Consider the following 57,671-nt stretch of genomic DNA (forward strand, 5'->3'; position numbering starts at 1 on the left):
CGATCGAAGTAGTCGGGCTTTCGACACCGCGTGCTGGACATCCGTTTCGCTGAGGGCGAGAACGTCAGCGAGCTTGAGAATGACGCGCAAGGCATCCTCGATACTAGCCTGTTCCGTTGCGGCGACGCTGTTCGGCCGAGCAGCGATCGACAGTTCATGCCAGTCTCGGTAGCCGAGCGCCCGCGCGAGCGCCTCTTGCACCGTAGAAAGACTCAATTCGGCCCGGGCACGGGCCAGATATTTTGCCACCTGTTTCGGTCGACCGAGATCAGAAAAATGGATTCGCATGAAACCGCCCCGACGGTGCTTGTGATGGCGTGTCCACTTGGCCCGCGCACCTTGGAGAGAGGTTCATACGGGATGATCGTTCATTCCTGCCCGCAGGCTTCGCCAATGTGGACGGCATAGCCGGATTAGCCAGTTGTCAGCATAAGCGATTCGAATAGATCAGCAAGCTAGGCTGGTCCTGGCGCGATCGAATATCGTGGAGAGCGCGCGATCCATCCGAGCTGCAGCGCTAGTCCCTTGCTCCCGGCCATAGCTCTCATCGATCATGAGGCACCGCTCGACCACAGTTCGATTCCGCCTGCGACAAGCACGGGTCCCGAGATGTTCCGCCGCCGCTTGGCCGCCTCCACTGCAACGTCGATGAAGTCAGACACGTCGGCGCCTGCGGCGCGGACGACATCACTAATCAGGATTGGTTGCCCGCCTACAATCTTGACTTCTGTTGCATCGCGCGCTGCCGAGACGATGGGCACCTCGATGACGGCGGTGTATTGCAGGCCCGCCAACTCGACTGTCATCGGGGTCAGAATTGCGTCCTGTTGATCGACGAGTTCGTCCTGTGGCCATCGGGGGAAGAAAAGGTTGACGCCCGGAGTCGAGCCGAGTGCTATCAGCTCGGCGTGCTTTTCAACCCAATCGTAGAACGTCGCCAGCCGTAGCGGGCCGTGCGGGCGCCGGCCTGAGCGAGTAACCGCCGAACAGATCCTCCGAAGCACCGAGGCGACGGGAATCCAGTGTTGGAACGGGCCTTCATCGTCGGCTGCTGGCAGCTCCATGCGCGCACTCTTGAAGCTGATCGTCACCTTCTTGCGCGGACGTGCGAGAATCGCGCCAACCTCGATTATCGAGACAGCCTCTTCCAATTCGACAACGCGGTCGCCAGCATAGTCGAAAGTGATGCCCGCCCATTCCTTCTCGAAGTCGAGAAGGACCTCGAAGAACCGGTTGGCGAACCGGACTTTCGAACGGTCCTGATCTCTCGCCAAGGGCGGAACGACGAAGACGTCGACTGGTAGCGCGATCCAATCACCGGTGTGTGACTCAAGTTCGATCGAGGCAGAAAAGAGCGCGGGCGCATCCATCTCGAGGATGGCGTCGCGGAGGTAGAGCTGGTCGTTGCTTAACGGGATGCCGAAACGTCGGCGTTCGACGGTCAGGTGATTGATCTCGATCTCTCTTCTGCCCCCGAGGAAGAGCTCACCGAGTTTGTGACGCGCATCCGCCCCTGGCACGAAGAAGCGGCCGACGACGGGCTCGTCGTCGAAGCCGCAGGTTTCGCGGAAGTGACTCTTCCTGGCAGCGTAGTCACTGGACGAGGTGCCGATCATGTCGTGCAGAGCGTCTGCTAAGCCCTCACCGTCGCGCCCGATTTCTCTCGCTCGATCAGTCGAGATCGGCACCTTGACGGTGTGAATATCGCGATTGCCCCGAGCCTCGTGTTCGCGAACCCGGCGCAAGGTGTCCGCTATGAGGCCTTCGTCGACCGGCACGATCAAGCGGCGCACCGAGCGCCTTCTACCCCTGCTATAGAAAAGAATCGCGATGGCCGCCGGCAGGTCGGAGTCCACCAGGTGCTTCAGAGCCGAGAGTTTGATCCGAGGGATCATTGTCGCATGCTCGGTTGCCTTGACTTGAATGAGGAACTTGGGAAGCTCATTCTGCTGATCGAGAGGAATGTCGCCAGAGCGTTGCGGATCGGCCTCGAGCATGAAGTCCCACCCGAGACGATCTGGATCAGATCGTTGAACGTGAAACCCCTCCGGCTCGCCCCAGCCTGCGAATTCGTTCTGCCCTCTGGTGCCGGACTCCCGCTTCATGAACGTGCTTTCGAACCCATGCGGTTGGCGCTGACTTGCGAAATGGCTGGAATCCCGGCGGAGCTACCGTTCGAGACTGACCCGCAGCCGCCGAGCGCGTTCCTTGAAAGCCGCCTCGCCGCCTTCGAGAATGTCGCAGACGAGCTTTCGCATGTCCGCATCCTCCAGGCCTCCGGATTGATAGGTGATCGGCGGCAACTCGCCGGGACTATGCGGCCCTGCGGTCGCAACGATGATTTGATCGGCGTCCGTGTTGATGACCAGGTTGGCGTTGTGCGTGACCATGATGACCTGTCGCTTGGCTTTGGCGGCAACAAACAGGCTGACGAGCTCATCGAATATTGATTTGGGATCGAGGTTCTCCTCCGGCTGGTCGATGATCAGCGGGCTGTGGTCGTTCTCATCGAGCGCAAGGTATAGGAGAAGCAGCACGATCCCTCGTGAGCCCGGCGACAGCTTTGTGATGTCGGTACCCTCGTAATCGATGCTATAGGAGATCTGAATGTGATCGGTACTAAACAGCCATTTGGCGAACCGCATCAGCCAGCTCCGATATGCAGCCTGATCGTGCGCTGCCACATTGGCCACGGCTAGCAGCTCATCCTGCCAGGCATCGGTGAACTGCTGGATCGCCTGGTCGATCGAATTGATATCACCCGTCTCCCAAGCGCGGCGGAGATTGGCATTCGCCCATTGTTCAAGAGAGCCCTTTCCCTTGAAATCGCCTGCTCGTCGCAGATCAAAGAGCTTCTCCCCCAGCGAAGCCCATTGTTTGACATCGGCATGGCGGCGGGCGGAGAAGGAGAGCTTGCGAAGAGTGCCTTGGGCTGCCTGCAGGCGGTCGACCAAAGGCTGGTATAAGTCGCGTAATACTTGCTCCTCGGCAATGATCGACTCGAACACGCGAAGATATGTCTCCCGCCGGCGTTTACTCAGTTGCGCCATGCGGGCCGCCGCCCCTTCGCAATCGGCGAGCGTCACACGCGTTGTTTCGATCTGGGTGTTCTCTTCGGCGATGCGCTTGACCAGGCCAGCAAACTTCTTGGCGGTCTCGCTGTCGATATTGATCAAAGCCTGAAGCCGCGCTGCCTCCGCGTCGAGCACCGCCAACGCCGTCTTCTCCGGATCAGCATTGTCCGCAAGATAAGAGCGATTGGGATCGGCCAGAGGTGCCGGCGGCATCCCGCGCCAGTTCGCCGCGTTCGTTCGTGCCGCGCTGAGCTTTGCAGAGAGCGCAGCATCGACATCGCCATGATACTCGAGAAGAAAGGCCTGCCAGTCCGCGTCCTCTAGGCGGGCGGCCACGAAGCTCGACTTGGTCTGGCGCAGAGCCTCCGGCGCCTTGTTCTGACGAAAGGCCCTCACCTCGTCCTGCAGGGAAAGAAGTGAGTTCTCCTGGTTGGCGAAGTACCGGACGTAGGAGCGGACCTTTTCCGCGGCATTGGCGATGACGCTCAGCCGATCGGCCCGCGCTTCCGTGCCCTTCACGATCAGCTTGTCGCGGTCTGCTGCCAGGCCCTTGACCGTTCGCTCCTTCTGAGAAAGCTGCTGCTTCAGCCCCGCGGTCTGCCGGCGTTTTTCCCGCTCCTGCCCGATGTTGTCAGACAGTGTGCCGATCGCTTCCTCCTCGCGCTGACGCGCGAGCCGATGGCGCGCCGCGCGCAATTCCAGCAGCTGATCGAATTGAAATGTTCCGTCCTTGTCCGGGTGAGCCTCGAAGATCACCCGCTCGATCTCGCGCAATAATGCGTCGGTCATCCCGTCCGCCGAGCACAGCTCTTCCACGAATTTCTGTGAGAGGTATCGTGCGCGGGGAAACCGCCCGTCGAAGTCGGCATCGTACTGGTAGTCGAGCAGCTCGCGCTCGGAAGGTTCGCCGTTGCCCCAGTCCAGCCGGACGCTGGCTCCGTCGAGAAGCTCTCCTGCCCGCACCAAAAAAGAGGCGGAGCTGAGATGCTCCGAAGCCGCATCACATCCGGCCGCGATCGCGTCGGCCAGTGCCGTCTTTCCCGAACCTCGCGCACCAATGATGGCGACAAGGCCGGGATTGAGCTCGACGCTCGGCGTTGCTGCCCACGACGTGTCTTGGATCGTCACGCGGGAGATGACCTGAGACGGCGTGGCACGGATCGGAGGCGCAACGCCGACAAACGCGCGCCCAGCGGGATCAATCACCGCCTGACGCAGTGAGTCGAAGTGGGCGCCGCCCTTGACCCAGGAATAGCGATCTCCGTCGGGAACTCCGACCTTCGCGGTCTCATGGGCGTCACTGCCGTGCAGGCACGGCTTGAGCGCGCCGTATCGAGCGCGAATCTCTTGCGGCGTCGCACTGTCTTTGCGCCCCAACCAAAAATCGCGTTGGCTGGCGCCGCTTGCGAAAATGACGTGCGCAAACCGTTCGACCTCCTGACGCTGCGCGCCGTCGGATTCGCCGCGCATCCCCGAGGTCCCGTCGTGCTCACTCCCGGCGACAGCGACGAGAATGTTGGCTTTGGCCCAATCGATCGCCCGGTAAAGCTCGGCCAGCTGTTCGAAGCTGACCTTGAATTGCGTCGCGCCGCGCGCCAGTGCCGCGCGGCCAGAGAGACCGGCATCGATCTTCGAGCCGAGCCGTATCAGCTCGTCAGGAGTGCACGCAAAGCGGTCCCCGGAATATTCGAAAGTCAGTTGCGCCAGGAAACGTTGGGTGGCTCCGACATGGTCAGGGTCGTCCGGATTGACGAGGAGATGGCAATTCACCCAGTTTCCCTTGACGGTCCCGAAGGCAAGGCGGAGCTCGACATTCGGAAAGATAAGGTCGACGCCTCCAAGCCGGCTATCGCGATGCTTCGCGTCGCGGACACGCTCATAGGTGTCGAGCAGATAGTAGTCGGTGACACCCAGCGCGCGAATGGCAGGCGAGGCTGCCTCGATCTTGGCGAGGTACTGTTCGAAGCTGTCCGTGCCTTTGAACTGATCGTTGAGCACTGTCCCGGGAGCATGAATATGTGGCTCCCATCGAAGCCAGCGCGAGCCTGAATTCCCCAACGTTACCCCCCAATCAATTGTCTCTTTTTAAAAACCGCAAATTTCAGCGCTATCGCAGACCGAGGGCTCGCAGCCAGGCATCCACCTGCCCGAAGGCGTCCTGCTGCCATTGCTCGGGCGTTCGTCCGTCGAGGATCGCTGTTTCGGCCACGAACTTGCGGACGCACGTGGCGCCATAGCCGACCGGTGAATCGAATTTATCAGAGATGAACTTGTAACCTTGAGCGCCGCTTGCGTGCTCGAGCACCGGTTTGCAGCCGTCTGCTAAGGCTTCGATCCCGTCCGGATAGTTTCGAATACAGTAATAGATGTCGTAGGCGTCTTTCTGCTTGTGTCGGCCGTTGAGGGCGTGTCCCTTCATCGCCAGCAACGCGGGAATCGAGCAGACCGCCACTTCAACACGATTGGTGCCGCCATCCGGCATGTCGCCGGAGATGGCGACGAGCTGATAGAAGCGGAGCGCGAGATCCGCCCCGTCGGCCCGCTGAACCGCAAAATCACTTAGGATCGGCGGATTGTTCTTCACGATCTCGGCATGCCGCGGCATGAGGAAATCGACGACGATGTCGATGGGAGCACCTTCGTCATCAGCGGGTACTTGGCGGACGAGTTGGAAGCGGCGAAGTTCTTCGCGCTGCTTATAGCCCTGACCCATAAGCGCCTCGACAAGGGTGACATACTCACCATCGCCCAAAGCTTCCGCATCGAGCCCGAGATCGACATCGAGCGTGCCGACATGCGGCATATCCTCGTTATCGAGAAGGAGCCAGGGAACCGCGCCGCCGATCACGGCGAACTTGCCCTTGAAGGTGCCGAGGATCTGACCGATCTCGACCAGCACGCCCTTCACGGCCTTTGTGGTGCGGTCCTCGTAATCAGACGCGGATTGCGGATCAGGCGGCACTATTTTCGCCACGTGAGAAGCTCCTGTCGCAGGTGGTCGGCCGCTTCGGCACCGCGCTCTCCGGCGACGGCAAGGTCGAGATAGGTCTGAACGGGGCTGCTACAAACGATGCCGGCCGCAGGCGTTACGGCATCTTGGAAAACACCGTGATCCTTCGGCACTGTCACAGTGACGTTTGCTCCCGATCGAACGGGTGACAGCTTCAGCTGAGTCTGCAGAACAGTGAGCCCGGCGGCATCCGCGTAGAAATACTGGATTGAAACTCTCCCATAGGGAGCGAGCCAATGTGCCGCCGAGAAGGAAGCAAGGATGGCGTTCGCAGTATCTGGCCCGGAATGCAGGACGTGGCGCGCGGCGGCTTCCAGGGATTGACCGTGGAGCGTCGTGTAGAATTCTACCCGCTCACCCGACGGCTGCTCATATGCCTCACGCCAAGCATCAAGCAGTCCATCCGGCTGCGACAGCCGAAAACCTTCATCGGTGAGCTCGGCCCATTCGCGATCCACCAACTCGCTTCGCACATTGCTGATGTGGCCAAGGCTGACATCAGATGCTTGCGCGAGCTCGGCGACGCGCCATGCGCGTTTGGGGTCGCGCAAGAGTACTCGCAACACCTGCGCGGATTTTGGCTTGAAGATGGATTTTAGGCTTCGTTGAACGGCGGCCGGCTTCGTATCGACTTGGCGCTCGATGAACACCGTGTCGAAGGCGATCCGCGCATTGCCGACGAAATCGAGGAAACCGACATCGAAATCGCGGCAAAGTGCCTGCGCTTGCGGAGAAAGATAAGGGGCGATGAACACGGGCGTCGCCGGCGGCTCGAACCGTTCGGCCGCCCGTTGAAGCTGAAGGAGGGCCGCACGGACATGCCGCGGCTGGCCGATGTTTTTAACCTCGCACACCAGGAGCCGTTTGTGCCCGTCAACGCTCAGCGCCGCGACAAGATCGAAGTCGGACCCGGCAGGCGCCGGCTCCATCTTGTCGAGGCGAATGACTGGTACGCTCTGCAGCAACGCTCGGACGACATCCGCCGCTTGCCTCTCGAGAGCATTCACGGTTTCCGAGGTTTTCAGCATTTGCTGAAAATGACTATTACAGTGAAATATGTCAAGCTATTTTCACTGAATGGCGATTTTCAGCATTTGCTGAACATACCAGCTCTAGTGATTGCTCACCTAACGCGGCTGCGATCGGAACTTCTGCGCGACACCTATCCCCGCCAATTCCTGCTAGGACCGCCTGACTCTCGGCATCACCAGGAATCCCCGATCTCGGCCCAGAGGAGGCGATCCTGCTCGGCCTTCAGTTCTTCAAGCGTCACAAGGATCGGGTCGAGCTCGACATTGTACATCGGTAAGGGCCAGTGGCGGTATAGCGCACCGACATGGTCATGGTTGGCGGATTTGGTCGGCAGGCTTTCGGCGATCAGCCGGGCCACAAGTTCTTGCGTCAGGCGCTCCGCATCGTGCAGCGTTTCCCTCTCCTGAAACTCCACCTGACCCCAGACCTCAGCTGCGGCCTGCAGCCCCATGAGTGTGAACATGCCGCACGCGGCCATCGCCTCCACGACCTGAACCACGGCCGGCATGCGCGCCGGGAAGCCGCTGGGGTAGACGACCGGCGCATTCCAAACCGGCGTGCCATCCTCGTAAGCCTCGACGTCGGCGTAGAGCTTGCTCTCCCGCCGATAGAGGACGTCGTTTGGGACGATGTACTCGCCCATGTTGCCTTCGAGGTCGTGGGCCTTGCGCAGCGGTTCAACGGCCTTGCGGAGATCCGCCACATCCGTGAACCACCACTCCGAGAGCTGAGCGTAGATCAGCCGCTCAAGGTGACCATAGAATCGGGCGATCAGCTTGTTCAGCCTGCCGCCGACCAGCTTTTCGGGGCAGCGCACGATATCGAAGAGGATGAGGATCTTCGCGGCCTCCTCCTTGGCAAATCCCGCGAGCACTTCGGCTTCGCGCGGCTTATCTCGGAGCTCTGCAGAGGCTGACCAGAATCCCATCGCGCTGGCGTGTATGATCGGCAGGCCTTCGGCGATAAATGCGAGCCGATCGGCGGCCGACATCTGGCAAATGCGGCTAGCCTGTCTCTGTCCGATCTGCAGATTCTTCGCCATCGTCCTCGCCGTAGCCCTCTTCTTCTGCCGGCACGGGGTCCGGGAAATCCCCCGCCAGCAGCTTGTCCTTGCTGAGAAGTCCGGCGTCCTCGAGCATCTCCATGTCCGGCAGGTCGCGCAGCGTATTGAACCCGAAGTGCGACAGGAACCCGTTGGTGGTGACATAGGTGTAGGGCGCGCCGGGCTGGGGCGCGCGCGGGCCGGAGGCGATGAAACCGAGACCGCGCAGGTGGCCGATCAGGTCGCGGCTGACCTCCTTGCCGAAGAACTGGCCGAGCTCGCCGCGGGTGATCGGCTGGTAGTAGGCGATGCACATCAGGATCAGGGTCTCGTGCTGCGAGAGCGGCCGCACCTGGTCGCCCAGTCCGGTCGCGGTCCGGATCGCCGTGGCGAACACCTTGCGGGTGCGGTGCTGCCAGCCGCCGGCGACGGCGACGAGTTCGTAGGGACGGCCGCGCAGCTCGTCGCGGATGTCGTCAATGATCAGATCGATATTGCACTCCCGGCCGACCACGCGCGTCAGGACCTCGCGCGTCACGGGATCGGGCGAGGCGAAGATGACGGCCTCGACGCGGCCCATCCATTCGCGCCAGCGCAGCTCGGGCGGCAGGTCGGCGAGTTCGGTGTCGAGACCTTCCTTTTGTCGTGCGCGCCGGCCCATCGTCAGAGCCCGTAGAGTCGGAAGGTCGGACGGCCGGTCAGCTCGCGCACCGCGCCGAGCGAGACCAGGCGCTCGAACAGACGTCGGCTGGAGCGGTCGCTGGCTGATTTGCCCTGCTCGGCGGGCTGGGCATCCTCGCTCATCAGTATGGACACGGTGAGGTCGGCGTCCCTGCCGCGCAGGTTCGGCGCGACCGCGAGCAGGCGCGTCGCGCGGCGGGCGAGATCGTTATAGAGGTCGATCGCGGTGACGGCCGCCGTCGCGTAGGCCGTGCAGAGCGCGCTCATAAACACAGTCTCGCCCTCGAGATGCTGCGGCGCCTTGCGCAGGGCGCCGCGTGACAGATGCGCGGCGAGCAGCGGCACCGGCGCCTGCCAGCGAAGCTGGTGGGCGAGGACCGCGTCGGCGAGCCACAGCGGCAGCAGCCCCTCGTCCGGAAGGACACGTCCGCTCGCGGCGATGATCTCCGCGGCGGCGAGCACCGGCATGGCGTGCGCCCGGTTGGTGTGGCGGGCGGCGAGCTCGACGATCTCGATCGGCAGCGAGTTGAGCCCATGGCCGAGCGAGGGCGCCACGGCCCAGATCCACTCCTTCTCGTCGCTCGTCGCGCGTTCGCCGAGCCGGCGCCACGCATCGAGGATGCGGCCGCCGGGACCCGGATCGTCGCCCGGTTTGCGTAGATACCAGTGGTCGCGCAGCGTCGCTTCATCCTCCGTACGCCCGCCGTGGCGCGCGAGCGCGGCGGCGCAGGACAGCGCCAGGCGCTGCCGCCACAGCAGGCCGAGCTTGTGCTCGTCGCGGGCGATCGGATGCAGCGCCGCCAGCGCCGCGCCGGCGTAAAACACCGCTTCCGTGACGGTGTCGGGCGGGGCGCGCCGGCGCAGCCAGGACGGCGCCGGTGCAAAGGTCGGCGGAGGTTCGGGGAGGATTCGCGCGCGCGGGGCCATGCCGGAGCATGATTCAACGCGGCGCTTATGGCAACGAATTTCACGTCAAACCGCCGCGCCTGTCGAGAAATAAAAACGTCCGATAATCTTGCATTATCGGACGTTTTCGGCATTATATAGCGAAATGAGCCCTGACGCTCCGCGCGACCCCGCATTTGACGCCCAGGACGGCCCCGCGCCGCCTGAGAGCCCGTCGCCGGGTGTCGGTTCGTCGCCCGGAGAGAAGCCGGCCGGGGCGCAGGGCGGCCTCCCCTCCCCTCTTCCGGCCGAGCCGCCACGGCTGCCGGCGCATCTGGAGCAGCTCGCCGACCGGGCGCGCGACTACATCAAGGCGTCCAGCGCCGAGAACACCCGTCGGGCCTATGGGGCGGACTGGCGGCATTACACGGCCTGGTGCCGGCGGCAGGCCCTCGATCCCCTCCCCCCAGACGTCCAGACCATCGGGCTCTACATCACCGCCTGCGCCGCCGGGAAGGCCGGGCCGAAGCCTGACGCGGTCTCGACGATCGAGCGCCGGCTGTCGGCCCTGAGCTGGCACTTCCGCCAGCGCGGCCTCGCTTTCGACCGCCAGGACCGGCATATCGCGACCGTGCTGGCCGGCATCCGCCGCACCCACGGCCGGCCGCCGGTCAAAAAGGAGGCCGTGCTGCCCGAGGACGTCATCGCCATGCTCGAGACGTTCGATCGCGGCAGTCTGCGGGGCCTGCGCGATCGCGCCATGCTGCTGATCGGCTTCGCCGGCGGTCTGCGGCGCTCCGAGGTGGTCGGCCTCGATGTCGGGCCGGAGCAGACCGGAGACGGTAGCGGCTGGATCGAGATCCTCAAGGACGGCATGGTCGTCACCTTGCGCGGTAAAACCGGCTGGCGCGAGGTCGAGATCGGCCGCGGCTCCTCCGACGCGACCTGCCCCGTCGTCGCCCTGCAGACCTGGCTCAAGCTCGCCCGGATCGGCCACGGCCCGCTGTTCCGCCGGGTCCGCGACGGCGGAAAAGACGTCGGGCCGGACCGGCTGACCGACAAGCAAGTCGCGCGGTTGGTCAAGGCGGCCGCCCTCGCCGCCGGCGTTCGTGGCGATCTCCCGGAAGGCGACCGGGAAGGGAAGTTCGCCGGGCATTCCTTGCGCGCCGGGTTCGCGAGCTCGGCCGAGGTCGACGAACGGTACGTCCAAAAGCAACTTGGCCACGCCGCCGCCGAGCAAACCCGCGGCTATCAGCGCCGGCGGGACCGCTTCCGGGTCAATCTGACCAAAGCCGTTGGCCTCTGAGACCCGCCCGGACCCTGTCACCTGCGCGACTTCCACTGTTTGCAGAACCCGATGAAGGTCTTCTCAATGCCTGGAGCGTCCAGGCCAATATCCTTCTGCCGTGCCCAAGACCGGAACGCCTGCGCGACGACGTCGAGATCCGGCGTCGGCGCCGGGGCGTGACTGCGCACCATGTCGCCCCAGTGGGTGGAATAGATCGACCCGTCGGACGGGAACACGGCATGCCGCACGAAAGCCGACGCCGACGTTCGGAGCTCCCCACTGGGTCGCGCAACCGTCTCACCCTCCCCCGGCTTCGCCATCGCGAACAGCGACCGGGAAAGATGCAATTCGCCCTCCCGTCCGAGCTGAACGAGGCGGCGCAGATAGGCGCCAGGTTTGGCCACGCTGCCTGCGGTGGCCCGTTGGACTGTGACCGCCATAGCAGCGATTGCGAGATCTGGGCCGAGGTCCTCCTGAGCCTCCCGCCAGACCTGCGGATTGATCCCGCTGTAGGTGCAGAGTAAGCCGCCCTGGCTGCGCAGGGCGTGCCAGCTTTTGAAAGCGTCAGGCGCGATTTCGGAGACGACCGGACAGGCATCGCGGATCAGTGGCAGCGAAATGACCTGGATATCCTCGGCGAGCCGATTTGCGGCGGGACTTGAGGGCTGCCGGCCCGCTGTCGACGGATCGTTTTTTCTTTCGGTTGACTCGCCGGAGGCGGGAAATGGAATGACTCGTCGTGCGTTAGCACGACGCTGCTCATCCTTACTATTTTCAGATTCTTGAAGGTCGGCTGTAGTTAGTAGAGGTTCATATTTTGACACCGCGGTGTCAAATTTTTGAGGGGTCTGAACATCGCCATAGAGCGCCTCAGCGTCATCCCGGAGCGCTTCAAAATCGCCGACAAGAACGACGAGTTCGTCCAGCTCGCACGGCCGCCTTTCGCACAGGACATCGAGACGCGCCTGCAGATGATCCCAGGCGCCGGCGAGCTTGCGTTCGGCCGCGTTTGCGAGGATCGACCGGATCTCCTTGCGCAGGCAGGTGCGGCGGTCGGAATAGCGCTTCCACTGCTTGGCGTGATGCTCGGCCGTCTCGGCCATCGCCGACAGCTCGGCGAAGCGCACCGCGATCGGCGACAGGTCGATGCCGTAGGCTTCCGCGATCTGACCATGCTCGTCCCGGCGGCCGCGGCGCTGGTACGTCGGGTGGTCGCTGTGCGCGACCAGGCGGGCGTGGACGAGGCCTCGGAGGTGGTAGCGCACGGTATTGACCGCGACGCCCAGCTTACGCGCAAGCATCGCGTTGGACGGCCACACGATCGGCGGCCGGCCGGGCGTTTCCCAATCCGCGGCCTTTGACGACCCGAACAGAAGGTCGAGGAGGGCGATCTTCGCCGCTCCAAGACCCATCGCGGCCGCGCCGGCTTTAGCGACGCGCAAGGCGTCGATCCGCTTGACCGGGGGAGTCTTGGCTTCCCGATAGGTCCTCGCGAGCTGATGCACGCTGAGGCTCTCCGGGGTGGCCTTGCGCAGGCTGTGCGCCATATCAGTCATGGCGGCCTCCAAACGCTGGCTTATTGCGCGTGTTTAGGGGGCCGAGTTTCTTGGAGGCGAGCAACATCGTCCGCCGCCCATGGGGCGTCGTCGCAGAACTTCTGTGCATTTTCCTTCACCTATCGCTAGGCAAAAGAAATCGGCTCGCCGAAAACGACGTCGTGACGCTGGGTGACTCTTGACTGCGATTCGCGGAAATGCGATTCTCTAGGTGTCAATCTGTGAGAAGGGCTTCCGGAATTCGTTTCGGGGGCCTTTTTCTTTTGCGGTTACGGTTCCTTTCTGTTGTGCGTCGAATCCCGCTGAAACGCCTCGTAGAGGCGATCCAGGTGGTCCGAGAGGTAATCGCCGAACGCCCGTGCTTCTGCGCCCTTAGCCTTGATTGCCAGGGTGAAGCGCTTCGTGTCGGCAATGATTTCAGCCGACATCGAACTACCGGCCGGCGACCAACTGCGTTTCTCTGCGCCTGACCGTTTTCGCTTCGACGGTCGACCCGCTTTGAGGCGCTGCACGAGCCGATCGAACCGGCTTTCGCTAGAAAGCTCCCGGAAGGCGTCTTCCCCGATCACGTCAAGTGCAAGATCGTGATTGGACGGCTTGTCCATCAGGAGCTTGAGCTCATACCACCGGTCGCGGCCAATGGCCTTGGCTTCGCCAACGGCGTCCAGGATGGCAGCGGGGAGGCCCGCCACGGACAGCATCTTAGACAGCGTCGTCCGGTCGACGGATAGGGCCTTCAGAACAATGGCGTTGTCCTCGTCATGCTTGAGGCGCGCCACGCCGGCCGCGAACAGCGCACGCTCGATAAACGGAACGTCAGCACGTGCGGAGTTCTCTTGCCCGAGCGTGATGATGTGCTCGCGGTCGGCGATATCCTTCACTACAGCCCGCACCTTGCGGCCGAGCGTCTTTGCGACCCGGATGCGGCGGTGGCCGAAAACAGCCATGTAGCGCCCAGGCGACGTCGGGTGAGGACGGACCTGAATCGGGGAGTTCTGACCGTTCTCGCGGATCGCCTCCAGGAGTTCTTCGAACTCCTTCTCGTCCTCGGTTCTACGATCACGGACGAACGAAGCGTCGACCAGGTCCGGGTCGAGCTCAACGATGGTCTCGCCGGCGGCCAGTTGGTCCGCGCGCGCTGCCATCTCGTCCAGCGTGTTCAGGATCGTGCGGGATGCGCCTTTGGCGGCATACTCGACAGCGGTTCGATCCGCCGGCTTGGCGTCGTCATTCAGAAGTTTGGCGAAGGGGTTTTTACGGGCCATCGGCAAGTCCCCTGAATTTGCCTATCGGGTTGAAAATGCCTCTCTTTTTCCCTGTTTTGACGGCAGTCAACATCACAACCGCCCCCATGCGCGATGGATCAGGCCCTGGATCTCAAAGTTGACCGCGTCGAGGGCTTCGATCGCACGGTCATAGGTCTCTCGGTTGAAGCTCGCGCGCTCGACCTCGTACAGCGTTTGCTTCGTTAGGCCTGCGTCGGAAATCGCCGTGGACTTCACCATTGGGTGCTTCAGAATTTCCTCGGCCAGCATCGACTGCATGAAGCCGAGCATTTGGGTTTGCGGCACGTCAGTCGGCTCGTATCGGGTGATCAGGTAGCGCAGCCAGTCGATTTTGACCGGTGCCCCGCTTTTTCTGATCGATTTGACGAAGTTGCCGAGCATAAGCAGGAACTGGCTCATCGACATCAAATCCAGCATCTGCGGATGGACCGTCACCAGTACCGACGTCGAGGCAGTAAGGGCGGTGAGCGTGAGAAAACCGAGTTGTGGGGGACAATCGACCACGACGATGTCTATCCGGTCGTCAATCTCGGATAGCGAGTGGCCTAGCCGGTTGTAAAACCGCTTGCCCTCCACCCTCTTTTCCGCAGCTTCAGCTTGCATCGCCAAAGGCGTTTCAAACTCGAATTCTTGCAGCTCAAGGTTCGCTGGGATGATCTGCAGGAGCGGAAAGTTCGTGGGAGAAATGATATCGGCGATCGGTCGGCGCTGCTCGTCGTATCGGATGGCGTCAAAGAGGGAGGGGTTGCCATCAAGCTCCGGCTGGAACCCGTGCAGAGCCGAAAGCGATGCTTGCGGGTCGAGATCAATTGCCAGCACGCGATGGCCGGTCAGCGCAAGGTGCTGTGCGAGATGGGCGGCCGTCGTCGTCTTACCGGAGCCGCCCTTGAAGTTGACGACCGCGATGACTTGCAGCTTCTCGCCCGGTTTCCGCCACGGGACGTACTTCTTGGAATCGGACCGACCGTTCTTGTCGAGGTAGTGACGGAGTTCCGTCATTTGCTCGGCTGTATAGAAACGCCGACCGCCTGTTTCTTGCAGCGGCTCCGGTCCCTTACCCTCCAAATGAAGTCGCTTCAGATTGTTAGGGGTGATTCCCAGATAGTGAGCAACCTCCGCCATTGGGAAACGCCGAAGGGTCTTCTTCGCATCGGGCGGAAATTTTTCGTTTCGGAGCTGGTCGAGGCGGCGGGAGATTTCGGCGCCTTGCGCCAAAATCTTCTCGTCAAACTCGAAAGGCGGAAGCGCACCCATTTCAATCGGCTCCGAGAACAAAATGGCGCCAGAATGCGGCATCTGGCCCAATCTGGCGCCAGTATGTGCGATTCTCCTCCTGTGGCAAGGAGAATAGGGTTAACGAAACCTTAACGGCGCGGTCTCAGGCGATCGATCGGTCAAAGCAAACCCCTTATAATTCGACGATATCTCAATCACTTGCCGAGCATGGACGACGCGCGTGCTGACCATCGAACACCTGTCGGATTCGACGGGTTTTCGATGCCGCTTCCGCGATAGACCACGCTCGCTTCGTCTGCGCTCAGCATCCATTCGCGCGACTCAGCCCAGCGACACCTGTCGGATTCGACGGTCTGACAGTTCGAAACCCGCGTGTTGCTCTCGCCGCCTGCAACCGAAACGGCGGGGGGCGCGATGCGGGCAATTGCAATCAGACCGGAAGACAGGGGGACGCTCGGCGATCTGATCGCCGAGATGCACCGCCTGAGAGCAAAGGTGTTCGGCGGACGGCTGGGGTGGGATGTCGAGATCGAGGACGGGGTGGAGACCGACGGTTTCGATCGACTGAACCCGGTCTACATTCTCGTGGTCGCCGAGCGGGGGCTGGTGCTGGGGTGCGCCCGGCTCCTGCCGGCGACCGGACCGACTATGCTGGCCGACGCCTTTCCGCAGCTCCTGGCCGGCGGACGGCTCGAAGCCCATCCCCGGATGATCGAAAGCTCCCGCTTCTGCGTCGACACCGGCGCAGTCGAGGCGGTGACGGCGCGTGGCCTGCACCGCGCAACCCTGACGCTGTTCGCGGCAATCATCGAATGGTCGATGGGGGCGGGCTACCGGGAGATCGTCACCGCGACCGACGTGCGGTTCGAGCGGCTGTTGCACCGGGCGCGATGGCCGATGCGGCGCCTCGGCGAGCCGCGGATGATCGGCGAGACGCTGAGCGTCGCCGGCGCTCTTCCGGCCGATGATGCCAGCTTCGCGACGGTCCGGCCGCCGGGCTACCGCTCCGACCTCGGCGGTCTCCGCCAGGCGGCGGCATAGAGCGGGAGGCGTTCCGTGCAACTACGCTCCCATCCGCGTCTCGTCCGCAAGCTGCAGGAGGCGCTCGGCGACACGATCTGCACGGCGCTCGACGATCCGAGCGTGGTCGAAGTGATGTGCAATCCCGACGGCCATCTGTTCGTCGAGCGGCTAGGGCAGGGGATCGCCCGCGTCGGCCAGATGAGCAACGCCGCGGCCGAGATCATCATCGGCAGTGTCGCGCATGCCCTCAACTCTGAGGTCGACGACGAACGTCCGATCGTGTCCGGCGAGCTGCCGATCGGCGCTCACCGCTTCGAAGGACTGTTGCCTCCGGTCGTGTCCGGACCGGCCTTTGCGATCCGCCGGCGCGCCTCGCAAGTGATCCCGCTCGCCGCTTATGTGCGCGACCGGATCATGACGGAGCCGCAGGCGCGCATGATCCGCAACGCCGTGACGTCACGGATGAACATTGTCATCTCCGGCGGCACCGGCTCCGGCAAGACGACGCTCACCAACGCGGTCATCGCTGAGATGGTCGCCTCCGCGCCCGACCATCGCATCGTCATCCTCGAGGACACGGCCGAGCTGCAATGCGTCGCCGACAATGCGGTCGCCCTGCATACGACCGACACCATCGACATGGGCCGCCTGTTGAAGTCGACGATGCGGCTGCGACCGGATCGCATCGTCGTCGGCGAGGTCCGCGATGGTGCCGCGCTCACCCTTCTGAAAGCGTGGAACACCGGCCACCCGGGCGGCATCACCACGATCCACGCGAATTCAGCGCAATCGGCGCTCACGCGCCTCGAGCAGCTCACGGCGGAGGCGAGCCAGCAGCCGATGCAAGTGGTGATCGGCGAAGCTGTCGACCTTATCGTCTCGATCGAGAAGACAGCGCGCGGCCGCATCGTGCGCGACATTCTCCATGTCGAGGGCTTCGCCCGCGGCGAATATCAAATCCAATCCTGCCGGGAGGAGGAGCAACGTGTCGCTTGAACGTCGCCTTGCGCTTGGTTTCGTCACATGCGTCGCGTTGGTCATTGCTGCGCAACCCGCATTGGCGGGCGGGGGAGGGGGCCTGCCTTGGGAGGGGCCGCTCCAGCAGATCCAGCAATCGATCACCGGGCCGGTCGCAGGCTTCATTGCGTTGGCGGCCGTCGCGGTCGCCGGCGGCATGCTGATCTTCGGCGGCGAGCTGAACGATTTCGCGCGGCGGCTCATGTACGTCGTGCTGGTCGCCGGCATCCTGCTCGGCGCAACACAGATTGTCGGCTTGTTCGGCGCATCCGGCGCATCGATCGGCACCGTCGAGGCCAGCGAGCAGCAGGATCTGCCGCATGGCTGAGAGGTTCTCCAATCTGCATCCGTCGCGGATTCATCGCGCACTGTCACGTCCGAATCTGCTGCTTGGCGCCGACCGCGAGTTGGTACTGATGACCGGTCTCGCCGCCGTCATCCTGATTTTCGTGGTGTTGACCTGGTTCTCGGTCTTGCTCGGGCTCCTCGTGTGGAGCGGCATCGTCGGCATCCTGCGCATGATGGCGAAGGTCGACCCGATGATGCGGCAGGTGTACCTGCGGCACATCCGTTACCAGCCGCGCTATCGCCCAACGTCAACTCCCTGGCGCAAGTACTGAGGCTGACGATGGTGGCGTTGCGCGACTTTCGACATCGTGGACCGTCCTTTGCGGACTTGCTGCCGTATGCCGGTCTCGTTGCGCCGGGCGTGCTTCTCCTCAAAGACGGCTCATTGATGGCGGGTTGGTACTTCGCCGGGCCCGACAGCGAAAGCTCGACCGATGTGGAGCGCAACGAGATCTCACGGCTGATCAACGCGGTGCTTGCGCGGCTCGGCTCGGGATGGATGATTCAGGTTGAGGCTGTGCGCGTGCCGGCGCAGGCCTATCCCGCGCGCGAGGACAGCCACTTTCCCGATCCGGTGACACGCGCGATCGACAATGAACGCCGCCGGCGCTTCGAGGCCGAGAGCGGACATTTCGAAAGCGAACACGCCCTGATCCTGACCTATCGGCCGCCCGAGCGGCGCAAGTCGGGTTTGGCGCGCTATGTCTATTCCGACGACGAAAGCCGCTCGACATCCTTTGCCGACAAGACGCTCGAAACCTTCCTGACTTCGATCCGCGAGGTCGAGCAATATCTCGGCAACGTGTTGTCGATCCGGCGCATGCAAACGCAGGAGGTCGAGGACGAGGGCAGCGTGCGCCGCGCACGCTATGACGAACTGTTTCAGTTCGTGCGCTTCTGCATCACCGGCGAGAATCATCCGATCCGGCTTCCCGAGATTCCGATGTATCTCGATTTCGTAGTGACGGCCGAATTCCACCACGGCCTGTCGCCGATGGTCGACGAGCGCTATCTCGCCGTGATCGGCATTGACGGCTTTCCGGCCGAGAGCTGGCCGGGCATTCTCAACGCGCTCGATCTCATGCCGCTCACCTACCGCTGGTCGAGCCGCTTCATGTTCCTGGACGACCAGGAAGCGCGCGTCCGTCTCGAGCGCACGCGCAAGAAGTGGCAGCAGAAGGTTCGGCCGTTCTTCGATCAGCTCTTCCAGACGAATTCGCGGTCGATCGATCAGGATGCGGTCCTGATGGTCGCCGAAACCGAAGACGCAATCGGCCAGGCGTCGTCGGGCCTCGTCGCCTACGGATATTACACGCCGGTCGTCGTCATTTTCGACAGCGAGGAGCGCCGCCTGCGCGAGAAGGCCGAAGCAGTGCGGCGCCTCATCCAGGCGGAAGGTTTTGGCGCGCGGATCGAGACGTTGAACGCGACGGAAGCGTTTCTCGGCTCACTGCCGGGCAATTGGTACGCCAACATCCGCGAACCGCTCATCAGCACCCGCAACCTCGCCGACCTCATTCCGCTCAACGCGGTCTGGTCCGGCAGCCAGATCGCGCCCTGTCCGTTCTATCCGCCGGGCGCGCCGCCGCTGATGCAGGTCGCCTCCGGCTCGACCCCTTTCCGGCTGAACCTGCATGTGGATGACGTCGGCCATACCTTGGTGTTCGGTCCGACGGGGTCGGGCAAGTCGACGCTTCTCGCGCTGATCGCCGCGCAGTTTCGGCGTTATGCCGGCGCGCAGCTTTTCTGCTTCGACAAAGGTCGATCTATGTTTCCGCTGACGGTGGCGGCGAGCGGCGACCACTATGACGTCGGGGCAGGGGAGGGCCTGTCGTTCTGCCCGCTCGCCGAGCTTGAGGACGACACGGATCGCGCCTGGGCGGCCGAGTGGATCGAGACGCTGGTGGCGTTGCAGGGCGTCAAGGTGACGCCGGATCATCGCAACGCCATCGCGCGGCAGATCGCGCTAATGGCGAACGCGCGCGGGCGCTCGCTGTCGGATTTCGTGTCCGGCGTTCAGCTCCGCGAGATCAAGGACGCGTTGCATTCCTACACGGTTGATGGACCGATGGGTCATCTGCTCGACGCCGAGCAGGACGGCCTGTTGATGTCGGAGTTTCAGACTTTCGAGATCGAGCAGCTCATGAACATGGGCGAGCGCAATCTCGTTCCGGTCCTGCTTTATCTTTTTCGCCGCATCGAGAAGCGTCTTACCGGTGCGCCGAGCCTCATCATCCTCGATGAGGCATGGTTGATGTTGGGTCACCCGACATTCCGCGACAAGATCAGGGAGTGGTTGAAAGTCTTGCGCAAGGCGAATTGCGCGGTCGTCCTCGCGACGCAGTCGATCTCCGACGCGGAGCGTTCGGGTATCATCGACGTCCTTAAGGAGTCCTGCCCGACGAAGATCTGCCTGCCGAATGGCGGGGCGCGTGAGACCGGAACGCGCGAGTTTTACGAGCGCATCGGTTTCAACGAGCGGCAGATCGAGATTGTGGCAACTGCAATCCCTAAGCGGGAATACTACGTCGTTTCGCCCGTCGGTCGGCGTCTCTTCGACATGGCGCTCGGTCCGGTGACGCTCGCCTTCGTTGGCGCAACCGGAAAGGATGATCTCGCTCGGATTGGTGAACTTCGCCAAGCGCATGGTCCCGATTGGCCGGCAGGATGGTTGCAAGCAAGAGGAGTGGTTGATGCTGAGACGCTTCTTTCAGCGTAATGCCGTGATTGCTGCTACTTTTGCCGGCGCAATAGCCGCCACGCCTGCGGCGGCCGGTGGAGGCGGCGTGATTGGTGGGGGCGCAACCGAATGGACGCAGCTTCTCAACAATTCCGAATTGATTGCGGTGGTCGGCAAATCGACTGAACAGATCAATAATCAAATCACGCAGATCACACAGCTCGCCCAACAGATTCAAAACCAGCTTCGAATCTATGAGAACATGCTGCAAAATACCGCGCAGCTTCCCCAGCACATTTGGGGACAAGTCGAAAGAGATCTCAACCAGTTGCGCAATATCGTCGGACAGGGGCAGGGTATCGCCTTTTCGATGGGAAATGCCGACGATGTCCTGAAACAACGATTCAAGAGCTATGCCGATTTCAAGACCAATCTGCCGACAGGTTCGACTTTCTCGTCGACCTGGCAGAATTGGTCGACGACGAATCGCGACACGATCGGCGCGAGCTTGAAGGCGGCAGGGCTGACCTCGGATCATTTCACGTCGGAAGAAGCGACGATGGGCGAGCTTCGTAGCATGTCGCAAACGGCCGATGGTCAGATGAAGGCCCTGCAGGTAGGCCATCAGATCGCCGCCCAGCAGGTGGCACAGACCCAGAAACTACGCGCACTATTCTCGCAACAAGTGACGATGATGGGCACCTGGTTTCAATCGCAGCAAGCCAAGGATGATCTCGCGCAGGCACGCCGCGACCAGTTCTTTACCTCAAGCTCGCCCTCGACATCGGGCGGGCAGACGATGGAGCCGCGCTGGTGAGGCCGCTCCATCTCGTCGTCATTATCACAATTGTCGTGCTCGCCGGCGGCGGACTGTGGTTGGGATTCGCCCCATCTCCAAGCCAGAAGCCATCCGGATTCTTCGAGGCAAAGCCTGACTACGACACAACCGGCGGACAGCCCATGCGGCCGCGCTGGAAGGATTGAGGACGGTCATGCCGACAATGCGACGTGTTTTGCTGCCGATCGCCGTAGTGCTTCTGCTCGTATCTCCGGCGCTGGCGCAGGATGGCAGTCTGTTGACCAATCTTGAGAACGAGGTGGTCGCGGCGGCGCGCGGTTGGGAGACGACGATCCTGCAGGCGGCACGCTCGCTGTTCTGGATCCTCGCCGGTATCGAAATCGGTATCGCCGCAGTCTGGCTTGCGCTGCAAGCGGCCTCGCTCGATAGCTGGTTCAGCGAGCTTGTACGGCGTATTCTCTTCATTGGTTTGTTCGCATTCATCCTTGAACGCGGCCCAAGCTTCGCCAAGGCTGTGGTCGACAGTCTGTTCCAGATCGGCGCCGGTGGCGGCGCAGCCAGTCCCGCGAACGTCTTCAACGCCGGACTCAAGGTCGCGTCCGCATTGTCGTCGAAGGCGCAATTCGGATTGTTCCAGGACAATGCGCTCGCGATCGCCGCCGTGTTTGCCATGATCGTCGTGGTGGTCGCCTTCGCGTTGGTGGCGGCGATCTTCGTGGCAGTGATGGTGGAGATGTATGTGGGGCTTCTTGCCGGCATGATCATGCTTGGCCTCGGTGGAAGCTCGTTCACCAAAGATTTTGCCGTGCGCTATCTCATCTATGCGTTCTCTGTCGGCATGAAGTTGATGGCGCTGGTGATGATCGCGCGCATCGGGTCGGAGGTCCTGGTCAACCTTGCGAACTCGCCGTCAACCGGCGACCAGTTTCTGTCGACGCTCGCAATCGCTGGCATCTCGGTCGTCGTGTTCATGATCGCGATGTACGTTCCGAACATCATTCAGGGCGTGGTGCAGGGTGCGTCGGTCTCGAGCGGCATGGAAGCGATACGGGCTGGCAGCCAAACGGCCGCGTTCGCCGCGGGCGCGGGTTCGATGGCGGCTGGCGCAGCCTCGCTCGGCGCTGGAGCGGCGCGGATGGGCGCTGCGAGTTATGCCGACGCGCGCACAGGCGGCGCTTCCTTCGGGGCGGCGGCGCTCAGGGGGATGAGCGACGCAATCGGCGCCGCGGGCGGCGCCTTGTCGTCCGCGGCGCGCGACAAAGCGATCGGCGTTCCGGGAACGTGGGGTGCATCAACGCTCGGGCTCGCGAACGCGAAGCTCGACGAGCGGAGAAACAGGTCCTCGTCGGGGCAGCGCAACAACAATGCCGACGAACGCCAATAGGGGCAGCGAGGGTGGGGGATGGCGATACAGACGACACCGGAGAATCCGTATCTCGCGGCACGCCAGGAGTGGAATGAGCGCTACGGCTCCTATGTGAAAGCCGCGGCCGCGTGGCGGATCGTCGGAATTACCGGCATGGCTCTGGCGGTGATCAGCACATCCTACGCGCTCTATCAGAGCACCCAGGTCAAGCTGGTCCCTTACATTATAGAAGTCGACAAACTTGGCAGCGCCGTGACAGCGGGCCTTCCGCAACAGATCGAATATGCCGACGCCCGCGTGGTACGAGCAACACTGGCGGGTTTCGTCAGTAATTTTAGATCGGTCTCACCGGATACGGCAGTCCAGAAGCAATATATCGACCGGACCTATGCGCTGCTGCGCACCGCCGATCCGGCGACCGAGAAGGTCAATGCCTGGTTTCGTGCGAACTCGCCATTCAACAAGGCGCGTACCGCAACCGTCTCGGTCGAGGTCAGCAACGTGGTCGCGCTGTCGAACCAGAGCTACCAAGTCGATTGGGCTGAGATCGAGCGCGACCGTCGCGGCAAGGAGCTCTCGACGCGGCGCTTTCGCGGTGTTGCCACGGTGACGCTGGCGCCACCCCAGGATGAGCAGACCATTCGCCTCAATCCCATCGGCCTTTACCTAAGGGACTTTGATTGGACGGCACAATTATGAGCAGACCGCGGAGTAAACAGTCATGACATTCAACCGACCCGGACTGCCAATCATCACCATCGCCTTTGCAGCCGCCTTTACGACGCTGTTGGTTGATTCCGCCGCCGCCCAGCGCTTGAACCGAAATGAAATGAAGGGGACGCATCTGTCCGGACGCTGGCGAGCCGCCCCAGGTCTTGTGACGTATGGGCCGGACGGCAAGGTGATCTTTCTCTATGGTGAGATCCAGCCGTCCATCGTGTGCTCGCCATTACAGGTTTGCGATATCGAGCTTCAGCCGGGCGAAGTGGTACGCGACGTGCTGGTCGGCGACACCGTTAGGTGGAAGGTCGAGCCGGCGACATCGGGCGCACCGGGCGGGCAAGCGATTCACCTGATCGTCAAGCCGTCAGAACCCGGCCTCCTGACCTCGATGGTCGTCACCACGTCGCGGCGCACTTATCACCTCCAGCTCAAATCGCACGCGACGCAATACATGGCGCGGGTCGCTTTCGAATATCCTGAGGGCGTTGGTGCGCGGATGGCGGACATCAACGCGCGCCTCGAGGCGAGCACGATCCCCGGCGCCGACGTCCCGGCCGAGCAACTCAACTTCGCCTACTACGTGAGCGGCAATGCGAGCTGGCGGCCGACGCGCGTCTACTCTGACGGGCAGAAGACCTACATCCAGTTTCCGTCATCGCTTGCCGGCGCGGACGCGCCCGTGCTCTTCGCGATCTCGGGCGGCGAGAACCGCATCGTCAACTATCGCATGAAAGGCTCGATGATGATCGTCGACTTTCATATCGATGAAGCGGTGCTCGTCTCCGGCGTCGGATGGTGGACTCAGGAGAAAATTACGATCCGGCGGGGAGGATGACATGATCACGCGTCGAGTCTTCCCCGTTGGTCTGTTCGCGCTGCTGCTCGGAGCGTGCAGCACGCTCGGCCGACCAGGCCTTGTCGCCAGCTCGTCGCGTGTCGAGCTGGCGCCGGCGGCTGCAAGCGCGATTGCCGGCGATATGGTCAGCCGCCTCGCCGAGCATGTCGGCCCGGCGACCGGGACCATCATCCTGAAATCCGATGGCTCGCCGTTTGGCCAGGCTCTCGAGGCGGCGCTGCGCGGGTGGGGCTACGCGGTCGCGACCGATCAGCGAACCGATCAGAAGGCGATCGCTCTTGCGTATGTCGTCGACAATCTCGATGGCACGATCCTCGCGCGACTGTCGACGCAGCAACTCGATCTCGGCCGCGCCTATACGGTGACGGCCTCGGGCGCGAAGCCGACGAGTCCCGTGTCGGTAATGCAACGCGGTTAGCGGAGGACGGTGATGGCGCAGTCGCTTGATCTCAATGCCGGCGGACCCGCGCCGAAGATCCGTCGTCTTAACCGCCTGCCGGTCATCGCTGCGATCGTGTTTGTCGTGTTGTTCTTTGGCGTGATCCTCTATGGGCTCACGACGCGCGGATTGTATTTCCGCGGCGATCGCGGTTCCGACGGTCCGCCATCGAGTCCCGCCTCGACCTACGCCGATGCGATGAAGCGCAATGTGCCAGACGGCATCATCGAGGACCCGACGCCGGCGCAAGTCTTCCAGCCTGCGCCTCCGCCGGCGCCCGAGCGACCGGCGGCGAACCCGTTCACCCCCGCACCCCAGCCGGTGCGCGAGGGGCCGGCGATCGAATCCGAGGAGGCCTGGCGCGCCCGCATCGAGCGCGAGCAGCGTGAGCAGTATCTGCGCGAGCAACACCGACAGCGCATGGCGCGCATTCAGGCGCACAGTACCGCTTATGATTCACCGCTTGGCGTGAACCTCGCCAAGTTGCAGACCGCGACGCCCGCCGGGGCACAACAACAGCCACAACGGCCGGGAGCCGCGAGCCCGCTTGGCAATGGGGGCGCGGCCGATCTTTACGCGGCCGCGCTCCGCGCCGGTTTGACCGGGCAGCCCATCGACCCGAACGGGCAGACATCGAAAGAGAGCTTCTTCAACAGCGACCTCACCAAGCTCGGCTATCTGCCCAACTCCGTGGTGCCGCAACGATCGCCGTTCGAACTCAAGCGCGGCTCGGTCATTCCGGCGACTCTTATCACCGGCATCAATTCCGACCTTCCCGGGCGCATCACAGCGCAGGTGTCTCAAAACGTGTACGATAGCGCGACCGGCCATCGCCTGCTCATCCCACAGGGGACGCGACTGCTCGGGCGCTACGACAGCAAGGTCTCCTTCGGCCAGTCGCGCGTGCTCGTCGTGTGGACCGACATCATCCTGCCGAACGGCTCGACCTTGCAGATCAGCGGCATGGCCGGCACGGATGCGCAGGGCTATGGCGGCTTCAGCGACAAGATCGACCGCAAACTGCTGCAGACCTTCGGCTCTGCGATCCTGATCGCCTTGATCGGCGCCGGCACGGAGATGGCGATCCCGCGCGATCGTAATTCGTTCGGAATGCAGAACACCGCCGAATATGCGGCCCGGCGATCGTTTGCAGAAACTTTCGGACGCATGGCCGAGCGCACGATCTCGCGCAACATGGACGTACAGCCGACTTTGGAAATCCGCCCTGGATACAAGTTCAATGTCCTTGTCGACCAGGACATGGTGTTTCCGGGGGACTATCGCCGATAGATATGATGCAATCTCCTAACTGTTATGCTGCAGTACGTGCGAAACGGCCGGCGATTCTGGCCCCGGTGCTCGGTACGGCCCTTCGCTATGACATCGCGGCTCGGTGGACGGCGAGCAACTACTTAGAATGAGGTCGCCGCCATCGCGGCCACAGCCGCCGCCATGATGGCCGTCGCGCACCAGCCAAGCGCTTTGAGCCAACCTTTCACTGTGAATTCACCCATGATTTTCGTCTGAGCTGACATCAGCATCATGATGACCATCACGGGGACCGCCACCACGCCATTGATCACCGCGGTCCAGTACAGAGCCTTGATCGGATTGATCGGTGTGAAATTAAGTGTCATGCCAACCAGCGTCGCAACAGCGATCGTTATGTAGAACGCTTTGGCTTCAAGGGGCTGACGCGCCAGACCGACTGGCCACTTTCGCGCTTCGCCAACCGCATAGGCCGCCGAGCCAGCCAGCACCGGTATCGCGAGCAAACCCGTCCCAATCACACCGAGAGCAAAGACCAATTCGGCCAGGGGGCCGGCGATCGGGCGGAGCGCCTCGGCAGCCTGCGCCGACGTCTCGACATCCTTGACACCTGCGACGTTCAGCGTTGCTGCGGTCGTGATCATGATCGCGAGGGCAATGAAGTTGGAGATGCCCATGCCGGCGATCGTATCAAGCTCGATCCTAGCAAGCGCCGCCGGTGCTTGCTGTGGTGCGCGCGTGAGCGGCCGTCGCTTCGGCAGCTCGCGGACGTCTTCCGCTTCCTGAGAAGCCTGCCAGAAGAACAGGTACGGGCTGATGGTGGTTCCGAAGACCGCAACCAGCGTAGTCAGATACTCTTTGCTCCACGTAATGTCCGGTACCACAAGCCGGTATAGCGCTTCGCCCCAGGACACTTGGACCATGAACATCGTCGCGACGTAGACCAGCAGGATCAAAGCCAGCCACTTCAAAACGGCGACGTAGCTCGTGTATTGCATGAAGATTTGCAGCGCGGTGGAGATCCCAGCGAACAGAAGAACGTATACAATTTGGGGCCCACCAATGATCAGGCGCGTGGCATCCGCCATGGCGCCAAGATCCGCGCCGATATTGATGGAATTTGCGATCAGCAGCGGAATGACGATGCTCAGAAGGACGTAACTCGGGTAGTGTTGACGGAGGAGCCCTGCGAGACCGCGGCCTGTCGTGCGGCCCATCCTGGCGCTGATCATCTGAACAGCGGTCATTAAGGGGAACGTCAGAAGCAGCGTCCAGGATAAGCCGTAACCAAACTGAGCGCCCGCTTGGCTGTAGGTCGCGATGCCGCTGGGGTCGTCGTCCGAAGCTCCTGTAATGAGGCCAGGCCCAAGAACTTTCAGCAGGCGTGGTTTGCTAGTCCCGACAACCGGACTTTGGTGCTCTGTTTCAGGGTCTAAAGTCTCCGGCGCTTCGCTCAAGCGGTATTCCTGACCGTCGGTGATACTTTCGCAGCGCCGCTCATCGCTCGCGCCTGAGGTACATAACCAATAGCAAAACCCCGAGCACGCAAAGCACCGGGCCTATGAAATTCACAGCGATGCTGTCCGGGAAAATTCGCTTGAGCACGAGGACCAAGTTCGTCGCGGCCAGTGGGACAGCGATTAGGCCGCCGACCAGAAATGCAGTTCTCGATCTTCTGGAACTCATCAGTTGATGTCGGGCGCGCCGAGAAAACCGTGGAGGGCGAGTCCGCCCTCCACGGTGGGGTTGAAAAGGGCTATCGCTTGTCCGATCCGCCCTTGTCGCGATGGCCATGCTGATCGACGTCACCCGGCTTATGGCCTGGGTGATCGTGATGCTGGCCAGGGACTTCCTTCTGGCCTGCCTTATCGCGATGGCCGTGCTGATCGACGTCGCCCGGTTTGTGGCCCGGATGATCGTGATGCTGACCGGGTTTATCCTGGGGCATGTGGTACTCCCTTGAACCAAAAGCTCGCACCTTCATGCGAAACCTCGTTCGGCCATCGAGGCCTCTCGGTCCTTGCATTATCACCGAGAAAGGAGCTTACATCCTCAAGTCACTTGAGGAGCAAGGGCTGAATCTGATGAAGGACGAGCTGTCTATCGGCAGGGTTGCGGAGATGGTGCGGATGAACGTGCCGACAATCAGGTACTATGAGGAGATCGGCCTCGTCCCAACCGCGTTGCGAACCGAACAAAACCGACGAGTCTACAAAGATGTGGACGTCCGGCGCCTTAATTTCATTCGCCACGCCAAGGAACTCGGGTTCGATCTGGATTCAATCCGGCAGCTTCTGGCCCTTGCGGGTTTACCGGAGGAGCCTTGCGAAGAGGCCGATCAGATTGCGCGTGCTCATCTTGCTGATGTCGAGCACAAAATAGCACGATTGACGGCGCTGCGAAAGGAACTACGCGCAATGGTCGAAAATAGCGATCATGGCAGGATCAGGGAATGCCGTGTTATTGAAGTCCTTTCACGGTTTGGAAATCAGTGACCGCGGCGTTCGGAAAAATAACCTCTATTACCCGGACGGGTGTGATAGCTGACGGGCTTGCACGCGCGTCAAGCTCTCAAATACTTTTAGCCACGGCAAGAGCGTGCACCGGTTTCGATGGCAAACTAAGCGGATTGGCGGCTATTGAAATTCAACACCCAATCGATTCTGCTTCGCCCAGATGATGCGGCACCGCATGCGCATGTCATCCACTGGCACGACAAGCACAAACTCTACCGGAATGCCAACGGGACTTTCGACGTCAAGCATCGCGCCAACCGAACTGACATTGCGTACGAGGCAATCAATGGCTGATGCCCCAAATTGAATTGATCCTTTCTTCAGGACACGCCGCCGCGGATTTTTACGTCGTTCCATCTGGCCGCTCTTCGGTTGGGTTTGTTGCTGAATGTGTCCGTCCCGCGCGTAGCGCCCGTTACCATCTACCACAAAATTTTTGGCTCGCGTCGTGGTCGGTCAAGAAGCGGTTTCGGATTTCCAACAACTCTGCGGTCCTTGCAGGGTCGTTAAGATAAAAGTGCCCGATCTGACCTTACCTAAAGTGATGTCGACTGACGGAGTGAAAGCTAACCGGAGCAGCTTGGAATCGACGCGTCTTCAATTCCGCGGCGAGCAAGCGTGACCCGGCGATGCGCCCGCCCCAAAGCACGCGTCAGAACTGCGTGCGCATCCGAATGCCAAAGATCGAAGCCGGGCCGCGATCGCGGTTGTAGGCAGGGTTCGTAACAAGCTGATAGTTCAAAGTCGCACGCCACGACCAGATTGGGAGGCTGTAATAGGTCTCTATAATCTTTTCCAGACCGGCGTTCGGCAGGCGCCCGTCGCCGACAAGAATACCGAGACCGCCGGCGTCAAGATATGCCTGGCGGGCACTCGAGATGCCGTTGACGACGCCGGCCAGCCCGAACGTATCGTTCGGCCTGTTCCAGGAGGAACCGGTCAGCGAAAGCCCGGCAGCGAACGTCGAGTCAATATCGGAGAATTCGTAAGCTTCCTTTGACCCATCAGCGAGGCCCGCGCGAGCGAACACACCAAGGTCAGCCGTGATTTCCTGTTCCAGGTTCACACCGATGCCAGCTCGGCTTTGGTATCGCCTGACCAGAGCGACATCAGCGGGCATTCCCGTTGCCCGCGCCAGCGTTACGGCCTCGTCCAAGCGCCCCATGCGGCCACGCGACAAAAACGCCGTGACCGCAACCTTCCCCTTCTTGCCCCAGATCTCATGCCGATGTTCGATCTCGCCGACCCATTGAAACTGAGAAAAGCTCGGATCTAATTCGGTGCTGTTGGGGACGCGGGAGAGATCGAAAATCCCGCCGCGGAATGTCCAGTCACCTTTGTACCATTCAACTGCGGCGCCATAGGTGAAGCCCCAGGCGTCGGCGGCGTAATCGAAGGTGCCGGTGTCAACGACCGACCAATTCATGAAATCCTTGCGCGGATCATGAGCATATTTGTTGGTGTCGAACACGTCGGTGACCGCAAATTTCCCAAGGGTCAGGATCAGTCGATCCGACGTCTGGCTCCCCGCGAACTGGTTGATGTCGGCGTCGATCTTTTTCGTCTCTCCGCCCAGATCGAAAGTCTGACGGAAGAACGCGCGCGGGATGCGCGCGTAGGCAACCGCCGCTCCGACCTTGTAGGCCTCGCCACTTGGAAAGCCGGCCACACCGACGGTCGAACTCAAGCCAAACCCCTGATCGATCTCGGGGTTGATCCAGACCTCTCCGCCTGACCAGGGGCGAAATCCAGCATACAGCGTCACATCCCAAGTCTGTCGGGTCTGGTTGGGGATGAGACTGTTTGTGCCGATATAGGGCGACCGAAACGGTGCTGCGTATTGTTGGAGGTAGGTAGTCTGTCCGTGCAGAGCGAACCGATCAGTTTCGAACGGTGTCAAGCCATCCTGTAGAACCCGCTGTCCCTCCTTGCCAAAGCGGTAATTGACGCCGAGGCGGGCGGTCTGAACCGCGAGGTCCGATGACAGGCGCTGCGCGGTTCCACCGAACCCAATCTCTTTCCCTCCGAAGTTCGTGGAGAGATATTCAAACCGGGCGGACCAGTTGTTCGATAGCGCGAGTTCGGCACCCACGCCCCACACCGTTCCAAGTCGCGTGGTCTTGGTTGTGTCTTCTGGAGCATCGACCGGCCCGAGCTGCGCCTCATCATAGCTCCATGCGAGGCCGCCCGTCGCATAGAACAGCCAGGAGCCCGGCGCATATCCCACACGTGCCCGCAGCGTTCCAGATGTCAGCACGGTTTGCGTAAGCGTTTGCGAACCCTGAACGCCCGTCGTTGTGGCAATTCCGGAAACCGTGTTTGGAAAGGAAATGTCGGCCTCAAGGCCGACGACCATGCGCGAAGGCAGCATGTAGTTGTATCCGCCACCCAACCCTAACGCATACGATCCCGTCCCCTTGAAAGCATCGATTGGATTGGTCAAGTCGATCGCGCCCGAGGATGGCGGCAACCCGGGCCCGACCAAGGAAAAGTTTGAATGTCCGCTCGCGTAGGCGAAATGACTGCCAACGAAAGGCCCGGTCCAATCGACAGGAGTATTTGCGCTGACCTTGCCAAGGTCAGCCGACTGCCCCTCGACGGCCGAGCTTGCCGCCAGGACCATCGCCAGAAAAGCCTTTCTCATTGCACCTACGCCCGCCCATTTGACCGGTATTCGGCACGACATTTGGGTGTTGGCAACAGCTAAGTTTTTGCAGGTGTCACGTCAGCGTCACGAAGGGTGTGAAAACTCCGACCAATGGATTTCGCGTCGGAAAAACGCATTCGAGAGCGTCCCGCGAACATCAGGCCTTCGAGTCGGAGCGATCGAGAGATGCGGCAGGACTTCGGTGCAGATGAGCCGGGGATTCCGCGCTCGTCAGCGGCTGGTAATACTGCTTGAAGCTTTCATGATTTTTCAGCGCGTCCGGGCGGTACGCGCCAACGCCCGCACACTGCCTAACCTCCGGCAAGTCAAACCGCGCCCGGACAGTCGCGTGCACCGGTGCTTTGGGATTGATCTCCCGGATTTCAAAGTCCCAGTTCTTGGCGCCGACGAGAGTCTGCAGCCACGGCCATTTTGGCAAGCTGGCAGCGTAACTATCCAGGGTGTCGCGCATGCTGGCAATCTCGCAATGCTGCACACCTTCGGCCCGAGGAAACAGGTTTAGCGCGGGGCCAGAATCCCCGGTGTTCGGCATTTTGACGCCGTCGACGTAGATCGGGCCGGTGATGAGGCCGTCGGGGACGGAAATCGCTTGTTCGCACATCCAGGAGAGCGCGATATCCGACAGCCGCGATTCCGGTTCCGGATAAGACCCGCCGATGTCGGAGTGGTTGCCCGCAAACCAAAGCTGGATAATGCGATCAAAACCAGGCGTGGCAGGGTGCGCCCCCGGTTCGGTGCCGCCCCAGCCGACCCGGGCGAAGTCCTTACGCGCTTCATCGATCGCATTCGCCGATCGCGCAAACCGAACGTGCTTGCTGAGGAGGCGGTCGAAGTTCTTTCCCGTCCATTCCGCAATGTGCGAACGAGGCGGGTCTCCCTTGTTTGGGAAATCGTAAATCGTCTTACGATTAGTCGTGCGCTGCTTATTCAAGAACCATAGGACGGCACCCAACATCGCCAGATGGGTGACGAACCACGCCGGGACGATAAATCCCCAAAGCAGGCCTGCTCCCGAGACAATGGCTGTTACTACACCGACAACCGCGGCAGGGACAAGGGAAGCTATAAACGCAGCAACCGCAACGCCGAGGGTCAAGCCCAGTTGGATCATGCGACGCCTGGGGCCGCTTGCTCCAAGTGCTGCGACGGTGTCGAACACCCCGATGAAATAGGCGGCGGCATTCGAGTTTGCTTCATCGCCAGACCCGTATTTGAGTTGAAATCGCCGCGCCAGTTCCAGTCTCTCCGCCTCAAACTGCTCGCGCGGGTGACCCGCGCCGTGTTCGAGCACTGTATCGACCGCCTCCCAGGCGACATCCTTCACAGCTTTCCGAAAGCGCAGCAGCGGGCCTGCGGGCGTCGTGGTCGGGATGCCGCACAGCATCAGCAAGTTGGCAACGCTGCGCACCGTGTAGGCTCCGCGGCTGAAGCCGAACAGGAAGATCCGGTCGCCCTCTTCATAGTGGTTGAGGATAAATTCGTAGCAATCAGCGATATTGCGTTTGATCCCATCGCCAGCAACAGATCCCAGCATCTTTTGGACAAATCGCAAGGGAGCGATGAAAGCGGTGGCACCGATATCGGTTCCCAAGCCGGCATCATAGAAGACGACCTGCTTGGTCGGGTCGACAGCCGTATCCGCGTGGTTACGTGAGACCCTGTACATCTTGTAGATGTTGCTGATGCGTTGCTCCGGACGGGCGCCACCGTCCTGCCCAGTACCATCAGAATAAATGACGATGTTTTTGCTCATGCCCTTGTCCCGGAACCGACCTTCGCATTCACGCTTGGAGCCTGCCGATCAAGGCTAAGGGGCCTAATCAATTATGCGCAAAATTGTCGGCGCGCGTCTGCTCTGCGCGCCCTGTCAATGATTGGAGCACAGCTGAGTCGCCCATCATTTAGAAAGTAAATTAAGCTCGGCCAATGCTGCGCTGTAAACGACGTCATACAGTTTGCACCCTGCCACTACGCTTTTGAGACGTTCGCGCGCTTGATCGACTTGTCCGGCATGAACAATGGACTCGCTCAAGAAGAACTCAGCTTCGCACGCGCGCTTGGCTTGATCCTGGCCAGACCCGATACGGGATGCCGCCTGAACTTGCCCCGAATCGACCGCATCCAGATAATACTCGAGCATCGGCGCCGGCCACATGTCTCGCCTGACTTTTGCAGCGTTCTCGGTCAGCTCGGCGCGGTCATTTTCTCCACCGTGCACGCGAGCGATGTGGAGCCAGATCATCGCATATGGATTGGACGGCCGCAGACGCACCGCGGTTTTGAAATCCTCGACACTCGCCGTATTATCCCCGGCAAACAATCGGGCGCGTCCTCGACCGAGATAATAGGCTGGGTCTCCGGGAGCAAGTTGGAGCGCCTGATCGAAATCGGCGAGCGCCGCAGTAAAATTTCTTACTGTCAAATTTGCATTGGCCCGATTTGCCCAAAAGCTCGCGTCCCCCGGCCTAAGGCGGATCGCCGCGCCGAAATCTGCGATCGCCTTCTCAAAGTTTCCCAGCATCAGATGCACCGCGCCTCTGTTGCCGATTGCATCCGCAAACGTCGGCTGCAGTGAGATTGCCTGGTCGTAATCAGAAAGTGCTCTTTGTAGGTCGCCTTTCGTCAGAAAGGCGGCAGCGCGGTTGTAATAAGCTTCTGCGTAACTCGGCTGAAGGCGAACCGCCTCATCATAGTTTTCGATCGCTCGATCCAGATCGCCTTTTCTTTCGTAAGCGCCCGCAAGGTTGTTGAAAATCATCGGATCCCTGGGACTTAGTCGGCGCGCGCTAAGAAAGTCGTCGATGGCGCGATCGTATTCGCGCTCGAATGTCCAAATCAGGCCCCGGTAGATGTAGGAATTGGGAAAGTTCGGCAAAAGCGCTATTGCAGTGTCGAAATCGGATAACGCTTTGTCGCTAATTCCCATGCCCTCGTAACATACACCTCGGCTGTAGACGAGGAAGCCGCGGCGCTCACTATCGAAATTGCCCTGACGAATTGCCTCGCTAAAAAGCTGAATGGCTTGCACGCAATCGCGACGCTGCTTCGCTGCAAAACCAGCCTGTGCCAAATCGAGTGCGTCTGCCTTCGCCAAAGGTATTGCAGACAAAGTAATGAGCGTCACGAAAAGTCCGAACACCACCGGTGGGGCCGATTGTTTGGAAAGCGCCCTGAGCATAAAAGCGACTGCCCCTAAATATAGCGAGATGTCCAAATATTAGCACACTTAGGCGCCAAATGCTCACGTTAAGGACATGCTGGCACCCCATGGTCGCAGTCGACCTGCTGGGAAGATGCGATCAGAGCCCCGCTGGGCAATTCTCTGATGTTGCGCTCATCTTCGGCCTCGGTATCAAGGAACGCTACCTTTTTAAGGGCGATCGGGCGTTGCCTTTGTACAGCACGCTCGTGAACCGCCATTTCACGCTGTATCACTCCTTTGATCGCCCACCCCCGGTGACGGGAGAATGTGACCATCACCGGTGCACAATATCACCTCATCCATTGCCCACACAACAGCGCAAGCCTGGCCAAACTGCCTGCACCGTCGCGCGGTCCGACACATTTACAACTGACTTTGCCACCGAGTTAATGTCCTCCGTATCGGCACAGTCCCAATGCCCTGCTTTGCGCTGATGGAAGACCCACACAGCGCGGCTGTTTCACTTCCGTCATGAAACACACGAGAACCGCCATCAGTCCAGATTGAATACGACAAAGAGATGAGGTGCGATGCACTGCGGCTCTGGACAGGCAGCTCCAAGCGCTTCGAAGGTTTTGTCTGTGCTGCCATTCTCGACTTCACAGCCCGATTTACTACTGGCGCGTTAAGCCGTCTAGATTGCGCAGATCGTTGTGCAGCGTCGTGGCGGCGATTGCCGCGTGGCCCATCGCGACGCTGATCTGATCGAGCGCGAAGACGATGTCGCCTGCGGCGTAGATGCCGCCTCGGCTAGTGCGTTGCTTTTGATCGACCGCGATACAGCACCCATCCGCCATGTCGAGACAGAGCGCCTGGGCAAGATGGTCGTTCGCTTCGGAACCAAGCGCCGGATAGATGGTGTCGAAGCTGAGCTGCGAGCCGTCGCGAAAGTGAACTATCGCGCGACTACCGGTGCAATCGAGGCGCAAGGGCGGTCGTTCTTCCACGCGGATACCGTGGCGTTCGAGAAGGGCGCGGTCGTCGGAGCTGATATCGACTGCACCCGCCGGGAGTATGGTAATGTCTTCGGAATATGTTCGCAGGAACAAGGCTTCAGCGACGCCCCGCGCATCGGCGCCGATAACACCGATAGCCTTGTCCCCGGCCTCGAAGCCGTCGCAGACCGGACAATAGCGCAGCAGACCGCGCTCCAGCGCAGACCGATGCATAGCGGGATCGAGGTCCGGGCGCCGGTTGTTGGTGCCGGTTGCCAAAAGAATGGTTCGCGCTTCGAGCGCGATGTTGTTACCACACGCCAGAAAGCTGCCGTCCCGCTCCTCGATCGTCTCGATACGGCCCCGCAGCACTCCGGCACCGTAGAGCTCCGCCTGAGCGCGCATACGACTCAACAGCTCCTTGCCGCTAATTCCGTCGGGAAAGCCGGCATGGTTGTGTGAACGGGGTATCCAGAGTGCGCGGCTGTCGCCGTCGTCCACTACGGTGACGCGTCGCCGGTACCGCGCCAGATAGATCGCAGCAGTCAGGCCCGCAGGGCCCCCTCCAACAACGAGGCAATCGAGCGGACGGCCAGTTGACAGGATTTCATCCATCACGGTGTCCCGTGTATTTGGGGCGGTGGAAGCCACGCTCGGGCGGTGGCGGCTAGAGAGCACTGACCGGAACATCAAGCGGCATCGGCAGAATGACCCGCCCGTTACTTGCGGGCTCCGGGAAGCGCCCAGCCGCGATGTTGAGCGGCAAGGATGCGAGCAGGAGCGCTGGCATTTCGAGCCCGGCATCGCGCTCCTGCCGCAGAGCGATGAACTCCGCTTCGGTCCGCCCCTTGCCGACATGAATATTTTCGGCCCGCTGCGCGCCCACTGTGGTTGCCCAGGCGGGCGGGCGGCTGCCCTCCGCGCCGTAATCATGGCAAACGAACAAGCGTGTCTCTTCGGGCTGATCGAGGATACGACGGATCGAAGAATGGAGCATGCGGGCGTCGCCGCGATGGAAGTCGCAGCGCGCCGTTCCGCTATCGGGCATGAAGAGCGTGTCGCCCAGAAAAATCGTGTCGGCGATGCGATAGCTCAAATGGTCGATCGTGTGCCCCGGCGTCGCCCAAACCTCGATCGTCTCTTCGCCAAACCCCAGGCTGTCGCCTTCATCCAGCAGACGGTCGAACGGACGTGCATGCGTTTGCGGCAGGGCATAGACTTGGCGAATAACTTCGGCGACCTCCACAACGCGCTTGCCGATTGCCAGTCGGCCGCCGAGCGTTTCACGCAAGGCCAGGGCGCCGGAGATGTGATCGTGATGAACATGGGTCTCCAGAAGCCATTCCAGTGACAACTTCTCGGCCCTTATGAAATCCACGATACGGTCAACGGGAGCGCGGCTGGTACGTCCCGACTTTGGATCTAGATCGAACACTGGATCGATGACAACACAAGAACCGGACGCAGCGCATGTGACAACATGCGTTGCGGTGCCACTGCGCTGATCGTAAAAGGTCTGGACACTGATAGTCATTGCCACCTATCCGTTATGGGTTCACGACTTGACCTGCGTCACCGCGATAAGCTAGCTTGGCCTCAAGGGCGCCCGCCGGAAATTTCATGCACACCGCGTTTTGGGACCGACCCGTGTAACGTAATCTCTGTCGCCAGTTAATAGTCCTCGCAGCAGAATGTTTCGAACATAATCCAACGAATTTACCACACCAAGTTGTCCTGAAACTTGTCTCGCGCTTACCAAAAAAGATTGGTAGAGCTTCACGGAGGGGTCTCGCTCGTATGGCGATGGATGATGCGCACTGCCCGGGTAGTCGCCAGTCACCGTCGTGACGGTGGAGCGCTTCGACTTCATCCCGCAGGGCTGCGGTGATGCCATCATGACGCACTGATGCCTAGGCGAAGCGGCCAAGGTAGCGTTGATCGAGGAATTAATCCGGCGTCTCACGGGCTCGATGTCTTACGATGTCCCTGTATAGCAGCTGGGCTATTCGCTAGCCTAGACTAGATTCCCGCCCGGTGACGAGACGGGTTCGGGATTGCCGCCGGACAAAGTTGCGAATGACGGACAAGAGCGAATCGCCAATGATGGACGGTGCCCAACTTGACCACCTTCGGTGGGCGGCCATCGACGACATCATCACGTAGAGAGTCTTCAAGCCATCGGAGCAGAACGGGTTTGGCACCATTGTCTCATGCTGAAGACAATGGCTGCGTCGTCGCCTACCTCATCAGTGCATGGCTAGCAAATGTGTGGCGAGCGCGCGGTAGGCTTGATGGGGAAGAGCTTAGCAAACAAGTTCGATCATGTTCTGTATGATCTTCGACAAGCAAGGACAAGTCGGCAGGGCGAGGGTGAGCGGCAGCGCACCAGATGGCCCGTCGAGCCCTGCCATTCCAGCGCTGTTAGACAACGAAGATAAGCCGGCTCCGGCGCAACTAAGATCCGCCGAACCGTTCCCTTACAGTCTGACGCAACACGCCAAGCTTGTCTCTGATCTTTGCCCAACTGACCTCTCGATGGCGGAGGGTGTCGACTATTTCGCAAGGTGGTCGCGGTGCGCCTCGGCCGTGGCGTTGAGCGATCCAGGAGCAGCGAGCAGACGGTGAGTAGACGAAATCCTTTGGCAATGTAGCTTGGCCCCACATGAAAAGCTGGCAGGCCTCCACATCGTAAAACGCTGTGTATGCTGCAAAATATCCTGTAAATTGGAAACGGAGTTATTGCTTTGAACGCGGCCCCAGGTAAGCCTAGACGATCCGACTCAACCGCCAGCAGGGAGCCTTCAAGACCCGACTATCAGAATATCGCCAGCACGTGCCGCATAGTCGAGCGCGTAGGCGAGCTCGCCGGGTGTCTCGGCGTGGACATGAAAGAGCGGCTGTCCGCGATCAACCTCCGCGCCAAGCCGCACCTCCATGAAGACGCCGGCAGCCTTGGCGCCGGGCGCACCGGCCAGCTTGGCAAGCCGCGCTAGTTTGCGATTGTCGATATGAACGATTCGGCCTGCGCGCGGCGCAACCAATGGATAGACGTGGCGCGCCTGCGGCGGAGTGCGCAGTCCGCCCTGCGCCTCACAGATGGCTTCGAACTTCTTCCACGCCCGGCCGTCGGAAAGCGTCGCGAGCGCCAGCGTCACGCCGCTTCCCTTGCTGGCCTTTCCGCCAATTTCCAGTGCCGCGCCCGCCAGCGTGACAGCTCGCTGGCGCAGGTCATCGGGCGCGTCGGATTTGTTATGCAAAACGGCGAGCACATCGAAGGCCTCGAGCGCCGGACCGATGCCACGGCCGACGGGCTGCGAGCCATCGGTTTGAAGGCATATGGCGGCAAGGTTAAAGCGCGCAGCCACTGCGGTCATGCGCTCGGCAAGGCGGTCAGCGACGTCTTTACCGCGCACCTTCGCGGTTGTGCCGACCGGGATATCGATGACCACGTGTGTCGAGCCTGCAGCGATCTTCTTCGAGAGGACGGACGCAATCAACTGACCTTCAGTATCGATATCCAGTTCGCGCTCCACCCGCACGAAGATATCGTCGGCCGGGCTGAGGTGGACCGCACCGCCCCAGGCAATGCAGCCCCCTTCCGCCTCCACCACGCGTCGGAGAGTCGCGATGTCGAGATCGACAGGCGCCAAGGTTTCCATCATATCGGCCGTACCGGCCGGCGAGGTGATCGCGCGCGAGGAGGTCTTGGGCATGACGAGGCCGTTCGCGGCCACGATCGCCACGACAATCGGCGTGGTGCGGTTGCCGGGAAGCCCGCCGATGCAGTGTTTATCGACCACGATCGCGGCATCCCAGCGCAGGCGGTCGCCGACATTCACCATTGCCCTCGTCAGACTAACCGTCTCCTCTTCGTCCAGCGGCAGCGCGGCGCTCGCGGTCAGGAAGGCGGCGAGGTGCACGTCGGTGTAGCTGCCGGCGACAACATCCCTCACGATCTCCGAGAAGGCGGACGTATCCAGACGATTGCCATAGATACGCCGCCGCACATCAGCGAGCGAATCCATTGCGGGTGGATGGGAGACCCTGACCTCGTCGCCTTCCGCGACGCCAAGAAGGTCCCAGGCGGTTTCGGACAGTCCGATCTCGTCGAGGCCCAGCATGGCTTCACCGTCGACTTGAAAAAGAGTCGCCTGGACCTGGCGCTTGCCATTGGCCACGAGAACCTGAGAGCGCGAAGCAAATCCCTCGGCCCGGCAGACGTGACAGTCGGCACGCATGATTACGATCGCCTGATGCTGGCTATGCAGCCGGAGACGGCGTACACGGTGCCTTGGTTGATCGGCACGAGCAGCGTTATCTGTCGTCGTCATAGATCGAAGATCTGGTTCTGACGTGGCACAGCGGCATCCCACCCAAGTTCGCGATCAATCCGCACCCGCAGCGCTTCGGCGGCGTCGGCCTCGCCATGGACGATGAAGACGCGAGACGGAGCGCGGCGGAAGCCGGAGAGCCAGCGCATCAGCTCGCTAGCATCAGCGTGTGCCGACAGCATCGACAGGTCATCGACCTCTGCCCGAACCGGCACCCATTGGCCATGGATCCTGATGTCGCGCGCGCCCTGAAGCATCGCTCGGCCTCGCGTTCCAGCGGCCTGGAACCCGGAGAACAGGATCGTGTGCTTGGGATCGGTCGCGAAGGCCTTGAGGTGATGGAGAACACGGCCTCCCGTCGCCATCCCGCTCGCCGATATCACGACCTTGGGCCAGGGGCTGGTCGAGATCGCCTTGGAGCTTTCCACATCGCGTGTATAGGTGGCGATGCCGCAGATCGCGTCGCATTCCTTGGAAGACAAGTGGTGATCGTCGTGGTGGGCGTGGAGCAGGCCTGTCGCCTCGATCGCCATCGGGCTGTCCAGATAGATCGGGACGCCCGATAGACGGCCGGCGGTCTGCAGGCGCCACAGATGATAGAGCAGCGACTGTGCGCGCCCGACCGCAAAGGCCGGGATGACGACGGTGCCGCCGCGCTTGATGGTGCGCTCGATGACCTTGCCGAGCGCTTCGGTGGGATCGGCAGAATCGTGGAGGCGGTTTCCGTAGGTCGATTCAACGACGACGTAATCTGCTTCGGCGATAGCTGCCGGGTCCGGAAAGATTGGGTCGCCGTAGCGGCCAAGGTCCCCTGAAAAAGCAATGCGGCGGCCGCCCCATTCGATCTCGGCGCTGGCGGCTCCGAGGATGTGGCCGGCGTAGCGAAACCTCACGGTCGCACCACCTGGGAGCGTCGTGACCGTGTTAAAAGGAACAAGCGAAAAGAACTCCATGGCGCGTTCGGCATCACGCGCGCCGTACAGCGGCAGCGCCGGCTTGTGTTTGGAGAACCCTTTCCGATTGGCGTACTCAGCGTCCTTCTCGTTGAGGTAGCCGCTGTCCTTGAGGATGAGCTCTGCGACATCGCGTGTCGCCGCGGTCGCGTAGATGCGGCCACGAAAGCCGTCACGCACGAGCTTGGGTAAGTAGCCCGAGTGATCGAGATGAGCATGGGTCAAGACGACGGCATCGATGCTCGACGGCGCGACCGGCAACGGTTCCCAGTTCAGCTCGCGAAGGTTCTTGAGGCCTTGAAATAGACCGCAATCAATCAAGATGCGCTTGCCGCCGTTGGTGAGGAGATGTTTCGAGCCGGTGACAGTGCCGGCGCCGCCGAGAGAGGTCAGAGTCAACATTGCGAACTTTCAGAATGTGAAGGCGGCCAAATCCGCCGGATCGCCGCGTCCGTCGAGCGCGCCTTGCTCGGTCGAGGAGAGAATCTCCTCGCGCTTGCAGCCGAGGAGAGCGCCTCCCGCGTCCACCAGATGCGCCCAGCTACAGCGGTTAGCGAACAGCATGCCTGCAACGTCGAGCGTGCCGCCCCGGCTGATATAGCCGCGCGCGACAGTCCTTTGAGGCCCGGAGTCGAGCCGCCGCAACAAGCCGAGCATTGGTTCCGGTCTCGCGTGAGACACGATGACTCGCGGCAGCCCGGCCGGGAACAGCGCCGCAATATCCTGCTCGCTAGCTGTGAAGGCGGCTTCAATGGAATCGCGGGGGATTCGGAATCGGCCAGGTTCCGAGAGAGCGGTTACGAGAACGCGGCGGCCGTGCGTCTTGAGGCGATGTGCTGCCTTGAGCGCCTCCTCGAGCTGGTAGGCGCCGATGGCAACCAGTTGCAACTCGGCCCCGTCGCGCTCGCCTTCGATGTGAGCGGCGCCATCGGCAATGAACTTGAGCGCAGCCTCGCCACCGAAGCGATACGGCATGTCGCGCTTCGACACGATGAGGCAGGCTACCTGTCCGCGACCCTGGTAGACGGCTCTCAGGGCGGCCATGGCGCTGTTGGTATCCACGGGGAACAGAACGCGTGCCGTGTCGGACATCTCGCCGAGCAGCGCCTCGCCAATGGTCGGGTCCTGATGCGACTGCTCGTTTTTGGAGTTCTCCCAGGTATGAGACGTGACGATGAGCGGGACGGATACCCAACCCGGCTTCTGGCCGACCTCACGCTGGCGACGGGCGAAGACGATCTCCTGGCGAAGCCCGCCCAACATCTTCAAGGCGAAAGCCTCGTAGCTGACAATCAGGTTGATGCCTCCCTTGTTGGCGAGCGCCGCGCCCGCAACCGCTTCCTCGTTGAGCGCGGTGATGACCGCCCCATCCACGGCATCGGCGACGTTGGGCTCCGAAACGTTCACCCGGTGGCGCAACCTGTCGAGGGTTGCACCCATATGGTTTGAGCGCAGTTCGTCGGGGTTGCCGACACGGGGCCGAAGGCCGGGGTTCGCATCGACGAGGCGGACGAACCAGCGGTCGATAGCATGCATCGCGCAGTCGGGCGGACTGCCGGCTACGGTCCAATCAGGTTCGGGGAGTACTGGAGTCGGAGGCCGCCGCAGCGCGAGGGGGTGCCGGCTTTCGGGCACGCGGCCTTGCTTGCCATGGACAGCGATCGCTGCGACGGCTTGCTCAATCTCGTCAGGCGGCACGAACAGCACGCGGGCCGCATCGTTGAAGGCGGTACGGGCTGCTTCGTCCTGCGCGGGATTGCCACCGAGCGGCAGATTGTGCGCGGCATTCGTGCCCGCTCCCGGAAAGCCGAACCCTTTGACGGTTTCGGCGATCACATAAGGAACCGGCGCCGGATAGGAATGCGCCGCTTCCGCAGCGAAACTCTGGAGTCGGCGCTCGGCTTCTAGAATGGCCCCTGCGAAGGCGGCTGGATCGCGGCCATCGACGATGAAGGGATCAAAGCCGTTGAGCTTGAGATGGTCGGCGAGCCATGTGGCGCCACCCTGCTGCGCGATCTGGACGCGCTCTTCGATACGCCGCCCGTTGAGGATCATGACCGGGATGACATGGCCGGAATCTTCGGCCCGCCACCAGCGAGGCGTCCAGTCCGAACCGCGCTGTTCCTCGAATGCGCCGTCGCTCAGGAACGCCACGAGGCTTTCGCCGGGGAGCGGCATGTGCACGTACTGCACCTCCGCGAAGCCGAGATAACCGCCTTCGGAGATCGCGCCGGCGGTATTCGGTCCTGCGTGGCTGCCGAGCGGTACGGCCGGAGCGCCGTCGGGGCCGATCTTGTATGAGTAGAAGTCGGCGGCGAGTTGCGACAATCCCTTCTCGCTGCGATCGTAGCGGCCCTTCTGCGCCGGTGAGACATCGCCGGTGAGGACGTTGACGGCCTCGATAGCGGCAACACAATGGCCTTGGCCCATCAGCCAGGAACGCGTCGTCGCTGAAATCGCATTGGCCGTCAGATAGCCGACAAAAGCCGGGACCATGTTGAGCGAGCCGCCGGTATGTCCTTCCGGGGTGGTCTTGAAAGCGTCCGCCGGGAGCGGGGCGCCAGAGAGATCGACCCGCTTGGTGTAGGTCATATGGACCACGCTCCACATGGCGGCGGAGGTGAGGCGGTCGGCAGCCACCAGCATCCGATAGAGCGGTTGCGGATCGATGCGGCCGGACGAAGCCAGCGCCACTATGCGCTCGACCGTCTCTTCACGATGGACAATCGGGCCGTATCCCTTGCGCCAAGTGTTGAACATCTTGGAAGCCGTGCCGCTCATGCTGCATCGTCGCCTTTATTGGATCTGGTTTCGGGAGGCGGCACTTTCACCGCGCCCCGCTCGTCCAGGATGGCGGATCGCTCGCGGGAAAGGAATCGAGACCCGCCCGCTCCACCTCATCCAAGGGCTCGGGCGGACGCCGGTGCCGGACGAGGTCTGCCGACGATGGAGCGCTCAATCCGAGCGCGTTCGCAACCAGCGGCGCAAGGCCGATGGCATTGCTCTCGTGAGGAACAGAATCTGTCGAAACGATCCGGCCGCAAAGCGGCGCAAGGCGCTGGAAAGAATCTTCGGCAAAAATGCCATGCACAACGACCACCACGGGTCGCGCAAAGCCTTGAAGCGGAAGTTTGAGAGCCGCTTCGATCAGCGTGCGGCCGGACGAGGCGATGTCATCGACCAGCACCGGCTGCCGGCCACGCCATCTGGACAGATCGGGTAATTCGACGTCGACATTGCGATCGCCATGCCGGATCTTGCGCAGCACCGCGTGTGGGGCGCCAATGCGTGCGGCGATGGCCGATACCCATTGCTCGCTCTCTTCGTCGGGACCGACGAGAAAAGGATTGTCGACTTCCGCGGCAATCCAATCCGCCAGCAGCGGCGCCGCATGCAGCGTATCCGTCGGGATCGTGTAGAGCGCCGAGAGAGTCGAATATCTATGCAGATGCGGATCGACGGTGACCAGCCGGTCGAAGCTCGACGAGACGAGCCGCGCGAAGCTCTTCGACGTCACCGCCTCACCCGGCTGAAAACGGCGATCCTGCCGCATATAAGCGAGATAAGGCGCGATCAGAGTGACCTCTCGCGCGCCGAGCGCCCGCGCGGCATCTGCCGCGAAGACAAGACGCAAGAAGCCATCATCGGGCCTTGCGAGTGTGCAGACCAGATCGACCGCTTTGCCTGCAACGTCGGAAAGGATACGGACGTAGGACTCGCCATCCGGAAATTGCCGGGTTCCTATTGTGCCGAGCTCCCAATGCCCGGCTGCTGCCAGATGCTGCCCAAAGGCTTCGTTGCCCGGCAGGGAAAGGATCAGGCGAGGAGCAGATCCCGGATGGTCTTGTTTTTCTGTCATCCTTCCTCGACTCTAGAATTTGCCGAAACTGGGTGATGGCTACCCCAATCATGCCGCCGGTCACTCATTTGCGACAGTGGAATTACCACAAGGCAGTGGTTCAAGATATGACTGGGATCATTCCAGAGCGCGGCCGGAGCGATAGCACTTACTTAATGTCGGCGTCTGCCGAATGCTCCACCCAAACGCCAAAGCATCCTCGGCAAGAGGACGATCAACAGCGCGCCAAGCGCCCAAATCACGATGGCTGCCGGCTTCAGGACGATCATCAGCAAGGAGACCGCCTGGTCGAGGAGACCGGTGGACTTCAGGCTGTCGATCGCGACGCCGACCTCTTTGCCGACGCCTATCGCGCTTCCGGCGTCCTTCCCCGCTTGCAACACGGCGCCGCCGCTGGTTGAGAGCCACGACAGGGCGATATCGAGTGCGACATATCCAACATAGACAACGACCGTCCATGCAAGGAGACCGAAGATGACGACAACCCACGAGATCGGCGCCCGCGGCGGAGCATCAGTCGAGTAACCGGACCTGGGCGCCGGGTATCGATTTGATCCAGGACCCTTTCGGAAAGAGCGTTCATTCCAATGATCGTTACCCACGTCGTCCTCACTCGTTCACTGCGGCAAACTCTCGACGAAATCAAAACGGCCGCTTGGCTTCGGCTCCCTCAAGCGCTTCGTCCTCGATCTGGATCGTCACATGTGTCAGGCCAAAGCCAGTCTTCAGCGCCTCCTGAGCTTCGGCCAGTATCGTCCGGGCTGAAGCCGTGTCAGTCACGACAAGGTGGCCGCTCATCGCATCGGCGCCGGATGTAATCGTCCAGACATGGAGATCACGAACGGCAAGGACGCCCGGAATCTCGAGAAGCCTCTTTTCAAGCAAGGCCATGTCGATTTCCGGCGGCGTGCCCTCCATTAGAATATGGATCGCTTGCTTGAGCAGGATCCACGTGCGCGGGACAATGAACAGCCCGATGCCGGCGCCGATGATCGGATCGACTAGTTGCCAGCCGGTCAGAACCACCACGATTGCAGCCACAATGACGCCGAGCGAACCGAGCATGTCCGCCAGCACCTCGAAGTAGGCGCCTTTGACGTTGAGGCTCTCCGCCGAGCCGGCGGAGAGCATTTTCATACTGATCAGGTTGACGACGAGACCGGCAACTGCCACGGCCAGCATCGGTCCGCCGATGATCTCCGGCGGGCTCAAGAATCGCTGATAGGCCTCGTAGAGGATATATACAGTCAGGAGGAGGAGAACCACGGCGTTGGTGAGCGCCGATAGCACCTCCATACGAACATAGCCGAAGGTGTTCTGTGGTGTCCGTGGCCGTTCGGCGAAACGGATCGCGATCAAAGCCAATGCCAGGCCGCCGGCATCGGTGAGCATGTGGGCTGCGTCGGCAAGGAGAGCGAGGCTGCCGGTCCACAAGCCGCCGATAACCTCGACAACCATAAAAGTGGTGGTGAGGGTCAGCGCAATGTACAGTCTGCGCTTATGCCGCCCCGCTGCTGTCGCGGTAGATACTGGGTCGCTCGCTGAAACCCCTGCGGCCATGTCACCCTCTCGCGCCTAGAATTCAGTTCGTTAAGACGGCGCGCCTCGGCATCAGCTCCTGCTTGTACAGCCTCGGGCACGGATGCAGATTCTTTTCGACGATCACTCTCATCCCCAACCGGGCATGACGTCGCGTTCCTGTGAACGCACGAGGCCTTCAGCCTCACATGTTCACCAATCGGACGTCGGCGTGAAGATAGGACTCACTTTCCCTCAGGATTTGCTCCGGCCACCGCCGTACCGCAAGAGCGGCAAAATTTAGAGTTGGCTGGAATTGACGCATTGCACTTCGAACACGCCGCCTCGGACGATCCGAAGCGCTGGCCACAATTGGCGCAAAAACGGCTGTCCGGCGCGTTGTCAGAGCGACAGCTGGGACACACAAGCACCCGCTGTTGCGCGGGCGGCGGCGATTGATCCCAGTCCGGATTCTGCTGATTGCCCCAAGGCGCACCACGATCGGGCCCTCGGCCGTACCGGTCTCCGTGGCCGCCTCCATGATGACCGCCTCCATGGCCGCCGCCATACCTCCGGCCAAACAGACGGTCGAGAAAATGCGAACCCACAGCAACCTCCTACGAGTAAAAGTCTGCCAACATGAAATAAGGCGCCTGTCCAATCTTGACAACCGCCGGGAGCCGGTCCCGCCGCCATGTGTTCGGGCTCCGCAATTGAAAGTCAATTGCAAACCCCCGGGATTTTTTAGCTAGAATCTCGCATTCATTTTGTAACATTCCGCCCGCTCTGAACGAATGGAGAATTTCTGGCCGAGCGGTAGCCAATCATCGACTGGGGCGGAAGAGGCTGGGCACGGAAAATCTCTTCGTCGTGTAACAGAGTAACAGGAACCCCTGCACGAGCACTATTGTTCTGGATGTCCGTTGGCGAGTGGGAGATGACGATGAGATTTGCAGCCTTGAATTGGGTAGAAATGGGCTCCCACTTGGTCGATTTGGCTATCGCCTACATTTTGGCATTGCCGATTGGATGGGAGCGGGAAAGTCAGGAGCGCAGCGCTGGTCTACGAACCTTTCCGCTCGTCGCGATTGCCGCGTGCGGTTTTGTGCTCGTCGCGATCCGCGTCTTGGGCGAGACCTCGATGGGTCAGGCTCGGATTCTCGAAGGTCTGATTACGGGAATAGGATTCATTGGCGGAGGTGCCATCCTGAAGCGCGGAGACCATACGTCCGGCACAGCCACAGCGGCCAGCTTGTGGGCAACAGGGGCGCTCGGGGGAGCTGTTGGCTACGGTCTCTATGATATTGCCCTGATCCTCAGCATTGTGACCTTCGCAACTCTCCGCTCTCTTGCCCCTCTGAAAAGCATGATCCAGCCCTCAACACCCAACGATGGCAAAAGCTAATATTTGAGGCGCGCGTCCACGCCAGAAATCGTCATTTCGACAAAATAATCAACACATTGGGCGCGGACAGACCTCGCACTCAAATCCTTCGGCGTGCGTGCACCTCGCACGCGATGCTAGTTGGTCAAATCTGGCGCGTCTTCGCCCAGAGCGGTGGCAAGATCAATCAAATGGTCTTGCTCATCGAGCAAGATCTCGCGGATGTGCTCGGCGATAGCGAATTCGCCCAATGTTTCACACTGACGGATCCGCTCGCGATAGTTCTTGATTGTGTCGATCTCGTTCTGAAGATCTGCCCGCAATATCTTCTCCGCACTATCGGATACTTCGATGGGTTTTGGAATCGTCGTTGGTGTAGCGCCGAGATAATCAATTTGCCGAGATATCGTCAGCGCGTGTTTCAGCTCTTCCGCGGCGTGCTTTTGTAGCTGATCCGCAATGCTCATATACTCAGCACCCTTGAGCACTTGCGAATAGACAACGTACGCGATGATCGCTTGGTATTCGCGAGCCAAGTCTTCGTTCAGCAGCGCCGCCAGCTTCTCGCGTGTAATCGAAGGTCTGTTGTCTGCCATTTACCCGCCCAATGCGCGTTATTCGGCATAGACAACGCTGCGGTGCTATTTGGGTTCCTTTCGAAATAAGCCCGGTTACAAAGATGTGCGAGAGACACCCCATCAATCGCGCGAGTTTGCCAGAAACGCTTTGATCGAGAGAGGTACAGCTAACAGGGCAGCTTTTTTTGCAGTAGTCGCTGATTGCGCCTGCTTATAATTATTTTCAGCGTTACATTTCTACGCCCGTCCGAGCCAAAAGTAGAGCCTGCGGATTTGCGGATTGTCCAAGTTCGCGCGCAGCGCCACTACGATTAGAGGGTGATAAGCTCGACCAGACTTTCGATGTCTGACGATTCGCCTTCTCAATCAAGGCACGAGCCGGCAAAGCTAATGATGCCCGTGGTGCTGCAAATGACCCCCGAAATTATGTCCACTGGAAAGGTGCCCACCTAAATGGTGACCGTAATAGCCACCTAAATGGTGACCATAATAGAGCGGCACATAGACGGGATAGGAGTACGCGGCGTACGGATAAGGGCCGATCGGGTATCCCCTGTAGCCACGATATGCATAATGCCGATGTCGGTGGCGGTGTTTGCGGGAATGAACTTGTTGGAATAGGTCCCCTCCGATGGACGCACTCGGCGCCAGAGATTTAGGAGCGGCGCCGGGCAAAGCGCTCGCCGCATTGGAATACAAGAGGCACGCCGAGGCCGCGCTGATCCCGATTATGAGAAGTTTCCGCATCATCACCTCCTTTAGGTATCGTACAATCAAAGACTCTTGCGCAGCTCCGAAGGTCCGACGCTTCACATCGCGGCTTATGCCCGACGTCAGAGATAGCAAATAAGCCTTTTTTCATGCCGCCTCCGACCACAAACGAAACGGGCCATGGCAGTAAGGAAAACGGCAATCTTCGCATTGGGTTCCAACCACAATTATGCGTGGATGCCCAACAGTTCGCTCAGCCGAAGGCTGAGGGCGGCCGGGAAATCCGGACAAGTACCGCGCGGAGCCTTGATCGCCGCCCCTCGCGGAATCTCCCTAAGCCGACTATTGCCCGCCGAACCGTTCCTACGCAGTTTGGCAGGACACGCCGAGGGGCTCTGCAATCTTTGCCCAGCTTACCTCTCGATGGCGGAGCGTGTCGACGATCTCCGCGAGATGCTCGCGGTGCGCCTCTGCTGTGGCGTGGAGGGGTCCAAGGGCCGCGACGAAGCGATCAGTCGGCCACGTCGCCGGATCAAAATCCCGCGGCAGTGCAGCAGTGCCGGACATGAAAAGTCGGCTCGCTTCGACGCAAGCGTCGCAAATGTGAATGCCGCCCGGCCCTGCGGCCAGCTTAGCGACCTCGCGTTCCGATTTCCACAGAATGAACGGCATAGCTTGCGCCACACTACGAACCCTACTGTCAGGACGACCCTGACTGTAAGGGAGAACCTGACAGGACAATGCTCGCCGTTCCAATACGGCTGGAATAGCCTTCGTATCTTTCGCCGGCTCCCGTATCCGCCCACATTGCCCGGGCGGCTCCTCCGGTGGGGAATACGCCGAGCTGCTATTGTCTCTTGTCGCGATACGCGAGCAGCCGCAGCGCGTTGACGACGACCACGAGCGTCGAACCCTCATGCACCGCGACTGCCGCACCGATGCTGAGCCCCATGATCGTCGCCGGCACCAAGATCACGACCACGCCGAGGCTGATGAACACGTTCTGCAAGATGATCCCGCGGGTGTGGCGGCTGAGGCCCACAGCAAAGGGCAGGTGACTGAGATCGTCGGCCATCAGCGCGACGTCCGCAGTCTCTAGAGCGACGTCGGAGCCGGCCGCGCCCATCGCGATGCCAACCGTCGCGCTCGCCATCGCAGGCGCGTCATTCACGCCGTCGCCGACCATGGCGACCTTCTGCTCGGCGCTCAGCTTCTTGATCGCCTCAACCTTGTCCTCCGGCATCAGATCGCCCCAGGCCTCATCGAGCCCGACATCCTTGGCGATAGCGTCGGCGACCTTCTGGTGATCGCCGGAGATCATGATCATCCGCTTGATGCCGAGCGTGTGCAGCTCGGCCAGCGCCTTGCGCGCGGCGGCGCGTGGCGTATCCATCAAGCCTATCGCACCGAGTTCCTTGTCGCCGTAGCGCACGACCATCGTGGTGCGGCCGCCGTCGCGCAGTTTCGCAATGGCCGCTCTCATGGCCTCGCCCAGCGGCGCAATGCCGTCGGCGCCGAACATCTCGGCCTTGCCGATCCAGACCGGCTTGCCCTCCAGCGCTGCGGTCACCCCGCGTCCGGTGAGGCTCTTGAGATCCTGCGCCTCCGGGACGTCGCGTCCACCCAACCGCTCACGGCCGTCGCGTGCGATCGCCTCCGCGAGCGGATGATCGCTGAGTTGCTCGACGGCCACGGCAACCCTGAGCAGTTCCTCTTGCGAAACGCCCTCGGCCGGGACGATGTCGGTGATGCGCGGACGGCCCTCCGTCAGCGTGCCGGTCTTGTCGAAGGCGATCGCGCTTAACGAGCCGAGATTTTCCAGTGGCGCGCCGCCTTTTACGAGGACGCCGCCGCGCGCCGCGCGCGCCACGCCAGACAGCACGGCGCTGGGCGTCGCGATCGCCAGCGCACAGGGGCTAGCCGCCACCAGGACCGCCATCGCGCGATAAAAGCTCGCGCTGAACGGCTCGTCGATCACCACCCAGGCGAACAGCAGAATGACGGCGAGCGCCAGCACGGCCGGCACAAAAATGCGCTCGAACTTATCGGTGAAACGCTGGGTCGGCGATTTCTGAGTCTCGGCCTCGCTCACCATCTGCACGACCTTGGCGAGCGCTGTTTCCGTCGAAAGACGCGTCACCTCGATCTCGATCGCACCCGCGCCGTTGATGGTGCCGGCGAAGACGCGCGAGGATGAGTCCACGGCGTTGGGCTTGGCCCGTGCCTTGGCAATGTCCTCGACAGGCCGCTTGTCGACCGGGATGCTCTCGCCGGTCACCGGCGCCTGGTTGACGCTCGACTCGCCCTTGACCAGGAATCCATCGGCCGGCAGCCGCTCATTCGGACGCACGACAACCACGTCACCGACCACGAGGTCCTCTACGGGGACCTCGCGCGTCTCGCCGTCGCGGCGGACAGTGGCAGTTCGTGGAGCCAGTTCGGCGAGCGCTTCAATCGCCTGCTTGGCCCGCCCCATCGCATAGTGCTCGAGCGCGTGGCCGAGGCTGAACAGGAACAGCAGCAGCGCCCCTTCCGCGAAGGCGCCGAGCGCCGCGGCGCCCGCCGCTGCGACCAACATCAGCGTGTCGATCTCGAACTTCCTGAGGCGCAGATTGTCGATCGCTTCGCGCAGCGTATAGAATCCGCCGAAGAAATAGGCGGCGATATAGCAGGCGGTCGGCAGCCAGGAGGGAGCCGTCGGCAGGAGCTTCTCGATCGCGACGCCGACGCCAAGCAGAGCGCCACAAATGAGCGAGAAGATCAGTTCGGTGTTGGGCCCCAGAAGGCCGCCATGCGCATGATCGTGATCTTTTTCGCCCCTGCCGCCCTTTTCTTCGCCGTGATCGTGGCCGGCATGATCGGGACCGGCATGACTATGGTCCCCATGCGCGTCAGCCGCCTCGTCCGTCCCGGAACGCCGCGGCTCCGGCGCAGGCGCCCGGGCGACGACCTGCTCACGCACCGTGACACCCATTTTGGCGAGCGCATCGCGGATGGCCTTCTCAGACCCCTGGCTCCGGTCAAATTCAACACGCACCACCCCGCCGGCGCTCGCTTGCGCCTCCAGTACGCCCGGCAATGTACGCAGACCATCGGCAACCGTGCGTGCCCGGCGCTGGTGGGCGATCCCTTCGACCTGCCACAGCAGATGGCCGAACCGTTCGCTGATCGTGGCACCGGCGCTCGCCGCGAGCTCGCGGATCCGCGGTAGTGGTATGATCTCCGGGTCGTAGTGCACGCAAAGCTGGGCCGGCTCGCCCGGGCCGGTGCCCCGCACGTGCACCTCCTCGACGCCCGCGCGCCCGCCGATCTCCGAGGTGAGCCGCGCGACGCAGGCATCGTCGGCGTCCGGCACGTCAGGCAGCAGGATCGGAATATCCAGACGAAGTTTTTCGGTCATCTCACACCTCTTTGCCTCAAGCCACTGACGACGATGGGAGAGCGCTGCCAGCCTGTGCTGGCCGCTTCCTCATCATTTCTCCGAGATGGAGACGGGGCTGACCGGACTGTTCTCACGATTGCATAAATGCCGCGATAGTCCAATCTTCGTAAAGCCTCAATAGTAGAAACGCTTTTCGTTCTGACGCCCGCAGCGCATGCCAAGATCACCGCAATGTTCGCCGCTCCTCTTCCGGTTGAGCGGACCGGCAATCGGTCGGATCGGGCGATCTTTGGTGCAATGAATAGCTAGACTAATGTTTGTTCTCTCGGCCAGATTGTTGAGCGAGATCAACCCCTGCAAGCGCAAGATGCGATAACAATTGGCTGAGCCAGCGCGGAGAAAATGGAGAACAGATGGCCTTCAAAGACTTGCTGATGGTCCTGACGACCTACCCGGATCCAACGCCGGTCGCGGAGCTCGCCCAAGGCGTTGACTTCGCCGCAGCCATCGGCGCCAAGATTTCGGCCGTCGCCTGTGAGGTTGAATTTCAAATTCCAGGAAGCATTGTCGGTAACCTGTTTAATGTTCCCGCATTGGCCGCCGCTGAGAGCAAGAAGAGTTCGGCGAACGCGCAGATGCTCTTGACCGCATTCCAGGAGGCCGCTGAACAGCGGGGAGTATTTCATGAGCGGCGATCGGAGACTTGCCTAATCTCAGACGTTGCGGATGTAGTGATCGGACATGCCCGACTTCGCGATCTAACGATTGTCCCCGTGGGCGAGGGTGGAGCTGTCGATATCGGCGACTGGTACGTTGAACAGATCGTATTCGAATCGGGACGCCCTACACTCATCATCCCGAAGCCAGCCAGTCATCGCGGTGCGTTGAATACTGTCGTAGTGGCTTGGGATTTCAGCCGACCTGCAGCGAGGACGATTGCCGACGCAATTCCGATACTGGCAATGGCCAAGCGGGTGTACGTCGTGACGGTCACCGGCGACAAGGCAATCAATACCAGGCATTCTGGCGCAGAACTCTCAAAGCATCTGGCCCATCATGACGTCGAGGTCACCTTGGATACGGTCGATGCCGCCGGTAGAAGCACCGGTGACGCACTCGATTCGTATGTTGCCTCACGCGAGGCTGACCTTCTTGTCATGGGAGCATACGGACACTCTCGCATTCGGGATTTCATCCTCGGCGGGGCGACAAAAAGCATGCTTGCGCGGCCATCGCTTCCGATCTTTCTGTCGCACTGATTGAGAGCACGAACGGCTTTCTCAGGGCTGCGCGATGATACGCCTGCAAACCGACATACAAGTGCCCGGCTTGAACAGCCGTGAAGTGACCGACTTCATGCTGAACTGCGACGACGCCAGCTATCAAGCCTGGTGGCCCGGGGTTCACTTGCGATTTCACACTGTGCGCAAGGTCGCAGGCGATGTCGGCAACCTGATTTACATGGATGAATATGTCGGTCGTTTCCGCCTGAAATTCCATGCGGTTGTGACCGCCTCGATTCCAGGCAAGGAGATCACCTGGCAGTTCGTCAGGGGCGTGCGGCTCCCCGGAAGACTCATCCTGGGCCTCGAAGACGAAGCGGACGGCGTGGCGATCTCTCACGTGGTCGAGGCCGGATTTCGCGGTCCGGGCCGCATATTCGATGCGGTCTTGCGCTTTTCGTTCACGCCCGAATTCGCGGATGCGTTGGACGAGCACGTGCGCACCGAATTTCCGAAGCTACGGGACTTGCTGCGTTCGCGGGGCTCTGGGGCCGCCAAGGCGTAGCGCAAAGGCGATCCGCCGCTTTTTGCGTTCGTGCGTCGGCTGGGCCTTGGATGGTGTTTGCTCTGCTTTTTTATCGTCCACGGGATCGCAAGGACTTCCGGAACCGCCACAGCGACAGCAGGAAGAAGGCAAGGCCGATCGCGAACAGGTTTAGCAATTGAGGCCAGACCGCACCGAGTCCCGCGCCCCGGAACAGGATCGACTGCGACAGGGACACGAAATGCGTGTCGGGCGCGGCCATCATGACCGCGCGGACAGCACTTGGCATGCTCTCCGCGGGCGTCAATCCGCCGGCGAGGACCTGCAGCGGAAACAGCACCATCAGCAGCAGCAGACCAAACTGCGGCATCGATCCTGCTATCGTCGCAAGGAGGATGCCCAGCGAGGTGGTCGCAAATAACTGCAAAACCAAGCCCAGCATGAGCAGCCAAAGAGAACCGGCAACCGGAATCGCAAGCCAGGTCTGTACCACGAAGGTGAGCGCGAACAGGGCGGCCACGAACACCGCGAGCGCCATCGGCCAGATCTTTGCCAGCATGATCTCGATCGGTGTAACCGGCATGACCAGGAGATGCTCGATCGTGCCGCGCTCACGCTCTCGAATGAGCGCTGCGCCAGCCAGAATGACGGACAAGAGGGAGACGTTGTTGATGACCTCCATCATCGCGCTGAACCAGCCGGCAATGAGCTCGGGGTTGAAGCGAGCGCGCAGCACCAAATCGACCGGCGCCGCTTCCGCAGGACGATAGTGCCGTGCGAATTCGGTGACCTCGGCCGAGACGATCGCCCGCACATAGCCGGCGCCGGTGAACGCCTGAGTCATGCGGGTCGCGTCGACGTTGAACTGGATCGCCGGCTCGCTGCCGGCCAAAACGTCGCGTTCGAAATTGGGCGGGATCACGAGCGCGAAAGTGTCGATGCCTGCATCCATGCGCTGGTTCATTTCGGGGAGCGAAATGACCTTGGGGGCACTGAAATAGGGACGATAAAAGGCCGACGCGATCCGCGCCGACAGCGACGAGACGTCCTCGTCGACGATCGAGATCGGCGCGTTGTTGAGATAGAGCGGAACCGCCGTCGCTGCGACGTAGATCTGCAAGGAGAAGGCGTAGGCAATCAGTGCCAGCAGAGCGGGATTGCGAACGAGGCTCCATAACTCCTTGACGCCCAGCCGCCAGATGTTCGAGGCACGCATGGCTCAGCGCGCCTGCTTCTTGAGAAAAAGCACGCTCAGGCCGATCAGGACCGGACCCGCGGCCAAAAGCGGCACCAGGGATGACCGGAGTTCGGCAAACCCCAGCGCCTTGGAGAAGGCGCCGCGCGCGATGGTGACGAAGTGGGTCGCCGGGTTGACCGCGCCGATGAGGACGGCCGAACCTTCCATGGAGGCGACCGGATCGATCATGCCGGAATACTTGACCGCCAGCAGCATGGTCGCGAGCGTGGTGAGGAAGATCGCCGCGATCTGGCTGTTCATAAAACTCGAGATGAACAGTCCGAGCGCGGTCGTCGCGATGACATAGAACAGCCCGCCGGCGATGAAGGCGGCAAGGTTTCCGTTGAAGGGAACGCCTTGCACGAAGATGCCGAACGCCGTCAGCGTGACGAGATTCATCATCGCCAGGCCGACATAGGGCAATTGCTTGCCGAGCAGAAATTCCAGCCGGGAGACGGGCGTGACGTAGAAATTGACGATCGAGCCGAGGTCTTTCTCCCGGACGATGCTGAGCGTCGCGAGCATCGCGGGAATGAGCAGGAGAAGCATGGCGATGACCGCCGGCACAATGGCCTTGCGGCTCTCCACGTTCGGATTGTAGCGGAAGCGGGTTTCAAGCTGGAAGTCGCCCGCCAGCGCCCGGGGACCGAGCTTCTCGCGCATCGCCTGCGCCATCCAGTTGGCATGGACGCCTTCGACATAGGCGCGCGCGGTCTCGGCGCGCGACGGCATGGCGCCGTCGATCCACGCGCCGATCTGCACCGGACGGCCACGCTCCGCGTCGCGCGCAAAGCCCGGCGGAATCTCGATGGCAAGGCTGAGCTCGCCGCTGCGCATGCGGCGATCCAGGTCCGCGTAATCGGCGATGGGCGGACGTTCCGTGAAATAGCGCGAGCCCGCGATATCGAGATCATAGCTCCGGCTGATCGTGGTCTGATCGTGGTCAAGAACCGCATAAGGCAGGTTCTCGACGTCCATGCTGAGCCCGTACCCTATCACGAAAAGCAGAAGAAGGCTGCCGATGAAGGCGAAGGAGGCGCGGATCGGATCACGACGCAGTTCAAGAGTCTCGCGTCGGGCGTAGCTCATCATGCGCCGGACGTCGAAGAAACGCCGCGTGCTCGCATTGGGATTCGCGCTGGCATGCGACCGAGCAGCGTCGGACGTCGCCGGTGCGGTGACAGCCTGGCCGCCGCCCGCTTCCTGCAAGTGGCCGATGAAGGCTTCTTCGAGATTTGCCGCGCCACGCGCTTCCACGATCGCGGCAGGCGTATCGCTGACGAGCACCTTGCCCGCATGCATCAGGGAGATGCGATCGCAGCGTTCCGCCTCGTTCATGAAATGTGTGGAGATGAAGATGGTGACGCCGTCCTGGCGCGACAGATCGACGAAGCTCTGCCACAGCGCATCGCGCGCGACCGGATCGACGCCCGAGGTCGGCTCGTCGAGGATCAATATTTCCGGGGCATGGATCGTCGCCACGGCCAGCGAGAGCCGCTGCGTGACGCCGAGCGGCAAGGCATCCGGCAGGCCGTCCATGATCTCGGTTAAGTCGAAACGCGTCGCCATCGCGTCGACGCGGGACGGGATGTCGGCAGCAGGCAATTCGAATAGCTGGGCGTGCAGTTCCAGATTTTGCCGCACGGTGAGTTCGGAATAGAGCGAGAAGAACTGCGACATGTAGCCGACGCGCCGGCGCGTCCCGAGATCTTGCGGATCGAGTTCACGACCGAACAACCGGGCCGTGCCGCCGCTCGCGGGCAGCAGGCCGGCCAGCATCTTCATGGTGGTAGTCTTGCCGCAACCGTTCGAGCCGAGAAACCCGAAAATCTCCCCGCGCGGAATGCGAAAACTGACATGGTCGACAGCGGTGAAGTCTCCGAACCGGGCGGTGAGACCCTCGGCCTCGATCGCCGGCTCCTTGCCGTTGTCCTCTGGCCGCGGCGGAATCACCACCGCGCGATGCTGCTTACGCCTCTCGTCCGGCATCAACGCGATGAAGGCGGCGTCCAGCGACGACGTCCGGGTCTGGGCCTGAAGCTCGGCGGGGCTGCCGGCGGCGAGCACGCGCCCGGCATCCATGGCCACCAGCCAGTCGAACCCGGCCGCCTCCGCCATATAAGCCGTCGCGACGATCACGCTCATTTCCAGCCGCTCGGCCCTGATGCCGGCGATCAGATCCCAGAACTGGCGGCGCGCCAGCGGATCGACGCCGGTGGTCGGCTCGTCGAGGATCAGAAGGTCGGGATCGTGGATCAGCGCGCAGCAGAGGCCCAGCTTCTGCTTCATGCCGCCGGAGAGCTTGCCGACGGCTCTGTCCCGAAACGGACCGAGGCCGGTGCTGACGAGCAGGTCATGGATGCGCCGCTCGCGCTCCGCCTTGGCGTGGCCGAACAGTCGCCCGAAGAAGTCAATGTTCTCGAACACTGAAAGCGTCGGATAAAGGTTCTTGCCGAGTCCCTGCGGCATATAGGCGATGCGAGGACCAACCCCGTTGCGCTCGCGCGCGCTGGACATATTCGCGCCGAGCGCCTCGACATAACCCTGCTGCACCTTGCGGGCGCCGGCGATCAGCGACAGCAATGTCGATTTGCCGACGCCGTCAGGCCCAATCAGGCCAAGCATGCGCCCGGTCGGAAAGTCGAGCGTGATATCGTCGAGCGCGCGCTTCTTTTTGAAGACATGGCTGACTCCTCGCAGCCGAGCAGCAAGCACAGCCGGCTCTAACGTGCGCTGTTCCTGCTCATGCGAGATCATTCCAACACTCTTTGCGGAAGGGTCTCCGGCCATTGCGCCGCCGGATTGAGCTTCACATACGCCACTCCCGGCAAGCCCGGCTTGACGTACTCGGAATATTTCTTGAGCAAGTCGCGTGCGATCCGCACGCGGACACGGAACATCAGGCCTTGCCGTTGTTCCGCTGTCTCGACCGTCTTCGGCGTGAACTGCGCGATGTCGGACAGGAAGGACACCGTCGCGGGTATCGCCACGTCCGGCGCCGTATCAAGCACGATGCGAGC

Annotated in this window: 49 protein-coding genes (2 of these 49 running past the window's edge); 19 read left to right on the forward strand and 30 right to left on the reverse strand. The window is 61.6% G+C overall.

Annotated features, from left to right (window positions below; genetic code table 11):
• From AC1Q67_RS24540 to AC1Q67_RS24575, 8 genes are all read right to left on the reverse strand, one after another.
• Positions 1 to 288, reverse strand: the 5' end (the start) of a protein-coding gene (locus tag AC1Q67_RS24540; RefSeq protein WP_492237792.1) for a hypothetical protein. The gene continues 633 nt to the left of window position 1, outside the view; 288 of the gene's 921 nt are visible here — the first part of the coding sequence; its start codon is at positions 286 to 288; its stop codon lies beyond the left edge, outside the window.
• A gap of 263 nt (positions 289 to 551) precedes the next feature.
• Positions 552 to 2,105: a hypothetical protein gene (locus AC1Q67_RS24545; protein WP_492237793.1), complete on the reverse strand. Its 1,554-nt coding sequence runs from the start codon at positions 2,103 to 2,105 to the stop codon at positions 552 to 554.
• Between the two features lie 63 nt (positions 2,106 to 2,168).
• Positions 2,169 to 5,132 carry a TrlF family AAA-like ATPase gene (locus AC1Q67_RS24550; protein WP_492237795.1) on the reverse strand — a complete coding sequence of 988 codons (2,964 nt, stop codon included), beginning with the start codon at positions 5,130 to 5,132 and terminating at the stop codon, positions 2,169 to 2,171.
• A 49-nt stretch (positions 5,133 to 5,181) separates the two neighbouring features.
• Positions 5,182 to 5,973 (reverse strand): nucleotidyl transferase AbiEii/AbiGii toxin family protein, encoded by a 792-nt coding sequence (locus AC1Q67_RS24555; protein ID WP_492237797.1) that lies wholly within the window; start codon positions 5,971 to 5,973, stop codon positions 5,182 to 5,184.
• 62 nt (positions 5,974 to 6,035) lie between these two features.
• The gene (locus AC1Q67_RS24560; RefSeq protein WP_492237799.1) at positions 6,036 to 7,112 is read right to left on the reverse strand and encodes a type IV toxin-antitoxin system AbiEi family antitoxin; all 1,077 of its coding nucleotides are present in this window, start codon (positions 7,110 to 7,112) and stop codon (positions 6,036 to 6,038) included.
• 176 nt (positions 7,113 to 7,288) lie between these two features.
• A complete protein-coding gene (locus tag AC1Q67_RS24565) occupies positions 7,289 to 8,158 on the reverse strand; it encodes a hypothetical protein (RefSeq protein WP_492237801.1) in 870 nt (289 codons plus the stop codon).
• Positions 8,121 to 8,819 carry an SMC-Scp complex subunit ScpB gene (gene scpB, locus AC1Q67_RS24570; protein ID WP_492237803.1) on the reverse strand — a complete coding sequence of 233 codons (699 nt, stop codon included), beginning with the start codon at positions 8,817 to 8,819 and terminating at the stop codon, positions 8,121 to 8,123. Before scpB ends, AC1Q67_RS24565 begins: the two co-directional genes overlap by 38 nt.
• Before the next feature lie 2 nt (positions 8,820 to 8,821).
• Positions 8,822 to 9,766: a DUF1403 family protein gene (locus tag AC1Q67_RS24575; RefSeq protein ID WP_492237804.1), complete on the reverse strand. Its 945-nt coding sequence runs from the start codon at positions 9,764 to 9,766 to the stop codon at positions 8,822 to 8,824.
• Between the two features lie 85 nt (positions 9,767 to 9,851).
• Here AC1Q67_RS24575 and AC1Q67_RS24580 point away from each other — a divergent pair, with 85 nt between their 5' ends.
• Entirely contained in the window at positions 9,852 to 11,030 is a 1,179-nt protein-coding gene (locus AC1Q67_RS24580) for a site-specific integrase (protein ID WP_492237874.1), read from the forward strand.
• 17 nt (positions 11,031 to 11,047) lie between these two features.
• Here the strand turns inward: AC1Q67_RS24580 and repC are convergent, their stop codons facing one another.
• The 3 genes from repC to repA all read right to left on the reverse strand — a co-directional run bounded on the left by repC (position 11,048) and on the right by repA (position 15,108).
• The gene (gene repC / locus AC1Q67_RS24585) at positions 11,048 to 12,568 is read right to left on the reverse strand and encodes a plasmid replication protein RepC (protein WP_492237806.1); all 1,521 of its coding nucleotides are present in this window, start codon (positions 12,566 to 12,568) and stop codon (positions 11,048 to 11,050) included.
• Positions 12,569 to 12,837: 269 nt separating this feature from the next.
• Positions 12,838 to 13,833, reverse strand: a complete 996-nt coding sequence (gene repB / locus AC1Q67_RS24590) for a plasmid partitioning protein RepB (protein WP_453997969.1) — start codon at positions 13,831 to 13,833, stop codon at positions 12,838 to 12,840.
• A 72-nt stretch (positions 13,834 to 13,905) separates the two neighbouring features.
• Complete coding sequence (gene repA / locus AC1Q67_RS24595) at positions 13,906 to 15,108, reverse strand: plasmid partitioning protein RepA (RefSeq protein WP_453997998.1); 1,203 nt, start codon at positions 15,106 to 15,108, stop codon at positions 13,906 to 13,908.
• 396 nt (positions 15,109 to 15,504) lie between these two features.
• On the opposite strand from repA, the gene traI reads away from it, so the two are divergent.
• The 12 genes from traI to trbI are packed head-to-tail and all read left to right on the forward strand — an operon-like array spanning position 15,505 to position 25,631.
• Complete coding sequence (traI, locus tag AC1Q67_RS24600; RefSeq protein WP_453997968.1) at positions 15,505 to 16,131, forward strand: acyl-homoserine-lactone synthase; 627 nt, start codon at positions 15,505 to 15,507, stop codon at positions 16,129 to 16,131.
• Between the two features lie 15 nt (positions 16,132 to 16,146).
• Positions 16,147 to 17,109, forward strand: coding sequence for a P-type conjugative transfer ATPase TrbB (gene trbB / locus AC1Q67_RS24605; RefSeq protein ID WP_453997967.1), 963 nt, complete (start codon positions 16,147 to 16,149; stop codon positions 17,107 to 17,109).
• On the forward strand, positions 17,099 to 17,458 hold the full coding sequence (locus tag AC1Q67_RS24610; protein ID WP_492237809.1) for a TrbC/VirB2 family protein: 360 nt from the start codon (positions 17,099 to 17,101) through the stop codon (positions 17,456 to 17,458). The genes trbB and AC1Q67_RS24610 overlap by 11 nt, the downstream gene beginning before the upstream one ends.
• Positions 17,451 to 17,750 (forward strand): conjugal transfer protein TrbD, encoded by a 300-nt coding sequence (locus AC1Q67_RS24615; protein ID WP_492237811.1) that lies wholly within the window; start codon positions 17,451 to 17,453, stop codon positions 17,748 to 17,750. The genes AC1Q67_RS24610 and AC1Q67_RS24615 overlap by 8 nt, the downstream gene beginning before the upstream one ends.
• Before the next feature lie 8 nt (positions 17,751 to 17,758).
• Positions 17,759 to 20,197, forward strand: coding sequence for a conjugal transfer protein TrbE (locus AC1Q67_RS24620; protein ID WP_453997964.1), 2,439 nt, complete (start codon positions 17,759 to 17,761; stop codon positions 20,195 to 20,197).
• Positions 20,172 to 20,975: a P-type conjugative transfer protein TrbJ gene (trbJ, locus tag AC1Q67_RS24625; protein WP_492237813.1), complete on the forward strand. Its 804-nt coding sequence runs from the start codon at positions 20,172 to 20,174 to the stop codon at positions 20,973 to 20,975. Before AC1Q67_RS24620 ends, trbJ begins: the two co-directional genes overlap by 26 nt.
• Positions 20,972 to 21,142, forward strand: a complete 171-nt coding sequence (locus AC1Q67_RS24630) for a DUF2749 domain-containing protein (protein WP_453997962.1) — start codon at positions 20,972 to 20,974, stop codon at positions 21,140 to 21,142. Before trbJ ends, AC1Q67_RS24630 begins: the two co-directional genes overlap by 4 nt.
• 8 nt (positions 21,143 to 21,150) lie before the next feature.
• A complete protein-coding gene (gene trbL, locus AC1Q67_RS24635; RefSeq protein WP_492237815.1) occupies positions 21,151 to 22,341 on the forward strand; it encodes a P-type conjugative transfer protein TrbL in 1,191 nt (396 codons plus the stop codon).
• Between the two features lie 18 nt (positions 22,342 to 22,359).
• Positions 22,360 to 23,022: a conjugal transfer protein TrbF gene (gene trbF / locus AC1Q67_RS24640; RefSeq protein WP_492237817.1), complete on the forward strand. Its 663-nt coding sequence runs from the start codon at positions 22,360 to 22,362 to the stop codon at positions 23,020 to 23,022.
• A gap of 22 nt (positions 23,023 to 23,044) precedes the next feature.
• Positions 23,045 to 23,881 carry a P-type conjugative transfer protein TrbG gene (gene trbG, locus AC1Q67_RS24645; protein WP_492237819.1) on the forward strand — a complete coding sequence of 279 codons (837 nt, stop codon included), beginning with the start codon at positions 23,045 to 23,047 and terminating at the stop codon, positions 23,879 to 23,881.
• Between the two features lies 1 nt (position 23,882).
• Entirely contained in the window at positions 23,883 to 24,320 is a 438-nt protein-coding gene (gene trbH / locus AC1Q67_RS24650; RefSeq protein WP_492237820.1) for a conjugal transfer protein TrbH, read from the forward strand.
• Between the two features lie 12 nt (positions 24,321 to 24,332).
• Positions 24,333 to 25,631, forward strand: a complete 1,299-nt coding sequence (trbI, locus tag AC1Q67_RS24655; RefSeq protein WP_492237822.1) for an IncP-type conjugal transfer protein TrbI — start codon at positions 24,333 to 24,335, stop codon at positions 25,629 to 25,631.
• Positions 25,632 to 25,753: 122 nt separating this feature from the next.
• Here trbI and AC1Q67_RS24660 read toward each other — a convergent pair whose 3' ends face one another.
• Positions 25,754 to 27,067 (reverse strand): NRAMP family divalent metal transporter, encoded by a 1,314-nt coding sequence (locus AC1Q67_RS24660; protein WP_054164237.1) that lies wholly within the window; start codon positions 27,065 to 27,067, stop codon positions 25,754 to 25,756.
• Between the two features lie 335 nt (positions 27,068 to 27,402).
• On the opposite strand from AC1Q67_RS24660, the gene AC1Q67_RS24665 reads away from it, so the two are divergent.
• Together AC1Q67_RS24665 and AC1Q67_RS24670 are read left to right on the forward strand one after the other, a co-directional pair.
• Complete coding sequence (locus AC1Q67_RS24665; protein ID WP_197279906.1) at positions 27,403 to 27,573, forward strand: hypothetical protein; 171 nt, start codon at positions 27,403 to 27,405, stop codon at positions 27,571 to 27,573.
• Between the two features lie 121 nt (positions 27,574 to 27,694).
• The gene (locus tag AC1Q67_RS24670; protein ID WP_054164266.1) at positions 27,695 to 28,105 is read left to right on the forward strand and encodes a MerR family transcriptional regulator; all 411 of its coding nucleotides are present in this window, start codon (positions 27,695 to 27,697) and stop codon (positions 28,103 to 28,105) included.
• 141 nt (positions 28,106 to 28,246) lie between these two features.
• Here the strand turns inward: AC1Q67_RS24670 and AC1Q67_RS24675 are convergent, their stop codons facing one another.
• From AC1Q67_RS24675 to AC1Q67_RS24720, 10 genes are all read right to left on the reverse strand, one after another.
• Positions 28,247 to 28,483, reverse strand: a complete 237-nt coding sequence (locus AC1Q67_RS24675) for a PilZ domain-containing protein (RefSeq protein ID WP_082364133.1) — start codon at positions 28,481 to 28,483, stop codon at positions 28,247 to 28,249.
• A 295-nt stretch (positions 28,484 to 28,778) separates the two neighbouring features.
• Positions 28,779 to 30,749, reverse strand: a complete 1,971-nt coding sequence (locus tag AC1Q67_RS24680; RefSeq protein ID WP_156332574.1) for a carbohydrate porin — start codon at positions 30,747 to 30,749, stop codon at positions 28,779 to 28,781.
• A gap of 181 nt (positions 30,750 to 30,930) precedes the next feature.
• The gene (locus AC1Q67_RS24685; protein ID WP_054164240.1) at positions 30,931 to 32,547 is read right to left on the reverse strand and encodes a T6SS phospholipase effector Tle1-like catalytic domain-containing protein; all 1,617 of its coding nucleotides are present in this window, start codon (positions 32,545 to 32,547) and stop codon (positions 30,931 to 30,933) included.
• 144 nt (positions 32,548 to 32,691) lie between these two features.
• Positions 32,692 to 33,918, reverse strand: coding sequence for a tetratricopeptide repeat protein (locus AC1Q67_RS24690; protein ID WP_245290684.1), 1,227 nt, complete (start codon positions 33,916 to 33,918; stop codon positions 32,692 to 32,694).
• A gap of 692 nt (positions 33,919 to 34,610) precedes the next feature.
• Positions 34,611 to 35,546 (reverse strand): NAD(P)/FAD-dependent oxidoreductase, encoded by a 936-nt coding sequence (locus AC1Q67_RS24695; RefSeq protein ID WP_054164242.1) that lies wholly within the window; start codon positions 35,544 to 35,546, stop codon positions 34,611 to 34,613.
• A gap of 52 nt (positions 35,547 to 35,598) precedes the next feature.
• On the reverse strand, positions 35,599 to 36,465 hold the full coding sequence (locus AC1Q67_RS24700) for an MBL fold metallo-hydrolase (RefSeq protein ID WP_054164243.1): 867 nt from the start codon (positions 36,463 to 36,465) through the stop codon (positions 35,599 to 35,601).
• A 1,267-nt stretch (positions 36,466 to 37,732) separates the two neighbouring features.
• A complete protein-coding gene (locus tag AC1Q67_RS24705; protein WP_054164244.1) occupies positions 37,733 to 39,262 on the reverse strand; it encodes a thymidine phosphorylase family protein in 1,530 nt (509 codons plus the stop codon).
• The gene (locus AC1Q67_RS24710; protein ID WP_054164245.1) at positions 39,259 to 40,617 is read right to left on the reverse strand and encodes an MBL fold metallo-hydrolase RNA specificity domain-containing protein; all 1,359 of its coding nucleotides are present in this window, start codon (positions 40,615 to 40,617) and stop codon (positions 39,259 to 39,261) included. The genes AC1Q67_RS24705 and AC1Q67_RS24710 overlap by 4 nt, the downstream gene beginning before the upstream one ends.
• Before the next feature lie 9 nt (positions 40,618 to 40,626).
• Positions 40,627 to 42,996 (reverse strand): phosphoketolase family protein, encoded by a 2,370-nt coding sequence (locus AC1Q67_RS24715; protein WP_054164246.1) that lies wholly within the window; start codon positions 42,994 to 42,996, stop codon positions 40,627 to 40,629.
• A 46-nt stretch (positions 42,997 to 43,042) separates the two neighbouring features.
• Entirely contained in the window at positions 43,043 to 44,074 is a 1,032-nt protein-coding gene (locus tag AC1Q67_RS24720; RefSeq protein WP_054164247.1) for a ribose-phosphate pyrophosphokinase, read from the reverse strand.
• Positions 44,075 to 44,109: 35 nt separating this feature from the next.
• Here AC1Q67_RS24720 and AC1Q67_RS24725 point away from each other — a divergent pair, with 35 nt between their 5' ends.
• Positions 44,110 to 44,475, forward strand: a complete 366-nt coding sequence (locus tag AC1Q67_RS24725; protein ID WP_492237828.1) for a hypothetical protein — start codon at positions 44,110 to 44,112, stop codon at positions 44,473 to 44,475.
• A gap of 241 nt (positions 44,476 to 44,716) precedes the next feature.
• Here the strand turns inward: AC1Q67_RS24725 and AC1Q67_RS24730 are convergent, their stop codons facing one another.
• Together AC1Q67_RS24730 and AC1Q67_RS24735 are read right to left on the reverse strand one after the other, a co-directional pair.
• The gene (locus AC1Q67_RS24730) at positions 44,717 to 45,634 is read right to left on the reverse strand and encodes a cation diffusion facilitator family transporter (protein WP_054164248.1); all 918 of its coding nucleotides are present in this window, start codon (positions 45,632 to 45,634) and stop codon (positions 44,717 to 44,719) included.
• Positions 45,635 to 45,837: 203 nt separating this feature from the next.
• The gene (locus AC1Q67_RS24735) at positions 45,838 to 46,200 is read right to left on the reverse strand and encodes a zinc-ribbon domain-containing protein (RefSeq protein WP_082364135.1); all 363 of its coding nucleotides are present in this window, start codon (positions 46,198 to 46,200) and stop codon (positions 45,838 to 45,840) included.
• 335 nt (positions 46,201 to 46,535) lie between these two features.
• Between AC1Q67_RS24735 and AC1Q67_RS24740 the strand changes: the two genes are divergently transcribed.
• Entirely contained in the window at positions 46,536 to 46,997 is a 462-nt protein-coding gene (locus AC1Q67_RS24740; protein WP_054164268.1) for an MgtC/SapB family protein, read from the forward strand.
• 116 nt (positions 46,998 to 47,113) lie between these two features.
• On the opposite strand, the gene AC1Q67_RS24745 is transcribed toward AC1Q67_RS24740, so the two are convergent.
• The 3 genes from AC1Q67_RS24745 to AC1Q67_RS24755 form a co-directional block, all read right to left on the reverse strand.
• Positions 47,114 to 47,572 carry a ferritin-like domain-containing protein gene (locus AC1Q67_RS24745; protein ID WP_054164249.1) on the reverse strand — a complete coding sequence of 153 codons (459 nt, stop codon included), beginning with the start codon at positions 47,570 to 47,572 and terminating at the stop codon, positions 47,114 to 47,116.
• Between the two features lie 1,056 nt (positions 47,573 to 48,628).
• Positions 48,629 to 48,937, reverse strand: a complete 309-nt coding sequence (locus AC1Q67_RS24750; protein WP_054164251.1) for a ClpX C4-type zinc finger protein — start codon at positions 48,935 to 48,937, stop codon at positions 48,629 to 48,631.
• 175 nt (positions 48,938 to 49,112) lie between these two features.
• Entirely contained in the window at positions 49,113 to 51,665 is a 2,553-nt protein-coding gene (locus AC1Q67_RS24755) for a heavy metal translocating P-type ATPase (protein ID WP_054164252.1), read from the reverse strand.
• Positions 51,666 to 52,060: 395 nt separating this feature from the next.
• Here AC1Q67_RS24755 and AC1Q67_RS24760 point away from each other — a divergent pair, with 395 nt between their 5' ends.
• Both AC1Q67_RS24760 and AC1Q67_RS24765 read left to right on the forward strand, forming a co-directional pair.
• Positions 52,061 to 52,906, forward strand: a complete 846-nt coding sequence (locus AC1Q67_RS24760) for a universal stress protein (protein ID WP_054164253.1) — start codon at positions 52,061 to 52,063, stop codon at positions 52,904 to 52,906.
• Between the two features lie 34 nt (positions 52,907 to 52,940).
• A complete protein-coding gene (locus AC1Q67_RS24765; protein ID WP_492237832.1) occupies positions 52,941 to 53,435 on the forward strand; it encodes a hypothetical protein in 495 nt (164 codons plus the stop codon).
• A 70-nt stretch (positions 53,436 to 53,505) separates the two neighbouring features.
• Here AC1Q67_RS24765 and AC1Q67_RS24770 read toward each other — a convergent pair whose 3' ends face one another.
• The 3 genes in view from AC1Q67_RS24770 to AC1Q67_RS24780 are tightly spaced (at most 3 nt apart) and all read right to left on the reverse strand, a layout consistent with a single transcriptional unit that may run on beyond the window.
• Complete coding sequence (locus AC1Q67_RS24770) at positions 53,506 to 54,630, reverse strand: ABC transporter permease (RefSeq protein ID WP_054164254.1); 1,125 nt, start codon at positions 54,628 to 54,630, stop codon at positions 53,506 to 53,508.
• Positions 54,631 to 54,633: 3 nt separating this feature from the next.
• Positions 54,634 to 57,408 (reverse strand): ribosome-associated ATPase/putative transporter RbbA, encoded by a 2,775-nt coding sequence (gene rbbA / locus AC1Q67_RS24775; protein WP_054164255.1) that lies wholly within the window; start codon positions 57,406 to 57,408, stop codon positions 54,634 to 54,636.
• Positions 57,405 to 57,671: the final stretch of an HlyD family secretion protein gene (locus AC1Q67_RS24780; protein WP_054164256.1), read on the reverse strand. The gene runs 810 nt beyond the window's last position; only the last 267 of its 1,077 coding nucleotides appear in the window; its start codon lies off the right edge, out of view; it ends in the stop codon at positions 57,405 to 57,407. Before AC1Q67_RS24780 ends, rbbA begins: the two co-directional genes overlap by 4 nt.

The organism is Afipia sp. GW823-FHT06G09 (assembly GCF_058794875.1).

Coding starts and splice junctions, on each gene's coding strand:
- AC1Q67_RS24545 (WP_492237793.1), bottom strand. CDS start 2,105: ATGAAGCGGGAGTCCGGCACCAGAGGGCAGAACGAATTCGCAGGCTGG.
- AC1Q67_RS24560 (WP_492237799.1), bottom strand. CDS start 7,112: ATGCTGAAAACCTCGGAAACCGTGAATGCTCTCGAGAGGCAAGCGGCG.
- AC1Q67_RS24565 (WP_492237801.1), bottom strand. CDS start 8,158: ATGGCGAAGAATCTGCAGATCGGACAGAGACAGGCTAGCCGCATTTGC.
- scpB (WP_492237803.1), bottom strand. CDS start 8,819: ATGGGCCGGCGCGCACGACAAAAGGAAGGTCTCGACACCGAACTCGCC.
- AC1Q67_RS24575 (WP_492237804.1), bottom strand. CDS start 9,766: ATGGCCCCGCGCGCGCGAATCCTCCCCGAACCTCCGCCGACCTTTGCA.
- repC (WP_492237806.1), bottom strand. CDS start 12,568: ATGACTGATATGGCGCACAGCCTGCGCAAGGCCACCCCGGAGAGCCTC.
- repB (WP_453997969.1), bottom strand. CDS start 13,833: ATGGCCCGTAAAAACCCCTTCGCCAAACTTCTGAATGACGACGCCAAG.
- repA (WP_453997998.1), bottom strand. CDS start 15,108: ATGGGTGCGCTTCCGCCTTTCGAGTTTGACGAGAAGATTTTGGCGCAA.
- traI (WP_453997968.1), top strand. CDS start 15,505: ATGCGGGCAATTGCAATCAGACCGGAAGACAGGGGGACGCTCGGCGAT.
- AC1Q67_RS24615 (WP_492237811.1), top strand. CDS start 17,451: ATGGCTGAGAGGTTCTCCAATCTGCATCCGTCGCGGATTCATCGCGCA.
- AC1Q67_RS24620 (WP_453997964.1), top strand. CDS start 17,759: ATGGTGGCGTTGCGCGACTTTCGACATCGTGGACCGTCCTTTGCGGAC.
- trbJ (WP_492237813.1), top strand. CDS start 20,172: ATGCTGAGACGCTTCTTTCAGCGTAATGCCGTGATTGCTGCTACTTTT.
- trbL (WP_492237815.1), top strand. CDS start 21,151: ATGCCGACAATGCGACGTGTTTTGCTGCCGATCGCCGTAGTGCTTCTG.
- trbF (WP_492237817.1), top strand. CDS start 22,360: ATGGCGATACAGACGACACCGGAGAATCCGTATCTCGCGGCACGCCAG.
- trbG (WP_492237819.1), top strand. CDS start 23,045: ATGACATTCAACCGACCCGGACTGCCAATCATCACCATCGCCTTTGCA.
- trbH (WP_492237820.1), top strand. CDS start 23,883: ATGATCACGCGTCGAGTCTTCCCCGTTGGTCTGTTCGCGCTGCTGCTC.
- trbI (WP_492237822.1), top strand. CDS start 24,333: ATGGCGCAGTCGCTTGATCTCAATGCCGGCGGACCCGCGCCGAAGATC.
- AC1Q67_RS24665 (WP_197279906.1), top strand. CDS start 27,403: ATGCTGATCGACGTCACCCGGCTTATGGCCTGGGTGATCGTGATGCTG.
- AC1Q67_RS24670 (WP_054164266.1), top strand. CDS start 27,695: ATGAAGGACGAGCTGTCTATCGGCAGGGTTGCGGAGATGGTGCGGATG.
- AC1Q67_RS24675 (WP_082364133.1), bottom strand. CDS start 28,483: ATGGAACGACGTAAAAATCCGCGGCGGCGTGTCCTGAAGAAAGGATCA.
- AC1Q67_RS24680 (WP_156332574.1), bottom strand. CDS start 30,749: ATGGTCCTGGCGGCAAGCTCGGCCGTCGAGGGGCAGTCGGCTGACCTT.
- AC1Q67_RS24685 (WP_054164240.1), bottom strand. CDS start 32,547: ATGAGCAAAAACATCGTCATTTATTCTGATGGTACTGGGCAGGACGGT.
- AC1Q67_RS24695 (WP_054164242.1), bottom strand. CDS start 35,546: ATGGATGAAATCCTGTCAACTGGCCGTCCGCTCGATTGCCTCGTTGTT.
- AC1Q67_RS24700 (WP_054164243.1), bottom strand. CDS start 36,465: ATGACTATCAGTGTCCAGACCTTTTACGATCAGCGCAGTGGCACCGCA.
- AC1Q67_RS24705 (WP_054164244.1), bottom strand. CDS start 39,262: ATGACGACGACAGATAACGCTGCTCGTGCCGATCAACCAAGGCACCGT.
- AC1Q67_RS24710 (WP_054164245.1), bottom strand. CDS start 40,617: ATGTTGACTCTGACCTCTCTCGGCGGCGCCGGCACTGTCACCGGCTCG.
- AC1Q67_RS24715 (WP_054164246.1), bottom strand. CDS start 42,996: ATGAGCGGCACGGCTTCCAAGATGTTCAACACTTGGCGCAAGGGATAC.
- AC1Q67_RS24720 (WP_054164247.1), bottom strand. CDS start 44,074: ATGACAGAAAAACAAGACCATCCGGGATCTGCTCCTCGCCTGATCCTT.
- AC1Q67_RS24725 (WP_492237828.1), top strand. CDS start 44,110: ATGGCTACCCCAATCATGCCGCCGGTCACTCATTTGCGACAGTGGAAT.
- AC1Q67_RS24730 (WP_054164248.1), bottom strand. CDS start 45,634: ATGGCCGCAGGGGTTTCAGCGAGCGACCCAGTATCTACCGCGACAGCA.
- AC1Q67_RS24740 (WP_054164268.1), top strand. CDS start 46,536: ATGAGATTTGCAGCCTTGAATTGGGTAGAAATGGGCTCCCACTTGGTC.
- AC1Q67_RS24745 (WP_054164249.1), bottom strand. CDS start 47,572: ATGGCAGACAACAGACCTTCGATTACACGCGAGAAGCTGGCGGCGCTG.
- AC1Q67_RS24750 (WP_054164251.1), bottom strand. CDS start 48,937: ATGCCGTTCATTCTGTGGAAATCGGAACGCGAGGTCGCTAAGCTGGCC.
- AC1Q67_RS24755 (WP_054164252.1), bottom strand. CDS start 51,665: ATGACCGAAAAACTTCGTCTGGATATTCCGATCCTGCTGCCTGACGTG.
- AC1Q67_RS24760 (WP_054164253.1), top strand. CDS start 52,061: ATGGCCTTCAAAGACTTGCTGATGGTCCTGACGACCTACCCGGATCCA.
- AC1Q67_RS24765 (WP_492237832.1), top strand. CDS start 52,941: ATGATACGCCTGCAAACCGACATACAAGTGCCCGGCTTGAACAGCCGT.
- AC1Q67_RS24770 (WP_054164254.1), bottom strand. CDS start 54,630: ATGCGTGCCTCGAACATCTGGCGGCTGGGCGTCAAGGAGTTATGGAGC.
- rbbA (WP_054164255.1), bottom strand. CDS start 57,408: ATGATCTCGCATGAGCAGGAACAGCGCACGTTAGAGCCGGCTGTGCTT.